This is a genomic window from Streptomyces sp. NPDC056628 (assembly GCF_042792555.1).
GTDB lineage: Bacteria > Actinomycetota > Actinomycetes > Streptomycetales > Streptomycetaceae > Streptomyces.
Genome location: NZ_JBHTWG010000036.1, coordinates 1 through 57,671, shown reverse-complemented (window position 1 = coordinate 57,671; position 57,671 = coordinate 1). Strand labels below are relative to the sequence as shown.

Below are 57,671 nucleotides of genomic sequence, written 5' to 3'. Positions count from 1 at the left end.
TAGCGCACGTCCAGCTCGGGCCGGCGGCGGGCCAACACGTCGTGGCACAGCTTCTGCGAGTCGAGCCACAGCCCGTTCTCGCTGCCGGACAGGAGCAGCACGGGGGTGTCGATGCGGTCGGCGGCGTCCAGGGCGTTCTCCGGCAGGGCGCGGTAGCGGTGGTCGGTGTCGTGCCAGCGGACGACCGTACGGGCCAGTTCGATCCGGCGCAGGTGCGGCAGGATCCACAGCGGGGCGGGACCGAGGAGTTCGGCCAGCCGGTCGTGCGTGGCGGCGGACAGGTGCTCGTGGACGAACAGGGAGGCGCCGGTGCCCCAGGCCGAGTGGTGCAGGATCTGGCAGGTGGGGTCGGGGCAGTCGGCCCCGCGCGAGGCGAGCGCGAACAGCGGGGTGTACTTCGACCACAGGCCGACCTTGCGGAAGTCGACCGGGATGTGGTCGACACGGGACTTCAGCAGCTCGCCCGCCAGGGTCATGCGCACAGAGGTGCGGCCCGCGAGCTTCGGCGTGAGGAAGACGCCCTGGGACACCACCCCGGCCAGCCCGGGCACCAGACCCGCCGTCATGCTCAGCGACAGCGTGAGGGAGCCGATGCAGTGGGCGACCACGAAGAGCGGCCGGTCACCGATCCGCGCCCGGATGTGGGAGACGGCCGCGGGGATGTCGTGCAGCGCCACGTCGTCGTACGTGTAGCGGCCGCCGGTCTCGTTGTACGGCAGCCGGCAGCTGCCCCGCCAGTCCAGCAGCCAGGGCTCGTAGCCGTCGTCCAGCAGGACGTCGACCAGATTGCGGGTCTCCGGCAGCAGGAACATGTCGGCGGAGGCGGTGTGCCCGTGCAGCAGCAGCACGGCGGGCCGGCCGCGCTCGCCGGGGTCCACGCGGGTCAGGCCCAGGCGCACCCCGTCGCCCGCCCGCAGCGGGATCTCCTCGACGGCGGCCGGGTCGAGGCGGTGCCGCAGGGGCCGGGGCGTCACGGTGCTGCGGACCCGGCGCAGGGCCGGCCGGGTCGTGCGGGAGGCGGTCGTGCGGAAGATCATCGGTGGTTCTCCGTGGGGTTCGGGGTGCGGCGCAGGTCGAGCAGGTCCGCGGCGGCCCGGGCGAAGGGACCGGCCAGGCCCCGGCTCATCTCCAGCCCGAACCAGGCGAGCCAGGTGAGCTTGGCGGCGCGCTTCTCCCGGCCGGTCAGGCGCGGGTCCACCCGGATGCCGTCGATCTGGTCGCGTACGTAGGTGTCGGCGGGGACGACGACCTCGCCCGCCAGGCTCGCCGGTTCGCCCTCCCGGCCCAGCTCCACCGTCAGGGTCCGGGTCTGCCGCCACAGGTCGCGGCGCGCGCGGGCGTACTTGTGCCCCTCCAGCCACCAGCGGCCCCCGTCGGCGTCGGTCAGCTCCAGGCGGTAGCGCAGCAGCGGGTGGCGCAGGCCGTGGCGGTGCGGGATGCCCTCCTCGGGGCGGACCCAGACGTCGCCGCGGGTCACGGTGAGCGGTGCGGGGTGCGCGGCCGGGCAGGTGACCTCGCCGCGGACGTCGACGCGCCGCTCCGTCACCAGCTGGTGCATGCTCGCCACGGACAGGGTCAGGGCCATCGAGCAGGGCCCGTCGGGGGCGGCCCCCACCGGGCCGACGCCGCCCTCGGTCGTCTCGGAGAACCACAGGTAGGGCTGGTCGTCCTTGTGCGGCAGCCGGGCCAGGCCGTCACCGGCGAGGCGTTCGAACGTCTTGAGCTGCGCCCGGGCGTCGTAGCGGGCGGCGGGCGGCAGGCCGAGCGCGTCGACGAGCGCGTCGGTGCGGTCGGCCGTGGCCGCCGGGCCCGTCAGGGTGGCCTCGCACAGCTTCAGGGCGGTCGGGCTGCGCAGCACCCGGGTCAGGAAGCCGAGTTCGGGGACGGGCTCGGCCTCCAGACGGGCGAGCGTGTCGGCGCGCCACTCCTCCCAGTCCCGCACGCGCACGTGCATCCCGCCGAAGGCCATGTCGCGTACGACGTCGTCGAGCGTGTTGGGGACGCCGGTGAGGTGGTAGTCGAATCCCCAGGCGTCCGGTTCGCAGATCGCGGCGACCGCGACCCGGCTGACCCAGTCGACCGGGGCGGCGTTGAGGTGCCGGAAGGCGGGGACCGAGCGGTACCGGGCGAACGCCGACAGCAGGCCGCTGCTGAGGTCCTGGGCGTTGTAGGCGCCGGTCCTGGTGTGCCCGCCGATCCCGCCGGGCCGCAGGGCCGTGACGACCAGGCCGTGGTCGCGGGCGCGGCGCAGGGCGACCTCGGCGGCCCACTTGGACTGGTCGTAGCCGGCGACGAGGCGGTCGATGTGCGCGAGCGGGTCGTCCTCGCCCATGGAGGGGATGCCGACCTCGTTGAAGACGGCGACGGAGGAGATGTGGTGCAGCGGCTTCGGGCGGCCGGTCGCGGCGAGTTCGGCCAGCGTGAGCGCGCCGAGCACGTTGCTCGCCCGCAGCGACGGGTAGCCGCGCAGGAAGTCCACGGCGGCGGCGACCGAGACGACGCTGTCCAGCTCCCCGGCGAGGCGGTCCCAGAGGTCGGGGGACAGGCCCAGGCGGGGTTCGCGGATGTCGCCCGGGAGGACGGTGATCCGCCGGCGGACCTCCGACGACCAGGGCAGCGCGTAGCCCTTGAGCGCCTCGCCCAGCCGGGCCAGGGCCGCCTCCTCGTCGGCGGCGCGGACCAGGCAGTACACATGGGCGTCGCTGTGCCGCAGCAGGTCCAGGAGCATATGGCTGCCGAGGAACCCGGTGGCACCGGTCAGCAGGACCCGGCGGGGCGGGGTGGGTTCGGGCGACCCGACGAACGGCAGCCGGTCGGCCAGGGAGAGGTCGGCGAGGATCTGCGCCAGGTCCTCGGGCCGGGCAACCGCGTCGGAGGGGCCGGCGGGAGACGGTACGGGGAGGGCGGGTGCCCGCGGTGCGGGGACGAGGAGTCCCGGCGCGGCGGTCCCGGCCTCGGTCGTCGCGTGGGGGGCGGACTCCTCCACGGCCGCCACGACCCCTGTGCTCCCAGCCGCGCGCCGGACCAGGCTGGCGGGCCGCGCGTCGGCGAACACCTCGTCCAGCTCGATCGTCAGGCCCAGGTCCGCCTCCAGCGCGGCGACCAGTTCGACCGCGTGCACGGAGGTGCCGCCGGCGTCGAAGAAGTCGGCGTCCGGCGGCAGATGACCGGCGGGGACGTAGCGGCCCGCCAGGGCGGCGACGGCAAGGACGAGGGCGGCCTCGTCGCGGGGCGCGGCGGAGGGCTCGGGGCCCGCGGGCGCCGCCGGGTGCGGCTGCCGCGCCTCCGGCGGCGGCTCGGCCCCGGGCGCGACCCTGGCCAGCAGGTCGGTCACCGAGAGGCCGATGCCGCCCCGCTCGATCGCCTCGGCGGTCGCCCGCCGGTCGGCGGGCGCCGGCCCGTTCTCGTTCACCTCACGCACCGAAGTTCACCTCACGCATGGAAGCCCTTCACAAGTCGTCTTGCCTCTTTGTCGATCGTGGCCCGCACCGGTCACGGCCGCCGCCAGGAGCGGAACGCCCGGAGCCGGTCCGGGGTGACGACGGCCTCCAGACGGTCGTCGTCCAGGTCTCCTCCGCCCAGCGCCGCGAGCAGCCGGCGCGCCGGTGTGTTGCGGGGGGTGCGCTGTGCCGTCAGCCGGACCTCGGCGCACCCCAGCTCCTCCGCGCGTCCGGCCAGCCAGTCCAGGAGGCGTTCCTCGACGCCCCGCCCGAGGGCGCGGCAGCTCAGCAGCCAGCCGGCGACGTCGAGCCGGTCTCCCTCGGTGCGCAGGGCGAGGAGGCCGATCTGGCCGTAGTCGCCGAAGCGGTCGCGGGCGGACGCCGTCCACACCTCGCCGTGTTCGCGCCAGCGGCGGACGTCACCGCCGTCGGCGGAGCGGGCGCGCAGGGTGAACTGGTTGGTGCGGCGCACGAGTTGTTCGGCGCGGCCGACGTCGGCGTCGGTCAGGGCCCGGACGTCGACCTCCAGCCGCAGCTGGTCCAGGAACTCCTCGAACCCGGTCTCCTCGCGCACGGCGTCCCGTTGCCGTTCCTGTGCGTAGAACCGCGCGCGCAACGCGTCCTCGGCCGTGGCCGCCACCGGGACCACCGGCCACAATCGGTCCAGGAACGCGGGCAGTTCGCCGGCGTCCGGGCAGGTCACCGAGAGCACCTGGGGTGCGGCGGCGCGCATCCGGGCGATCTCGGCCGGGTTGTCGTCGAGGAACAGGAAGCTGTCCAGGCCCAGGCCGAGGGTGCGGGCCGCCTCGGCCAGCCGGTCCGGCTTCGGTTCCCAGGCGGCGGAGATCACGCTGAAGTGCTCCGCCTTCAGCAGGCTGTCCGGGCGGTCCAGTACGGCGCGGACGGTGTCCTCGTCGTTGTTGCTGACCAGGGCGAGCAGCGCGCCCGCCGTCCGCCACTGGAGGAGCCGGCGGGCCAGCAGGGCCCGTGCGCCGCCCAGTTCGACGCCTTCGGGACCGGCCTCACCGGCCACGCCGCCCCACAGGGTCTCGTCGCCGTCGACCGCGATCACCTTGGGTGCCGGGCGGTGCGCGGCACGGACGGCCTCGGCCAGGCGCAGCGCCACCGCGGCCTGGAAGGGCGCGGTGAACGGCAGATGGGCGAGGCGTTCGGTGCGTTCGTCGAACGGCTGGTCCACGCCGTGGTCCCGGGTCCACGTGTCCGGTCCGAGGACGGCGACGCCGGGCACCTCGGCCAGGTCGGCGGCGACCTCCCGTTCCCATCGGGCGAGGCGTTCGTCGGCGTGGGCGCAGGGCAGGACGCCGACGATCAGCGGGGTGCGACCGCGTTCGGCGGCGGCGAGGACGGCGGCCGGGTAGGCCGTGCGCAGTTCGGCCAGCCGGTCGTCGTCGACCGGGCCGAAGCGCTGCAGGTCGGTGGCCCGCAGCAGGACGACGCCCGCGGTCGTGGCCGGGTCGGCGAAGACGCCCGACGGGTCGCGCAGGGCGGCCGGCACCTGGTGGTAAGGGGCTTCGGCGACGCCGACCGGGGCGCCGGGGGTCACCGCGCCGACAGCCGCCTCGCACATCTGCGGCAGGTTGCCCAGGGCGAACGTGGCGGCGAGGGCGAGGCGGTGGCCGGGCCCGGCCGCCGGCGCCTGGGCGCGCACCGGGCCGGACGGGTCGTCCGCCGTGTCCGCGAGGAGCCGCAGCAGCTCCTCGCCGAGCCCGGTGACGGCGGCGGCGTCCAGGATGTCGAGGTTGTGGTCGAGCCGGATCCGTCCGGCGTCCGGCGTCATGGTGACCATCAGGTCGAGGTCGGAGTGGCCGGTCCCGGCCGGCAGCACCTCCAGGGTCTTCAGGCCGCCGCCGGAGCGGACGTGGTTGAAGTACACCTCGACCAGGGGCGCGTCGGCGCGGTAGAGGCCCTCCTCGGCCAGCACCGGAAGCACGTCGGAGAACATGGCGCCCTTCGTCAGCACCTTCTCCAGGCGTCCGTCGGTACGCCGCAGCACCTCCTCGATCCGCTCCCCCGCCCGCGCCTCGGCGGGGAAGGGCACCGGCACTCCGAAGAAGCCCACCGCGTCGTAGGCGTCGGCGTGGATACGGGTGTCGACGGGCACGGCGAGGACGAAGCGCTCCCGCTCGCGCCTGCGGGCCAGCAGCACGGTGAGGACGCCCAGGCAGAAGGCGGCCGGGGTGACGGCGAGCGCGCTCGCGGCGGCCGCGATCCGTTCGGACAGTCCGTCGGGGATCGGCAGGGTGACGCTCCCGGCCCGGTAGGTGCGGGTCGTCGGGCGGGGCCGGCTCAGGGTGAGGTCCAGGCGCGCGCTGCCCCGGAACATCTCGTGCCACCCGTCCGTCCCGCCGGGCCCGTCGGCGCGCTGCGCCTCGATCAGCTGGTGCGCCTCACGGTTGGTGAGGGTGTCCCCGAGGGGTCCCGTGGTCAGCTCGGCGTCGATCTCGCTCGCCACCAGCAGCAGTGACTGCAGGTCGCTGACGGCGTGGTGGGCGCCGTAGACGAGGATCTGGCCGCGCTCGCCGCCGTCCAGCAGCTCGAAGCGCCACAGGGGTACCGTGGCCAGGTCGAAGGGGGGTTCGAGGAGGGCGCGCAGCCCGCCCTCGGCGTCCGGTTCCGCGCCGTCGGGGACGACGGTCCAGCGCAGCGGTGTCGCCGCGAGGTCCCGTCGCACACGCAGCACACGTCCCCCGCCGTCCGGGTCGGTGACGGCGGTGCGCAGGGCGGCGTGCCGTGCGACGAGGCGGTCGAGGACGCCGGTCAGGGTCGCGCGGGTGACGGGTGCGGTGAGGCGTACGGCGAGGCCGACGGCGTGGGCGGCCTCGGGCATGCCGGGCCGGGCGCTGCGCAGCAGCCGTACGACGTCGCGGGTCGCGGGGAGGCGTTCCTCGGCCGGGACCTCGGCCGTGCCGTCCGCGTCGTCCCGTGCGGTGACCGTCCGCCCGGGCAGGGCGGTGCGCAGCGCCTCGGCGAGGCCGCGCAGGTCGGAGGCGGAGAAGACGGTGGCGGCGGGGAGTTCGACGCCGAGGTCACGGGCGAAGGCGTTGCGCAGCCGCACCAGCATCAGCGAGTCGAGGCCGAGTTCCTTCAGGGCGGTCGTCGCCGGGACCTGGGCCGCGCCACCGGAGATCTCGGCGATCCTGGTGCGGACGTACGCCTCCAGCCGGACGGCCCGTTCGGCGTCGTCGGTCGCCGCGAGCACCTTCTCGACGAGCTCGTCGGCGCCCGTGGCCGGGGCGGACACGGTCACCAGGTCGGCGAGGATCGGGCGGGTGCGGACGGCGTCGGGGTCGAGGGCCAGCAGCTCCCAGTCCAGGGCGAGCGGGGCGAGCTGCCGGCGGGACGTGGTCAGCACCCGTTCGAACAGTTCACCGCCGTCCCCGGCGGAGAGGGCGACCAGTCCGGAGCGGGCGGTCTGCGCGGCGCGGGCGTCGGACCCCGCGACCATGCCCACACCGGCCCAGGCGCCCCAGTCGAGGCTGAGGGCCCGGCGTCCGCGCAGGGCGAGGTGGTGGGCCCACGCGTCGAGGAAGGCGTTCGCGGCGGAGTACGCGCTCTGCCCGGCGGAGCCGAGCAGCCCGGCCGCGGACGCGAACAGCACGAGGTCCTCGGCCTCCGGGACCAGTTCGGTCAGCAGGGCGGTGCCCAGGACCTTGGGGGCGAGGACGGACCGGACGCGGTCGGCGCCGAGGTGCGCGAGGGTGGCGTCGTCGAGGACACCGGCCGTGTGCACCACCCCGGTGATCGGGCCGAGCGCCGCGCGCACGCCGTCCAGCGCGGCCGTGAGAGCGGCGCGGTCGGTGACGTCGGCGCGGGCCACGTGCACCGTGACTCCGCGCTCGCGGAGTCCGTCGATCCAGGTGAGGGCGTCGTCGTCGGGTGCGCTGCGGGCCAGCAGGGCCAGTCGGTGGGCGCCCCGCCCGGCCAGTCGTTCGGCGACGACCCGGCCGAGGCCGCCCAGGCCGCCGGTGATCAGGTGGGCGCCGGTCGGGGCGGGGCGTCCGGAGTCGTCCGGGCGGGTCCTGGCCAGCCGGGGAACGTGGCGTCCGTCGGGGCGCAGGGCCACGAGGCGTTCGTCGTCGGCGTGGCGCAGCTGGGTCCACAGGGCGTCGGCGCCGCCGGTGGGCGGCAGGTCGACCAGGGTGGTCCGCAGCTCGGGGTGCTCCTGGGCGACGGTGAGGCCGAAGCCCCAGGCGAGCGCCTGCTCGGGGTGGGTGACGTGGGTGCTGTCGCCTGCGGCCTGGCTGCCGCGTACGACGATGTGGAGGCGGGGCGCCCAGGCGCGGTCCGCGAGGGCCCGGACCAGGTGCAGGGTGCTCAGGCAGCCCAGCCGGGCCGCCTCCCCGGCCGTGGGGCCGTCCTGGATCGCGGGGGCGTCGAGCGCGGTCGACTGCACGACGTGCCGGGGAGGTTCGTGCGGGAACGCCTCGTCGAGCAGCCGGGCCAGCTGGTCCGGGTCGGCCGGGTCGAGCACGTACCGCCCCGGCCCTTCCTCGGCGAACTCGGTGCCCGCGCGGGCGATGACGTGGGGTACGGAGCCGTCCAAACGCCGGGCCAGGTCCGCGGTGACGCCGGACGCGTCGGCGAGGACGAGCCAGGTGCCCGGTGCCGGGGGTTCGGCGGCGGCCGGGCGGGGCTGCCAGCGCGTCTCGAACAGCGCCCCGTCGAGCGGGGAGAGGGCGGCGAGCCGGAAGTCCCTCGCCTCCAGCAGCAGCCGGTCGTCCTCGTCGTACAGGCGCAGGTCCAGGGTGGCGGTGTCGCCGGAGACGGACCGCAGTGCGCAGGTCACCCGGGCGGGGGTGGTGCGCAGCCCGGTGTGGCGGAGGTCGCCGACGCCGGCCGGGACGAACGCGCGGCCCTGCGGGGCGTCGGCGGGCAGGGCGGCCGTGTGGAAGGCGGCGTCGAGGACGGCCGGGTGGAGGAGGTGTCCGGCGGCGGGCCGGTCGGTGAGGCGGGCGACGGCGGCGGTGGGGGAACGGCGGCCCGACTCCAGGCCCTGGAAGGCGGGGCCGTACTCGATGCCGAGGGTGGCCAGGGTGGCGTGGACGGCCGTGAGGTCGACGGGTTCGGTGCAGCGGGCGCGCAGGGCGGCCGGGTCGTCCTCGGTGGGGGCGGCGGGGGCGGTGGTGACCCGGCCGGTCACGTGGCGTTCCCAGCGGGCGTCCGGGTCGCCGGCGGGTGCGGCGGAGACGGTGAAGTCCCGGACGCCGTCGACGGCGGGCCGCAGCACGAGTTGCAGCCGGACCGGCCGGGACGCGTCCAGGCGCAGCGGCTGGAGGAAGCCGATGTCGGTGAGCCGTACCTCGCCGTCGTCCTGGACGGTGCGGGCGGCTTCCAGCGCCATGGTCAGGAAGGCCGCGCCGGGCAGCCACACCTCGCCGGTCACGCGGTGGTCGGTGAGGTAGGCGAAGCGGCCGTCGCGCAGGTCCACCTCGGTCTGGAAGAGGTGCCGGCCGGGTTCGTCGCTGGCCTCGACGTGCGCGCCCAGCAGCGGTGAGGTGCCCGGCGCGGTCGCCGGGGCCGGGGCGAGCCAGTGGCGTTCGCGGGCGAAGGCGTAGGTCGGCAGGTCGGCGCGGCGGCCCGTCGGGAACAGCGCCGTCCAGTCGGGGGTGTGGCCGGCCGTGTGGAGCGCGCCCAGGGAACGCAGCAGCGTGTCGCGCCGGCCCGCGCCGCGGCGCAGGGTGCCGACGGCGACCGCGTCGACGCCGGCCTCGGCCGCCACCGCCTCGACGGCGGCGCCCAGCGACGGGTGCGGGCTGAGTTCGACGAAGTAGCGGTGGCCGTCCTCGAGGAGGCGCCGGACGGTGTCGGCGAAGCGCACGGGTTCGCTGAGGTTGGCGTACCAGTACGCGGCGTCGAGACGCTCGCCGGGCAGGGGCTCCGCCAGGACCGTCGAGTACAGCGGGGTCGCCGTGGGCGTGCCCCGGACCCCGGAGAGCCGGGCGAGCAGGTCCTCGCGGACCGGGGCCATCAGCGGGGTGTGCGAGGCGAACGGCGTCGACAGCGGCCGCGCCCCGACGCCCTGCGCGTCCAGGCCGCGGCGCAGGTCGGCCAGGGCGTCGGCGTCGCCGGACACGGCCGTGGCGTTCGGGCCGTTGACGGCGGCCACGAACAGCAGCCCGGCGTAGGGGGCGAGCAGTTCCTCGGCCCGGTCGCGCGGCACGTCCAGGGAGAGCATGCCGCCGCGTCCCGCGAGGGGGACGACGGCCCGGGCGCGGGCGGTGACGACGGCCACGGCGTCGTCCAGGCCGAGGGCGCCCGCGCTGTGGGCGGCGGCGATCTCGCCGAGGCTGTGCCCGGCCACGGCGTCCGGGGTGACGCCGACCGAACGCCAGGCGGCGGTGAGCGCCGCGTTGACGGCGAAGAGCACCGGCTGGAGGTACTCGGTGCGCTCCAGCGGTGAGAACTCCTCGGGCGCCCGCAGCGCGGTGAGCACGGACCAGCCGGCGTGCCGCTGCACGGCCTCGTCGATCCTGGTGAGCTCGGCGGCGAACTCCTCCGAGTCGCTCATCAGGTCCAGGGCCATGCCGGGCCACTGGCCGCCGTGCCCGGCGTAGAGGAAGGCGACCTTTCCGGTGGGGTCCTCGCGGCGGCCGGGCAGGGTCAGCCGGCCCGCCGCGAGGTCGGTCAGGGCGGTCCTCAGCTCGTCGCGGTCCTCCGCGACGAGGGCGGCGCGGTGCTCGAAGTGGCCGCGGTGGCGGGCCAGGGTGTGGGCGACGTCGTGCAGGTCGGTGCCGCTGCCGGCCAGGTGCCGGGCGAGGGCGGCGGCCTGCCCGCGCAGCCCGGCCTCGCCGCGGCCGGACAGCACGAACAGCCGTGGGCCGGTGAGGGGTTCGGCGGGGGGCGCTGGGGTGGGCGCGGGCGGCGCCTCCTCCACGATCACGTGCGCGTTGGTGCCGCTGATCCCGAAGGCGCTGACGCCCGCGCGCCGCACCCGGTCCGCCGACGCGGGCCAGGCGCTCTCCTCGTGCAGCAGGCGCAGCCCGCTGTCCGCCCAGTCGACGTGCCGGCTGGGCGGATCGGCGTGCAGGGTGCGCGGCAGGGTCCCGTGGCGCAGGGACTGCACGACCTTGATCAGGCCGAGGACGCCCGAGGCGGCCTGGGTGTGCCCGACGTTGGACTTCAGCGAACCGACGTACAGCGGACGCCCGTCGGGGCGGGAGGCGCCGAACACCTCCGCGAGCGCGCCCGCTTCGATCGGGTCGCCGAGCGTGGTGCCGGTGCCGTGCGCCTCGACGTGGTCGATGTCGGCGGGGCGCAGCCCGGACTGCTCCAGGGCGCGGCGGATCACCCGCTCCTGGGCGGGGCCGTTGGGCGCGGACAGGCCCTGGCTGCGGCCGTCCTGGTTGACGGCGGTGCCGCGCAGCACCGCCAGCACCCGGTCGCCGTCGCGCCGCGCGTCGCCGAGGCGTTTGAGGACGAGCATGCCGGCGCCCTCCGCCCAGACGGCGCCGTCGGCGGCGTCGGAGAACGAGCGGCAGCGGCCCGTCGGGGACAGCCCGCGCAGCCGGCTGAACTCGACGAAGGTCCCCGGGGTGACCATCAGCGTGACACCGCCGGCGAGCGCGAGGTCGCACTCGCCGGACCGCAGTGCCTGCGCCGCCAGGTGCACGGCCACCAGGGAGGACGAGCACGCGGTGTCCACGGTGAGGGCGGGGCCGTTGAGCCCGAGCGTGTACGCGAGCCGGCCGGAGGCGACGCTCAGGGCGGAGCCGGTGCCGACGTAGCCGTCGAGCTGGTCGAGCCGGGTGCCGGAGAGGTAGTCGCTGCCGAACATGCCGACGTAGACGCCGGTGCTGCTGCCCGCGAGGTCGGCGGGCACGATGCCGGCGCGTTCCAGCGACTCCCAGGCGGTCTCCAGGAGCAGGCGCTGCTGGGGGTCCATGGCCGCCGCCTCCTTCGGGGTGATGCCGAAGAACGCGGCGTCGAAGGAGTCGATGTCGTCGAGGAACCCGCCCTCGCGGGCATAGGACTTGCCGGGCGCGTCCGGGTCGGGGTCGTACAGCGCCTCGACGTCCCACCGCGCGGCCGGGAACGGCCCGACGGCGTCCCGGCCCTCGGCGACGAGCCGCCACAGCCCCTCGGGGTCGCGGGCGCCGCCCGGCAGCCTGCAGGCCATGGCGACGAGGGCCACCGGCTCCTGCGCGGAGGAGGTGTGCGCGGGCCGTGCGGCCTTCGCCGGACCCGGGCGGCCGAGGACGGTGGTCAGCAGGTGATCGGTGAGCCGGGCCGGGGTGGGGTGGTCGAAGAGGAGGGTGGCGGGGAGCCGGGCACCGATGCGGGTGCCGACGCGGTTGCGCAGGTCGACGGCGGTCACCGAGTCCATGCCGAGGTCGCGCAGCGGCTGGTCGGGGCGGACCGCGTCGGCCGAACGCAGGCCGAGCGCCTGGGCGGCCTCCTCGCGGACCAGGGCGAGGACGCGGGCGGCGCGCTCGGTCCCGGGCAACCGGGACAGCCGGTCGGCGAGGGTGGGTCCGCCCGCCGGGGCGGGCGGCCGTGCGGGCAGCAGGGACCGCCACAGGGCACCGGCGGGCGCCGCGGCGCGCAGCCGGGGCAGGTCGAGGGACCAGGCGATCAGGTGCGCGGTGTCGTGCCGCAGTGCCCGTGCGGTCAGGGCGCCGCCCTGTTCGGGGGTGAGGGCGCGGTGGCCGAGGCGGGCCATGCGCTCCAGGTCGGCGTGCTCGGCGGCCAGCCCCTCCCCCGCCCAGGCGCCGTAGGAGACGGAGAGGGCGGGCAGGCCGGACGCGCGCCGGTGATGGGCGAGCTGGTCGAGGAAGGCGTTGGCGGCGGCGTAGTTGGCCTGCCCCGGGGTGCCGACGACGCCCGCGGCGGAGGAGACGAGGAGGAACAGGCCGAGGTCGAGGCCCGCGGTGAGGCGGTGCAGGTGGGCGGCGCCGTCGGCCTTCGGGCGCAGGACCTCGGCCAGCCGCTCCGGGGTCGTCTCGGCGAGCACGCCGTCGGCCAGGACGCCGGCGCAGTGGACGACGCCGCGCAGGGGGGCCTCGTCGCCGGCGCGGGCGAGGACGTCCGCGAGGGCGGCTTCGTCGGCGACGTCGCAGGCGGCGACCTCCACCTGGGCGCCGAGCGCGCTCAGTTCGGCCGTCGCCCCGACGGCACGCGGGTCCTCGGGTCCCTGGCGTGACGTCAGCAGCAGGCGCGGCACGCCGTGTTCGGCGAGAAGGCGGGCGATCCTGTGGCCCACGGCACCGAGGCCGCCGGTGATCAGCACGGTGCCGTCGGTGGGGATCGCGGGCTGGGCGCCGGGCGGGGCGGGACGGGCCCGGACGAGGCGGGGTGCGAGGAACCGCCCGTCGCGCACGGCGAGTTCGGGCTCGCCGGTGTCCACGACGGCGGAGAGCGGCAGGTCCCCGTCGTCCGTGTCCACGTCGACGAGGGTCAGCCCCAGGTCCGGGTGTTCGGCGCGCGCGCCGCGGACCAGGCCCCACAGCACGGACTGCGCGTACCCGGCGGCGGTGTCCGTGTCCGTGGCCGCGACGGCGCCCGTGGTGACCCAGACGGTGCGCGCGGGGGCCTCGTCCGGCGGGAGGGCGATCAGTGCCCGCAGTTCGCTCAGCGCGGCCGCCGCCGTCGCGTGGGCGGTGGCGGCCGGGTCGGCAGCGGGCTCCGGGGCGGGCCACCGGCGCACCACCGTGCCGGCGGGCTCCTCCGCCGATCCGGCGCCGGCCGTGCTCACCGGGGTCCAGGCGAGCTCGTACAGATGGCGGTCGTGCTCCGGGCCGCCGGTCAGCTCGGCCGGGTGCGCGGCCCGCAGGCGCACGCCCTCCAGCCGGCCGGCCGGGAAGCCGTCGGTGTCCCACAGGGTGACGTCCAGGACGACGTCCTCGCCGGGTTCCTGGGTCCGGCGTACGACGGCGACGAGGTCCGTGGCCCCGCCGGGCGGCAGGACGCAGCGGCCCATCGCGACCGGCAGCAGCGCCCGGCCGTCGTGCGGTTCGAGGGCCGCGGCCACCTGCAGGGCGGCGTCGAGGAGGGCGGGGTGGACCGGGTAGGGGTCCGCGGTGCCCCGCGCGGTGGCCGGCAGGGAGAGCCGCGCCAGGACGGTCCCGGCGCCGGTCGCGGTGGCCTCGCGTACGCCCTGGAAGGCGGGGCCGTAGCCGAGGCCGAGGGCGGCCAGGCGGGCGTAGGTGCCCTCGTCCCAGGCCGGTGCGGACTCCTCGGGCCAGGTGGGCGGTGCGTCGGCGGACGGCTCGGACGGCTCGGCGGCGGACGCCGTGGCGTGCAGGGTCCAGTCGGCGCTCTCCGGGCCGCGCGGCCGGCTGTGGACGGTGACCTCGGCCGTGGGCCCGTCCGTGCTCACCTCGACGGACACCTCGGTGGTGCCGCTCGCGGGCAGGGTGAGCGGTGTGAGGAGCAGCAGGCCGCAGACGTCGGCGGCGGTGTCCGGGCGGGCCACCGCGAGGGCGGCGCGGCACAGTTCGAGCAGGGTGGTGCCGGAGACGACGGTGCGGCCGTGGACGGTGTGGTCGGCGAGCCAGTCGGCGGTCGACGCGGACCACTCGTCGCGGAAGGTCCAGCGGGTCTCGTCGGCCGAGCGGAGCTGGATGCCGAGCAGCGGGTGCGCGGCCCGGTCGAGGAGTCCCGGCGCGTCCGCCGGGGCGGCGGACCCGATCCAGTGGCGCTGCTCGTCCCAGGCGTAGGTGGGCAGGTCGACGGAGACGGTGGGCGGCACGAGCCGGCGCCAGTCGACGTCGTGGCCGTGGACGTGGAGCGCGGCGGCGGCGCGGTCGAGGCAGGCGGGGCCGTCCTCGTCGCGGCGCAGTGAGCCCACCGTGACCAGGTCCTCGTCGATGGTGCCCAGGGCGGTCAGCAGGGAGGGGTGCGGGGCGAGTTCGAGGAAGCAGCGGTGGCCGTCGGCGATCATGCGCTCGACGGTGGGCGCGAAGCGGACGGGTTCGCGCAGGTTGCGGTACCAGTAGTCGGCTTCCAGTTCGCCGGTGACGGGCGCTCCGGTGACCGTGGAGTACCAGGTGACGGCGGTAGCCTGGGTGAGCACGCCGTCGAGTTCGTCGAGGACGGCGTCGCGCACCGGCTCGACGCGGTCGCTGTGGGAGGCGTAGTCGACGTCGAGGACGCGGGCGAAGACCTGTTCCCGCTCCAGGCCCTCGACCAGGGTCCGCACGGCGTCCGCGGCTCCCGACACCACGGTGGAGCGGCCGCTGTTGACGGCGGCGACGGTGATCCCGCCGCCGTGCCCGCTGATCCGGCGCTCCACCTCGGTGTGCGGCAGCGCGACGACGGCCATGGCGCCGGTGCCGGACAGGTCGGTCAGGGCCCGGCTGCGCAGGGCGACGACGGCGGCGGCGTCGTTGAGGCTGAGGGCACCGGCGACGCAGGCCGCCGCGACCTCGCCCTGGCTGTGGCCGACGACGGCGTCCGGGCGGACCCCGCGGGCCCGCCACACGGCGGCCAGCGACACCATCACGGCGAACAGCACCGGCTGGACGACGTCGACCCGCTCCAGGTCCGGGGCCGCGGGGTCGCCGCGCAGGACGGAGGCCACCGACCAGCCGGTGAAGGGGCGCAGGGCGGCGTCGCAGCGGTCGAGCTCGTCGGCGAACACCGGGTCGCGGTCGAGGAGATCGCGGGCCATACCGGGCCACTGGGAGCCCTGGCCGGGGAAGACGAAGGCCACCTTGCCGGCGCGGGCCGTCCGGGGCGGGCCGGTGACGACGTCGTCGTCGGCCGTGCCCTCGGCGAGCGCGCGCAGGGCGCGCAGCAGGCCGTCCCGGTCGGCGGCCCGGACGACGGCCCGGTGCTCGAAGTGGGTGCGGTGGTGGGCGAGGGTGGCGGCGACGGCGGGCAGGGGCAGCCCGGGCCGGGCGTCGAGGTGGTCGAGCAGCCGGGCCGCCTGGGCGCCGAGCGCCGGGAGGCTGCGCGCGGACAGCGGGAAGAGGGCGGGGGCGGGCGGGGCGGCGGGCCGGGGCGCCGGCGCGTCGGGGGCCTCCTCCAGCACGACGTGGGCGTTGGTGCCGCTGATGCCGAACGCGCTCACCCCGGCGCGCCGCACCCGTCCGGCCTCCCGCGGCCAGGGGTGCGCCTCGTCGAGGACGCGCAGTCCGCCGTGCGCCCAGTCGATGTGCCCGGTCGGCGTCGCGGCGTGCAGGGACGCCGGTATCCGCTCGTGGTGGAGGGCGAGGACGGTCTTGATGACGCCGGCGATGCCCGCGGCGGCCTGGGTGTGCCCGATGTTGGACTTCAGGGACCCGATGCCGAGGGGCCGGCCGGCGGGGCGGTCCGGGCCGAAGACGGCGGCGAGGGCGCGGCCCTCGATGGGGTCGCCGAGCGGGGTGCCGGTGCCGTGCGCCTCGACGTGGTCGATGTCGTGCGGCCGCAGCCCTGCCGCGTCGAGCGCGGCCCGCACCACGCGTTCCTGGGCGGGTCCGCTGGGGGCGCTCAGGCCCTGGCTGCGGCCGTCCTGGTTGATCGCGGAGCCCTTGACGACGGCGAGGACCCGGTCGCCGTCGCGGCGGGCGTCCGCGAGCCGCTTGAGGACGACGACACCGCAGCCCTCCGCCCACACGACCCCGTCGGCGTCGGCGGAGAAGGGGCTGCACCGCCCGGACGGCGACAGCCCGCGCAGCCGGCTGAACTCGACGTGCCCGCGCGGGGTGAGCAGCAGGGTGGCGCCGCCGGCCAGGGCGAGGTCGCACTCGCCGCCCGCCAGTGCCTGTGCCGCCAGGTGCAGGGCGACCAGGGAGGAGGAGCAGGCGGTGTCGACGGTGACCGCGGGTCCGCGCAGGCCGAGGGTGTAGGCGATCCGGCCGGAGGCGACGCTGGGCGCGGTGCCGGTGCCGACGTGCCCGTCGAGCTGGCCGAGGCCCGCCGAGGCCAGGTAGCCGCCGTCGTACAGGCCGGCGTAGACGCCGGTGGAGCTGCCGTTCAGGGTGGCGGGGACGATGCCGGCGCGTTCGACGGCCTCCCAGCTCGTCCGCAGCAGAAGCCGCTGCTGCGGGTCCATGGCCGCCGCCTCGCGCGGGGAGATCCCGAAGAACGCGGCGTCGAAGCGGTCGATGCCGTCAAGGTAACCGCCCCGCAGGGAGTACGCCTTGCCCGTCGCCTCCGGATCGGGGTCGTACAGGTCCCGGGTGTCCCAGCGGCCCGCCGGCACGTCGCCGACGGCCTCCCGGCCCGCGTCGAGGAGCCGCCACAGCGCGTCGGGGTCGTCGGCGCCGGGCAGCCGGCAGGCCATGGAGATGATGGCGATGTCGTCGTGGCGCTGCGGGGCCGCGCCGACGGGGTCCCGGGGTGCGGCGGGGGCGGCCGGGCCGTCGTCCAGGGCCGCTTCGGCGAGCGCCGCGACCGTGGGGTGGTCGAAGACCAGGGAGGGGTCGAGGGTCCGGCCGGTCAGCGCGGACAGCTCGGCCGCCAGGGCCACCAACTGGCGCGACCCCAGGCCGAGTTCGGCGAGCGGCCGGTCGGGGTCGACGGTGTCCGGGTCGAGTCCGGTCGCCTGGGCGACGGCCGACTCCAACCAGGCCCGGACGTCCTGGGGGGTGCGCAGGGGCGGATCGGGGAACTGCTTCGGGGACTCGTGCGCAGGCATGGAGACAGATGTCCTCGTGGGTCGCGGAGAGGAGGCCGCGGTGTACGGGGGCGCGTGGGCCCGCGGCCGCGGTGTGCGTCGTACGGCGCGCGCGGCGGCGTACGGCGGGGCGGGGCGGCGTCAGCCGAGGGCGGGTTCCCCGATCCGGGCGAGGGTGCCGCCCAGGTGGGCCGCCCGGGAGGCGTGGCGCTGGATCTTGCCGCTGGAGGTCTTGGGGATGGTGCCGGGCCGGACGAGGACCACCTCGCGCACCGCGATGCCGTGGGCCTCCGCGATGGCGCTGCGGACCACGTCGGTGATCTTCTCCGCCTCGCCCGCCGCGTCCGGGGCGATCTCGGCGACGAGAACGGCCTGTTCGGTGCCGGCCGCGGTGTCGTCGCCGGCCGGAATGTCCACGCCGAAGGCGGCGGTGCAGCCGGGGCGCAGGGCCGGGTGGGCGGTCTCCGCGGTCAGTTCGAGGTCCTGCGGGTAGTGGTTGCGGCCGTCGACGACGATGAGGTCCTTGAGGCGTCCGGTGACGAACAGTTCGCCGTCGCGCAGGAATCCGAGGTCGCCGGTGCGCAGGAAGCGGCCCTCGTGTCCGGCGAGGCGGGCCCGGAAGGTCTCGCGGGTGGCGAGGGCGTTGCGCCAGTAGCCCTTGGCGACGCTCGCGCCGGACACCCAGATCTCGCCGACCTCGCCGTCGGGGAGTTCCTCGCCGCGCTCGGGGTCGGCGACGACGACGGTGAGTGCGGGCGCCGGGCGGCCGGAGCCGACGGCGGCGGTGTCGGGCCGTCCGTCGGGGGGCGGGAGCAGGGTGGGCGCGGTGCCCGGGGTGCCGCCGCTGACCATGAGGGTGGCCTCGGCCAGGCCGTAGCAGGGGTACAGGGCCTCGCGGCGGAAGCCGGCCGGGGCGAAGGTGTCGGCGAAGCGCCGCAGGGTGGCGGCCCGCACGGGTTCGGCGCCGTTGAAGGCCACCTTCCACGCGCTCAGGTCGAGGCCGTCGAGGAGTTCGGGGGTGGCGTGCCGCAGGCTGAGTTCGTAGGCGAAGTTGGGGCCGCCGCTGGTGTGCGGGCGGTAGCGGCTGACGGCGGTGAGCCAGCGCTGCGGCTGCTGCAGGAAGTGCAGCGGGGAGAACAGGGTGGCGGTGACGCCGAGATAGACGGTGTTGAGGACCGGGCCTATGAGGCCCATGTCGTGGTAGACGGGCAGCCAGCTGACGAACATCTCGTGTCCGTGCTCGGCGACGGCGTCCGGGGTGTGCCCCATGCGCTCGGTGATGATCCGCTCGTTGTCGAGCAGGTTGCCGTGGGTGACCATCACGCCGCGGGGCGCGGAGGTGGAGCCGGACGTGTACTGGAGGAAGGCGACCGAGTCGGCGTCCAGGTCGGGTTCGTGCCAGGCGCCGGCCGCGTCGTCGGGGATGTCCTCGGTGGCCACGCAGGTCAGTCCGGCGAGCTCGGGCAGGTGCTCCGTCAGGCCGGTCAGCGTCTCGATCACCTCGCGGCCACCCAGGATCACCTGGGCGTCGGCGTCGGCGATCAGCCGCCGCATCCGGGTCAGGGCGCGGTGGTTCCCCGCGCGGCCGTGCGGGGGGACGCCGGGGACGGCGACGACACCGGCGGCGAGGCAGCCGAGGTAGCCGCAGACGAACTCCAGGCCGGGCGGGTACAGGAGCATGGCCCGGCCGCCCGTCAGGCCGCGCTCCTGGAGCCAGGCGGCGATCGCGCGGGAGCGCCGGGCGAGCCGGCCGTAGGAGATCTCCTGGATCTCGCCGTCGCAGTCGCCGGTGACGAGGTATCGGTAGGCGGTGCGCTCGGGGTGGCGCCCCGAGTGCTCGGTCAGAAGGTCGACCAGGGATCGCACCATGTCGCGAGTCTCACCTGTCTGGATCGGTGGGCGAAGAAGGAAGCTCGAGGGTCACGTGCCGGACACGTGCAGACGCCTCGGTCGCCCGGGCCCCCTTGCCCGGCCGTCCGTCTCGACGACCCGCCGAGGAGTCACGGCGCTGGTCCGCCGTCTCCTCGTGTCCCCCCGCATCAATGTGCTACCGGTGAGTAGCACCGTAGCAAGCCTGTCCGGTCCGATGGGCCGAACAGATGTAAACCCTACGTGTCGAACGGGTGTTGGCGAAGCGGGGGTCCGTCCGGGGCCTCGCGCGCGCCCGCCCGGCGGCACGCGGCACACCCGATCCGGGACCGCAATTGCGACAGTCCGCGACAGATGCGAGCAGACTCGCGATGCATTTGAACCCAAGTATTCGCCGACCGTGTGAGATCGATCGATGACGGTGTGTACTGTGCTCCGAGCGCCGCGCGTCACGGTCTCGCGACGAGGCCTGCCCGACTGCCCCGAACCGACCTTCTGGGAAACCGACTCGATGATCGAATTACCGGACCTGGTGACCGGCGGGCTCGCCGTCGGCATGCTGTCGGCGCTCGCCCTGGGCTGCCTGCTGCTGCGCGCACAGCGCCAACAGGCCCGCCAGCGCGCCGAGATCGGCCGGTTGCGCGCCCGACTCGACGAGACCGCTTGGGCGTTGGCCGACGAGGTCGAGCACCTCGCGGCGCGGCGCCTGCCCGCCGCCGCCCGGCAGCAGACCCACGCGAACGTCGCCGTGCCCGGCCCGCTGCGCCCCCAGACCTCCGGCACCCCCCTCGGCCTCGCGCTGGAGCACGTCCTGGACGCCCTGCGCGCCGAACTCACCGCGCAGCGCACCCGGATCGACGCGGCCGCCCAGGCCGGTATGCGCGGCGCGACACGCGAGATCCAGGCGGCCCTCTACCGTCTGCAGGACGCGCTGCGCGGACTGCAGCAGAAGTACGACGACCCCGAGCTGACGCAGACGCTGTTCCAGCTCGACCACGAGAACGAGCAGTCGCTGCGGCGCGCGCAGGTCGCCGCCGTGGTGTGCGGAGCCTGGGTCGGACTCGCGCGCGAGGAGTCGCACCTGGTGGACGCGGTGACCGGCGGCCAGGCACGGCTCGCCGGCTACCACCGGGTCCGGGTCCACAACCATCTGGAGGCGGGCACCGCGCTGGTGTCCCACGCCGTGGAGCCGGTCGCGATCATCGTCGCCGAACTCCTCGACAACGCGCTGCGGCACTCCGCGCCCGACACCGACGTCGTCGTCAACCTGGAACACGTCCACCACGGGGTGTGCGTCACGGTCGACGACGCCGGCCTGGGCATGACCCAGGACGAACGCGCCCGTGCGCAGCGGCTGGTGGCGGGGTCCGAGCCGATCCTCCTCACCGACCTCGGCGACCCGCCGCGGATGGGGCTGGCCGCGATCGGGCAGCTGACCCGGCAGTTCGACCTGAGCGTCGACCTGTCGTCGCCGTCCCCGTACGGCGGGGTGCGCGCGGTGCTGCGCGTGGACAGCCATCTGCTCGGGCACATCGACCCCGAGGAACGGCCGCCGGCGGCGAGCGCGCCGCGCTCCACCCGCCCGGCGCCCAGGGACGAGCCGGCCGCCGTGCCGGTGTCCGGCGGCACCACCACCGCACGCCCCGGCGAAGCGGCCGACTCCGCCCACGGCTACGGCAACGACCGGCCCGACGGGGAGGCCGGGACCGGGCACCGGGAGCAGGGCGGGACCGGGCGGCTGCCGCAGCGCAGACGCCGTACGCGGGTGACCGCCGCGTCGGAGGAGCCCGCCGCGCCGCAGCCCGCGGCCCACCGCCCGGAGCAGGCGGCCGCCGCGCTCGGGGCGCTGCAGGCGGGCACCGCCGCGGCACGGTCGGCCGCCGGCGGGAGCACCGACGACGCCGGGCCCGCCCAGGCGGAGCCCGACTTCACCGACCCGACCGACCGGACCGGACCGACCGACCGGACCGACCACGAACTGACCGACCACGAAGGGGGAACGGCTCGATGACCAGCCGCGACGCGGGAGACACGGCATGGGTTCTCGATCCCATCCTGGAGGTGCCGCACGTCGTGGCCGCCGTGCTGCTCACCCGGGACGGACTCGTGACCGGCTACACCGACGCGCTGACCCAGGCCTCGGCCGAGCGGGTCGCCGCGATCACCAGCACCGTGCAGGGCGCCTGCCGCACCGCGGCCGCCGCGTTCGCCGACCGGGAGCGGGCCGAGGTGCGCCAGGTGGTCATCGAGTCCGACCACGGCTATGTGCTGATCGTGCCGACGGACCACGGCACCTGTGTGGCCGCCTACGGCGACCAGGAGGTACGGCTCGACCTGCTCGCGCACCGCGTGCACTCGCAGGTGGCGCGGCTGGGCGAGAAGGCGATGGCCGCCGCGCCACGAGGCGGCGACGGCGGCGCGCCGGCATGACCGGCCGCGCCGGTGGCCGCCCCTTGGTCCCCGCGTACCTGTCGACCGGCGGGGTGGCCCGGCCCAGCCGGCCGCACCTGGAGCGGCTGTCGGTGCTCACCCGCGCCGACGCGCCCGCTCCCGCAGGTCTGCCCGCCGCCCAGCTCGCCCTGCTGGACGCGCTGGAGGACGGCTCGCTGACGGTGGTGGAGGCGGCGGCGCTGCTGCGGCTCCCGGTGTCGGCGGTGCGCGTCCTGGCGGGCGGCCTCATCGACCGGGAGCTGGCGTCGGCCCGCGCGCCGATCCCGCCCGCCGCACGCTTCGACCCCGACCTGCTGAAGAGAGTGGCCGATGGCCTTCGCGCCCTCAAGCACGCCTAGCGACGCCCGCGCCACCGCGGGACCGTCCGACGACGTCCATCTCCCCGACACCGCACGGGACCTGGTCAAGATCCTGGTGACCGGGCCGTTCGGGGTGGGCAAGACGACCCTGATCGGTTCCGTCTCCGAGATCCGGCCCCTGCACACCGAGGAGCCGCTCAGCGAGGCGTCCGCCCCGCTCGACGACATCGCCGGGGTGCGGGACAAGTCGACGACCACCGTGGCGGTGGACTTCGGCCGGATCAGCCTGCCCGGCGGGGTCGTCCTCTACCTGTTCGGCACCCCCGGGCAGGAGCGGTTCCGGCCCCTGTGGGACGACATCGCCTACGGCGCCCTGGGCGCCCTGGTCCTGGTCGACAGCCGGCGCGTCGACGCCTCGTTCGACGTGCTGGGACTCGTGGAGGAGACGGGACTGCCGTACGCCGTCGCCTTCAACACCTTCCCGGACGCGCCCCGGCACCACACGGAGGCCGAGCTGCGCGCCGCCCTGGACCTGGCGGACGGCACCCCGATGGTCACCTGCGACGCGCGGGACGCCGACTCGTCCGTCGACGCGCTCCTCGCCCTCGTCCAGCACCTGATCGACCGCGACACCCCGGAGGACCGGTGACCGTCCACTCCCCCGACCTGGACAGCTTCTCCCGCGCGACGCCGGTACGGCTGTGGGAGGACGGCTTCGCGCTCGACCCCTACCGCTACTACGAGGCGCTGCGCGCCCAGGGCCCGGTCGGCTGGGGCGAGTTGGCGCCCGGCGTACCGGCGTACGTCGTCACCGGCCGGCGCGCGGCACTGGACCTGCTGCACGACACGGAGGCGTTCTCGCACGACCCCCGGCCCTGGGAGGCGACGGTCGCCGACGACTCGCCGATCCTCGGCATGATGCGCTGGCGGCCCAACACTCTGTTCGCCGACGGCGCCGCCCATGTGCGGTACCGCACCTCGCTGATCGACACCTTCGACCGGATCGAACCGCACGACCTGCGGGCCCGCGTGCACCGCGCGGTGCGGGTGCTGGCCGGGCGGTTCGGCCCGAAGGGCGAGGCCGATCTGGTGGGCGAGTTCGCGCGGCCGCTGATGGCGCTGGTCTTCAACAGCCTCTTCGGGCTGCCGGACAGCCAGAGCGACCGGCTCGACGTGGCGCTGGGCAAGATGATGGAGGGCGGCGCCGAAGCCGCCGAGGGCGAGGCGGAGTACGGCGGCTATGTGATGGAGCTGATCGCCGCGAAGGCCGCGGCACCCGGCGACGACCTGCCGAGCCGGCTCCTCGACCATCCGGCCGGCCTCACCCCGGAGGAGGTCACCTGGCAGGTGTTCCTCACCCTGGGCGCCGGGCACGAGCCGACCGCCAACCTGGTGTCGAACGCCCTGTCGCGCATCCTCGGCAACCCGCGGTTCTACTCGACGCTCACCAGCGGCGCCCGCCCGGTGATGGACGCGGTCGTGGAGGTGCTGCACCACGAGACGCCGCTGGCCAACTACGGCATCCACTACGCCCGCAGGCCCCTGTCGTTCCACGGCGCCTGGATCCGGGCGGCGGTCCCGCTGGTGATCTCGTACGGGGCGCTCGCCCACTTCGCGGAGCGGGACGCCCCCGGCGAGCGGCACCCCCGCGACGCCTCCCACCTGTCCTGGTCGGCGGGGCCGCACGCCTGCCCGGTGCGCCAGCACACGCTGCTCATCGCCACCGAGGCCATCGAACGGCTCACCCAGTGGCTGCCCGACCTGGAGCCGGTCCTGCCGCGGGAGCGCCTGACCTGGCGGCCCGGACCGTTCCACCGCTCACTGACCTCGCTGCCCGTCCGGTTCAGTCCCCGCTCACCCGACCAGCCAGGAGGCCCGTCGTGACCGTGACCGACCGCATCGCCATCGACCCGTTCGGAGCCGACATCCCCGGCGAGAGCGCCCGGCTGCGCGCCCTCGGCCCGATCGTGCCCGTCGAGCTGCCCGGCGGCATCCCGGCCTGGGCCCCGACGACGTACGACACGCTGCGGAAACTGATCCTCGACCCCCGGGTCAGCAAGGACCCCCGGCAGCACTGGCGGCTGTGGTCCGAGGTGGGCGAGCACCCCTCCTGGGGCTGGATCCTGGGCTGGGTCGGCGTGGTCAACATGCTGTCGACGTACGGCGGCGACCACGCGCGGCTGCGCAAGCTGGTCGCGCCGAGCTTCACCCAGCGGCGCACGGAGATCATGCGCCCTCGCGTGGAGGCGATCACCGCGGAGCTGCTGGACGCGCTCGACGAGGGCGGCGACGCGGTCGACCTGAAGGCGGCGTTCGCCCACCCGCTGCCGATGCGCATGATCTGCGAGCTGTTCGGCGTGCCGGACGAGCTGCGCGAGGACACCGCCACGCTCATCGCGGCGATCATGGACACCTCCGACCCGACGCCGGAGCACGCCGCGTTCGTGCAGGAGCGGATCGGCTCGGTGCTGGGCGCGCTCATCGCCCACCGGCGGCAGCACCCGGGCGACGACCTGACGACCGAGCTGATCCGGGTGCGCGACGAGGACGGCGACCGGCTCAGCGACGAGGAACTGCTCTACACGCTGCTGCTGGTGATCGGCGCCGGCTTCGAGACGACGGTGAACCTGATCGGCAACGCCGTCGTCGCCCTGCTCACCCATCCCCGGCAGCTGGCGGCCGTGCGGTCCGGGGAGATCGGCTGGGACGCGGTGATCGACGAGACGCTGCGCGTGCACCCGTCGATCGCCTCGCTGCCGCTGCGGTTCGCCGTGACCGACCTCGAGGTCGGGGACGTGACGATCCCGGCCGGGGACGCCATCATCACGACGTACGCCGCCGCCAATCTGGATCCCGCGCACTACGGGCCGGACGCGGACGGCTTCGACGCCGCGCGCGGGGCCGACGACCATCTGTCGTTCGGGATCGGGGTGCACCGGTGCATCGGTGCCCCGCTGGCCCGGCTGGAGGCCCTGACCGCGCTGCCCGCGCTCTTCGACCGGTTCCCCGGACTGCGCCCGGCCGCCGGCGAGGGGGAGCTGCGCCAGGTGCCGTCGTTCATCGCGTTCGGATGGCAGGAGATACCGGTGCGGTTGCGCGGCTGACGCGGAACCCGCGCGGGGACGCGACCGGTCCCCCGTTCCGGTCGTGCCCCCGCAGTGCGTAGACCGTACGGCGCCCGCGCGCGTCGTGTGTATCGCGTCGGTGCCCGCTGAGCGGCCACCAGGACTCACCTGTGCACAGCCGCGTCCTGAACGCCCGCTTTTGTCGCGTGCAGGGCGGGAGGTTCCAGGTCACCGAGCGCCAGGTGCGCCAGGACGACCTCGTAGAGATCGCTGCCGCCGGCCAGGAGCCTGCGCTCCAGGACGGGCTCGGCGCTGCGGACGTGCTCGCGCACGGTCTGCGCGTGGACGCCGAGGCGCTGCGCGGCCCGTTCGGCGTTGCCGCCCTCGGCTATCCAGGCGCGCAGCGTGCGGCGCAGGTCGCGGGTGTCCTGGTCGAGACGGGACAGGAGGTCGTGCGCCCAGGTGACCATGGCGGGCCCGGACAGCAGGTCGCGCAGCGAGACGGGGTCGTCGTGCGGGGCGACCTGGTCGGCGGGCGCGCCGGCCAGGCCCTCCTGGGTGTTGAGCGCGACGTGGACGACGGCCCGGGCGGTCAGGTCGGTGAAGCGGGTGCTCAGCAGGGTCTCGACCCGCTCCATGCGGGCGCGCACGGTGTTGCGGCTGACGCCGAGCACCTTGGCCGCGTTCACGGCGGTGAACTCCAGGCCGAGCCGGGTGGTGGCGAGCAGTTCGGCGCGGGTGTGGTGCGGCAGCGCGTCGAGCGGGCGCAGCACCCGGGCCGTCCAGCAGCGCAGGGCCGCCGGGTCGACGAGGCGTTCGGGGTGGGTGCGCTCGGCGTAGACGGCCGCCTTGTCGGGCCGGAAGTGGGCGACGGCCAGCGCGCTCACGGCCTGCCCGTACGCGGTGGCCGTGCGCACCAGGGCCTGCCGGGCGCTGCCGCCGAGGAAGGTCCGCGGACGCGGGCCGACCAGCGAGCGCAGCTCGCGGGCCTCGGTCTCGCCGGGGGTCACGACGATGACGTGCTCGTCGACCGCCGGGCACAGCACGACCAGCGCCCGCTCGCCGGTGGCGTCGATGCACTCCCCGGCGAGCCGGTCGCGTTCCTCGGCGCTGCCCTCGACGACGTAGACGCACGCGGTGTCGGTGTCCAGCAGCCCGGGCCACAGCCCGGCCGCGACCCGGCGCGCGGACACGGTGTCCTCCACCATCAGCAACTGCAGGATCGCCAGGCGCAGATCGGAGGTCGCCCGTTCCAGACGGCGTCCCGCGGCGGTGGTCTCGCCGGCCCTGAGCAGGAGTTCCAGGACGTGGGCGGTGTGGCCGACGATGTCCGCCGCCCGCCGGTCGAAGGGCTCCGCGCGGGACACGGCGAGGACGCCCGCGGCCGGCGGGTCCGGGCAGGCGACCCGGGCCAGCCGCAGATGACGCCCCCGGCCCTCCCAGGCGGCCGACGCGATCCGGCCGGCGGCGACGGCGTCGACCAGCTGCTCGCCCATGGGTGGCCGGGTGCCGGCGACGAGGGCGCCGGACGGGTCCAGGAGGCAGGCGGTGCCCCGCACGGCGTCCGCGAGCCAGGCCACGACGCGGCCGACGTCCCGGCCGTGCGGCCGCAGGTGCTCCAGCAGCTCCTGCGCCCATGCCGAAGGCCCGGCGTCGCTCACCCCCGCCTGCCCGGCTCCGTCCTCTCCGCCAGCCATGTCGGCCTTCACCTCGTCTTGCGGTTCTGCGCTTCGTTCACGTACCGGTCGGGGACGTTACCTCACGCCCGCGCGGCGAGCCGGTGCCGTGGGAGTGCGGGGCCGCCCCGGGGATAGGCTCGGCCAATGGCGAAGTACTACGACGTGCACCCCGACAATCCGCAGCCGCGCACCATCGCGCAGATCGCCGAGAGCGTCCGTTCCGGTGCGCTCATCGCGTACCCGACGGACTCCTGCTACGCGCTGGGCTGCCGGCTGGGCAGCCGTGACGGCATCGACCGCATCCGGTCCATCCGCCGCCTGGACGACCGGCACCACTTCACCCTCGTCTGCCAGGACTTCGCGCAGCTCGGCCAGTTCGTACGGATCGACAACGACGTCTTCCGCACGATCAAGGCGGCGACGCCCGGCAGTTACACGTTCATCCTCCCGGCGACCCGGGAGGTGCCCCGCATGCTGCAGCACCCGAAGAAGAAGACGGTCGGTGTGCGCATCCCGGACCACGTCGTCACCCAGGCGCTGCTCGCCGAGCTGGGGGAACCGCTGCTGTCCAGCACGCTGCTGCTGCCGGACGAGGAGGAGCCGCTGACCCAGGGCTGGGAGATCAAGGACCGGCTCGACCATGTGCTGGACGGGGTCGTGGACTCCGGGGAGTGCGGCACCGAGCCGACGACGGTGATCGACTTCTCGTCCGGCGAGCTGGAGATCGTGCGCGTCGGCGCGGGGGACACGTCCCGGTTCGAGTAAAGGCGCCCCCAAGGAGCTGGGGCTGCCGGGGGCCGCGGGACCGTGCGTGACACCATGTGCGCGGTCCGGCCCCGCCGGGCCGCTGACCTGTTTCGCCGTGCGATCGCAGAGAGGGCGCCCCCACATGACCTCCGTCCAGGGCAACGTTGTCGACATCCCCACCGAGGACGGCGTCGCCGACGCCTACCTGGCCCGTCCCGCCGACGGCGGGCCCCGGCCCGCGGTCCTGCTCTACATGGACGCGTTCGGGCTGCGGCCCCGGCTGGAGGCGATGGCCGACCGGCTCGCCGCCGCCGGGTACGCGGTGCTGGTGCCGAACCTGTTCTACCGGGCCGGCCGGGCTCCGGTGCTCGACCTGCCCGAGTTCATCGACACGGCGGCCCGGCCGGACATCTTCGAGACCCTCGGGCCGATCATGCAACAGCTGACCCCCGAGGCGGCGATGCGGGACGCCGGCGCCTATCTGCGGTGGCTGGAGTCGTGCCCGGCCGCGGCGGACGGTCCGGTCGCCCTGACCGGCTACTGCATGGGGGCGCGGCTGTCGCTGCTGACCGCCGGCACCTACCCGGACCGGGTCGCCGCCGCGGCCGGCTTCCACGGCGGCCGGCTCGCCACCGAGGCGCCGGACAGCCCGCACCTGGTGGCCGGACGCGTCACCGCGGAGCTGTACTTCGGGCACGCGGACGGCGACCCGTCCCTGCCGCCCGAGCAGATCGAGCGCCTGGAGAAGGCCCTCACCGAGGCGGATGTCCGGCACCGCTGCGAGGTGTACCCCGGCGCCGGCCACGGCTTCACCCAGTCCGACACCGCCGCCTACGACCGCGCGGCGGACGAGCGCCACTGGGCGGCGCTGCTCGACCTGCTCGACCGCACGTTCTGAGCGGCCGGTCCGGGTGACGGGGGCGGGCTCCCCCGTCGCCCGATCATTGTTACGGTGCACCGGTGTCTGTCTCCTCACGTGATACCGCGGAAGGCGCCGGCTGGGGCGCGGCCGAACCCGGCACCTACAAAGGGCTGATGCCGCCCGGGGGCCGGAAGATCTCCTGGCTCGACCCCCGGATGCTGTGGGCGGCCCGCAACGGCGTGCTGGCCTCCTGGTTCGGGGATCCCACCGGCCGTACCCGCTCCCGGTGGGTGGCCCAGCGGGCGGCCGCCGGCGCACCGGCCGACAAGGTGATCCGGCGCGACGACCCCGACCGGTTCTCCTTCCTCGTCATCGGCGACACCGGCGAGGGCGACGACCCCCAGTACGCGGTCGTGCCCGGGCTTCTGAGGGAGGGTCAGGACACCCGGTTCGCGGTCCTCGCCAGCGATGTCATCTACCCGGTGGGCGGCGCCGACGACTACGGACCGAAGTTCTTCCGGCCGTACCGGGACTACCGGGCGCCCATCTACGCGATACCCGGCAACCACGACTGGTACGAGGACCTGACCGCGTTCATGCGGGTGTTCTGCGACGACGCCCCGCCGCTCGCCCCGGAGCCCGCGCCGCGCCCGCTCAGCCGGGCCTGGCTGCGGTCGCTGCTGTGGCACCGGCCGCGCGAGAACGACGTTCAAGAGCTCGACGAGGCACGGAAGTTGCGGTCGGACCCCGCCCAACTGGCCGTCCAGCCCGGCCCGTACTGGGCGATCGACTCCGGGCCGATCCGGATCGTCGGTATCGACACGGGGCTGCTCGGGACGATCGACGCCGAACAGGGCGCGTGGCTGCGCGAGGTGTCGAAGGACCCCCGCCCGAAGATCCTCGTCACGGGTTCGCCGCTGTACGTCGACGGCGAGCACCACCCCTGCGTCATCGAGGGCGGCGGCACGGTGGACGACATCGTCCGCGATCCGGCCCACCGCTATGTGGCGGCGATCGGCGGCGACATCCACAACTACCAGCGCTACCCGGTGCGGGTGGGCGACCGCACGATCCAATACGTCGTCGCGGGCGGCGGCGGCGCCTTCATGCACGCCACGCACACCATCCCGAAGGTCGACGTGGCGGGCGTCGGCGAGGACGACTTCCGCTGCTATCCGCTGCGCGGCGACTCCCTGGCGTTCTACAGCACGCTGTACGGCCGGCGGCTGCGGCTGCGCCGCTTCTTCACCCTGACCGAGGCCGAGGCGGCGGCCGTCGTCGCCGAGCGCCTGGGGATGCGGCTGACCCGCGCGCAGCAGACCACGGCACGCGTCACCCGGCGGGTCCGGCTGGTGGCCGCCCTGCTCGGCGCGGGCCGCCGCCCCGACCGCGGCGCCCGGCTGCGCCTGCCGGTGCGCAAGCTCTACACACAGCTGTTCTCGCCGAGTTCGGCGACGTACAGCCCGCCGTTCTTCAAGTGCTTCCTGCGGCTTGACGTCGGCCCGGAGGCCGTCCGGCTGCGCTGCCACGCCGCGACGGGGAACCTCGCCCAGGAAGTCGACCCCCCGGTGGAGGACGAGGTGACGATCCCGCTGGTCTGAGGCGCGAGGGCGGGAACATCTCCGTCCGGGACGGCGTTGCCCGAGCCGTACGGCTTCGATCACGAGGTCATCGGACGACGGAGGGTCTGTGGCACCCATCTCCCGCCCCTTGCGCAAGCTGGGCTTCCTCACCATCGGACTGTTCGACGAGGCGGACCCGGCCCGCGGCCACGAGTCCACCCTGGAGCTCATCGAGCTGGGCGAGCGCCTCGGCTTCGACAGCGCGTGGCTCCGCCACCGGCATCTGCAGTACGGCATCTCCTCCCCCGTCGCCGTCCTGGCCGCCGCCTCGCAGCGCACCCGCCGGATCGAGCTCGGCACCGCGGTGATCCCGCTCGGCTGGGAGAACCCGCTGCGCCTCGCCGAGGACCTCGCCACCGTCGACCTGCTGTCCGGCGGGCGGCTCAACCCCGGGGTGAGCGTGGGCCCGCCGATGCACTACGACCGGGTCAAGGAGGCCCTGTACCCGGACACCGCCGACGCCGAGGACTTCGGGTACGAGCGGGTACGGCGGCTGCTGGACTTCGTGCGGGGCGAGCGGGTCACGGACTTCAGCGGCACGGAGGGCTTCGAGGTGTTCTCCGACCGGGTGCAGCCGCACTCCCCGGGGCTGGGCGGCCGCATGTGGTACGGCGGCGCCGGCCTGCGTTCGGCCGGCTGGGCGGGCGAACACGGGATGAACCTGCTGACCAGCAGCGTCGTCAGGGTGGAGGACGAGCAGGAGGGCGCACCCGACTTCGCGCGGATCCAGCTGTCCCACATCCGCGCCTTCCGGGAGCGCCACCCCGACGGGGAGCGCGCCCGGGTGTCCCAGGGCCTCGTCGTCATCCCGACCGACTCGGCGACGCCCGAACAGCGGGCCCGGTACGAGAAGTACGTCGCCGAGCGCATGCCCCGCACCGCCTCCCCGCAGGGCCCGGCGCGGCTGCTGTTCGCGCCGGACCTCCTCGGCACCTCCGAGGAGATCGCCGAACGCCTCCACGCCCACGCGGCGTTCCGCGAGGTGGACGAGGTGGCGTTCGCCCTGCCGTTCACGTTCGGGCACGACGACTACGTGCAGATCCTCACGGACATCGCGACCCGGCTCGGTCCGGCGCTGGGGCGTCCGGCGCCCTGAACCGGTCGGCCGGGACCTCGTGGTCCAGCAGGTGCAGCGGGGCGGCCGCCACCCCGGCCGCCTCGACGGCGTCCCAGTGGGCGAGTGCCCGGGACAGGTCCACCAGGCCGTGCGTCAGCGGCAGGCCGCCGGGGTCCCGGCCCGGTTCCGTCGTGCGGTGGGCGTGCAGCAGCGACTCCAGCCGGCAGGAGGCCAGGGTGCCCGGGATGCCGGGGCGCCCGGCGAAGCCGGCGGCGGCGACGTCCGGGAGGTCCTCGCCGAGCCGGGTCCGGGTGGCGCCGACGTCCAGCAGGCCACCGCCGACGACCAGCACATCGCCCCGCTCGGTCATGCGCTCCAGCGCCCGCGCGGTGTCGAAGCAGTGCGGGAAGGAGTCGTCGACCAGGACCGTGCCGGGCCGCAGCCGGCCGACGTCCACGAGCGCCGACGGGCCGCTGACGGCGGTCACGATCACCTCGCTCGCGTAGACCTCGTCGGGCAGTTCGGGGCCCGACTCCACGATCCGTACGGGCAGGCCGGGGTACCGGTCCGTCAGCTCCGCCGCCAGCCGTTCGAGCCGCGGCCCGCTGCCGGGCAGGTCGCACAGCACGAGGCGGGCCGGCGGGCGGGGTGACCGCGCCAGCAGCAGCCGCAGCGCCGAGGTGCCGATCGAACCGCAGCCGACGACGGCGAGGGACAGCCGGTCGAGCCGGCCCCCGGTGGCGTCGAGGGCGGCGTGCACGGTCTTCACGACGGCGACGGTCGTCGTGGCGTGCCCCGTGGTGATCGCCGCGTCCGTCCGGGCCTCCCGCAGCACGTCGAAGCCGTAGCCGGTGAGGGACGGGATCGTCCCGGCGAGCGAGACACAGCGGGCGCCGAGCGCGGCCGCGTGCTCGACGGCCCGCGCGGTGCGGGCCGCGAGGTCTCCGGCGGCGGCCAGTTCGTCGGCGAACAGCGGCAGGGCGACGAAGCCGGACAGGCCCAGCGGGGTGCCGGTGCGCTCCAGCAGCCGGGCCCGGCCGTCCGGGAACAGCAGGCCGCGGATCTCCTCACGGCCGGGACGCGGGGTGCCGGGCGGCAGTCCGGCGAGGGCGGCGAGGTGCCCCGGGGCGGGCAGACAGCCGACGAGCGCCGCGTCCAGCGCCGGGGCCCGGCGGCTGCGGGCCGCGCCGGCCCGCAGCTCCTCGTGGATCCGTTCGGCCAGCTCGGCGGCCCGGCCGGCCGTGAGCGCCGCCGCGGAGGCGCGGACGGTGACGCGCAGCCGCCGCGCGTCGGGCTCCGGCCGTACGGCCAGGAACACGTCGGTGCCGGGCGGGGGCGGGGCGATCAGGGTGTCCGACGCGTCGGCGCTCAGCGCCGGCGTGCCGCCGGGCGGCGCGCCCAGCGAGGTGAAGTCGAGGAAGGTGAAGAAGAACTGGGCGTGCCGGGGCAGTCCGGTGGCGAGGTCGGGGCCGGTGGGTCCCTCGGCGCGGGCGAGTTCCGTCTCGGCGGCGATCCGGCGCAGGTCCTCGGCGAAGGCGGGCCGCCGGCCGGGGCCGGCGGGCGGGGCCGGGCGCACCGCGACGGCCTGCGCGAAGGGCCCGAACACCCGGTGCGCGTCCGCGGTGGAGTCCTCGCGTCCGGTGACGGCGAGGCCGATCACCACGTCGCGCTGTCCGGTGAGGTCGGTGAGGGCCCGGTGGTAGGCGGTGAGCAGCGGGGCGTGAAGGGTGCTGTGCGCGGTGCGGGCCAGCCGGCGCAGCCGCCGCGTGGTGGCGGCGTCGACCGTGAACGCGGCGGTGTGCAACCCGGACGGCGCCGACACTCCCTCGCTGCCGGACGGGCGCAACTCGGGCGGGGTGTAGGGGGCGTTCAGCCGGGCCCGGTACGCGTCGGCCCGGGGGCCGGACGGGCGGGGCCGCCCGGCGGACCGGACGACGTGGTCGCGGAAGGTGCTCCGAAGCGGGGGCAGGCCGGGGGGCATCCCCCGGTCGAGGCGGTCGTACACGGTGAGGAGTTCCCCGGCGAGCAGGGCGGCGCTGTAGCCGTCGCCGATGAGGTGGTGGGCGTGGACGAGGAGGACGTGCTCGTCGGGTGCCGTGGTGAACAGGGTCGCCCGCAGCAACGGCCAGGCCCAGGGCTCCAGCCGGCGCCGCCCCTCCTCGGCGATCCGTTCCTCCAGCAGGTCGGGGTGGACGGTCTCCCGCAGGACGGGCAGCCGCAGGGAGTCCGGGAGTTCCTGCTGCACGGGCGGCCGGACCCCGGCCGGGAACACCGTGCGCAGCATGGGGTGCCGGGCCACCAGCACGTCGACGGCCCGCTGGAACAGGTCGGGGCGCAGACGGCCGGTGAGCCGGAACCGGGCGAGCCAGGCGGAGCCGGCGGCCGGGTCGAGGGTGTCGGCGAGGAGGAAGCCCCGCTGGGCCGGTGTGAGGGGGTACGGGCCGGTCGCGGCGGCGGTCGGGACGGCCTCCGGGAGCGGGTCGGCGGCGTCGACGGCCTTCGCCAGCGCGCGCAGCGTGCGGTGGGTGTGGAGGACCGTCGGCCGCGGCACGGCGGGGAGTTCCGCGCGCATCCGGGCGAACAGCTCCAGCACCATGATGGAGTCGCCGCCCAGCTCGAAGAAGTCGTCGTCGGCCGTGACGTCCGGGGCGTCGAGCAGCGCCGCCCAGATGCGGGCGAGGGTGCGCTCGGTCGGCGTGGCGGGCGCCGCTCCCGCCGGCGCGGGGAGCCGGGGGGCCGGGACGGTGGCCGCCGCGGAGTGCCGGGGCACGGGGACGGTGGCCGTACGCGGGGCGCCCGCCTCGCGGGCCAGCCGCTCGCGGTCGATCTTGCCGGTGCCGGTGAGGGGCATCGCGGTGACGCCGTGCACCCGTCCGGGCAGCATGTACGGCGGCAGGGTGCGGGACAGGAACGCCCGCACGGCACGGGTGTCCGGGACCGGAGCGCCCGGCCGGGGTTCGAGGTGGGCGGCCAGGCGTCCCCCGGCGGGCAGGACGGCGGCGCGGGCGATGTCCGGGTGGGACAGCAGGACGGCCTCGATCTCGCCGGGTTCGACCCGGTGCCCGTGGACCTTGACCTGGTCGTCCAGCCGGCCGAGGAAGGCGAGAACGCCGTCCGGGGTACGCCGGACCCGGTCGCCGCTGCGGTACCAGCGCCGGCCCTCGCGCTCGACGAACGCCGCCGCGGTGAGCTCGGCTTCGCCGAGGTACCCGGGTGTCAGTCCCGTTCCGGCGATGAGGAGTTCGCCCGCCTCGCCGGGTGCGCAGGGGCGCAGGCCGGGCGTGACGACGTCCACGTGGGTGCCGGCGACCGGCCGGCCGATGGGCACGTCGCGCAGGTCGTCGGCCGGGCGGGCGTCGAGGATGTGGCAGGTGGCGTTGATGGTGGCCTCGGTGGGCCCGTACAGGTTGGCGACCCGGTGGCCCGGTGCGCCGCCGCACGCGTCGAGCAGGTCGAACCAGCGGCGCACCTGTGCGGCGGGCAGGGCCTCCCCGCCGACGTGCACCCAGCGCAGCGCCGACAGATCGGGGGGCGTCCGGTCCCGCCCGGTCCGGCTCTCGGCGGTGGTGAGCAGCCGTTCCCACAGCGTCGGCACCGAACTCCACACGGTGATCCGGTCGTCGACGACGCGGTCCAGGAGGGCGTCCGGGTCGCGGAGCACGTCCCGGGAGACCGTGTGGACGGTGGCCCCGGCCAGCAGCGGTGCCAGCACCTGCCGTACGGAGGCGTCGAAGCAGACGGACGCCGTCTGCAGAAGCCGGTCCCCGGGACCGTAGCGGAAGGTGTCCAGCGCCCAGTCGAGGTAGGTGAGCAGCGACCGGTGGGTGATCGGGACGGCCTTGGGGCGGCCGGTGGACCCCGAGGTGAGGATCACGTAGGCGACGGCGTCGGGGCCGGCGTGCCGGTCCGGACCGGGACCGGGGCCGGGCGGGGCGCCGGTGCCGGGCCGGTCGGCGAACACCGCCTCCACGCCGTCGAGTTCGGCGGCCGTCGCGCGGGTCGCGGCGTGGCAGACCACGGTGGTGACGCCGGTCCGCAGCAGGTGCTCCCGCCGGCGTGCCGCCGGGTGCTCGGGGTCCATCGGCACCCAGCCCGCGCCCGCGCGGAGGATGCCCACGATGCCGACCACGACGTCCGGGCCCTGCTCGACCAGGAGACCGACCAGGTCACCGGGGCCTACGCCCTCCGCGCGCAGCCGGGCCGCGAGGGCGGCGGAGGCCCTGTCGAGGGCGGCGTAGGTGAGCGTGGTCCGGCCGGTGTCGATCGCCACGGCGTCCGGGGTCGCACGGAACCGGGCGAGGAGCCGGCCGGTGATGCCGTCGCCGGCCGGCGGGAGGGGATGGCGGGCGTGACCGGCGGCGGCCCGCAGTTCCGCCAGGTGGTCCTCCGCCAGCCGTGCGGTGGTCTCGCTCCGGAACAGGTGGGCGGGGTGGTTCCAGGAAAAGTGCAGGGTCGCGTCCGCCTCCCAACACAGCAGGCCGAGCCGGGTCGCGGCGGAGGCGGTGGCCGCCGCCGTCGGCGTCACCGTCACGGGCCGGCCGTGGCCGTGGCGCACGGGGAAGCGGGCGAAGCTGAACCCGGCGGGCGCCACCGTGCGGGGGGCGGGCCCGCCGGCGGGCAGGGACGCGGCGAGGTCGGGGCTGCCCGGGGTGCCGTGCGCCTCCGCCTCGCGCCAGATGTGCCGCAGCCGCACGGCCAGTTCGGGCACGCTCTCGGCGGGGTCGACCCGCACGAGGACGGGGAGGGTGTCGGCGAGCGGGCCCACCAGGTGCTCGATGCCGGGCAGGGCCGCCTCCCGGCGGGAGCGCGCCACGTTCACCGCGACCGCCGGCCGTCCGCTCCAGCGGGCCAGGCAGCGGACGTGGACGGCGAGGAGCAGGTGGAAGAGCGACACCTCGTGCCGTGCGGCCAGCTCGCGCAGGGCGGAACTGAGCGCCGCGTCGGCGGTCGCCCGGTGGTGGACGTACGGCGGTGTGGGCGCGGACCGCGGATCGCCGTCGTACGGCAGCGCGTCGGCGGGGTCGGCCGGGCCGTGCGCGGCGATCCGCTCCTGCCAGTACCGCAGGTCGCGGTCGAAGGCGGGCGTGTCGCGGTCGGCGGCGAGGAGGGCGGCGTACTCCGCGAAGTCGGCCCGCACCGGGGGCGGTTCGGTGGTGGACCCGGTGTCGGTGAGGGCGGTGTAGAGCGCCCACAGGTCCTCGCACAGCACCTTGAGGCTGTAGCCGTCGGCGGCACCGTGGTGGACGACCAGCAGCAGATGCGCGACGCGGGCGTCCCGGCGGTCGCGGACCAGGACGGCACGCACCGGGTCCTCGGCGGTCAGGTCGAACGGCCGGTTGCACAGCCGCAGTTCGAGGTCCGGCAGGACACGGTCGGCGTCGTCGGTGTCGTGCACCGTGTACCAGCGGGGCGGGCGGTCGGCCGGTTCGGCGGGCGCCGTGTACTGCAGCGGGGGCACGGCTCCGGTGACGCGCAGACGCAGCATGGGATGCCTGGCGGCGAGTCGGGACAGCGCCCGGCCGAGCACGTCGGTGTCGAGGAGGCCGCGCACGGTCTGCCGTATGTAGCCGTAGGCGGTGACGCCTTCGAACAGGGCCTCGGTGGTGAGGAAGGCGCGTTGCAGCGGGGTCAGCGGGATCGGCCCGCCGTCGCCGGGGTGCCGCCGGGCGGGGAGGGGTGCGGGCGGGTGGTCCTCCGGGGGCGCGGTCCGCAGATGGGCCGTCAGCTCGCCGACGGTCCGGTGTTCGAAGAGCAGGGTGGCGGGCAGCGGCCGGCCGAGTTCGCTCTCCAGCCGGCGCGCGAGGTCCACGGCGGTGAGCGAGTCCAGCCCGAGGCCGAGGAAGGGGTCGTCGTCGCCGATGTCGCGGGGCTCGCGGTGCAGGGCCTCGGCCAGCAGACGGCGGACCAGGCCGGCGGTGTCGTCCGGGTGCGGGTCGGCGGGGGCCGGGGCGGGGTGCGGCACCGGGACGGCGGGGGCCGCCGAAGGCGCCTTGCGCACGGCCGGTTCGACCCGTTCGGGTACCACCAGCAGATGCGGGGTCCCGGTCCCGACGGCGGTCCGCAGCGCGGCGATCGCCTCCCGCGCGGTCATCGGCGTCAGCCCCAGCTCCCGCAGCCGCGTCGCGGACCCGGTCCCGGCGGCCGTCCCCGCGTCGCCGACGGGTCCGAAGCCGACCGCCTGCCAGGGACGTCCCGCCGCGTGTTCGGCGGCGGCGAACGCGTCGAGGAAGGCGTTGGCGGCCGCGTAGTCACCCAGCGCTCCCGCGAGACCCGGCAGCACCGAGGCGACCGAGGAGAACACGACCCGGACGGCCGGGTCCTGGCCGTGGCGGCGCAGCGCGTCGGCGAGCTGGACCGTGCCGCGCACCTTGGCGGCGAGCGCCTGCCGGATCTCCCCGTCCGGCTTGGAGCGCAGGGTGCCGGGGCGGACCGTACCGGCGGCGTGGAAGACCCCGTCCAGCGCGGGCAGCGTGGCGAAGAGGGCGTCCACGGAGGCCGGGTCGGCGACGTCCGTCGCGTGGTAGGCCGCCCGGGCGCCGAGGGCCCGCAGCTCGGCCAGCAGCGCCTCCGGGGCCGTCACCGAGCGTCCGGCGAGGACGAGTTCGCGGGCGCCGCCGCCCGCCAGGTCGCGCGCCAGCGCGGAGCCGAGTCCACCGGCTCCCCCGGTGATCAGGTACGTGCCGCCGGGCGGCAGGGCCCGGACCGGCGCCTCGGTGTCCGCCAGGGCGGTCCGCGTACGGCCGAGGCGGCGTCCGGCACGCCAGGCGACCGTGGGCTCGGCGCCCGGTCCGTGGGCCGCGCACAGTTCCCGTTCCAGTGCGTCGAGACGGGCGGCCAGGGGATCGGCGCCGCTCAGGTCCGCTCCCCGTGCCGTCAGTCCCCGGTGTTCCTGCGGGAGGGCCCCGGCGAGGCCGTGCGCGAGCGCCCGCGCCGGGACCGCCGGCTGCCCCGAGACGCCGGTGGCGTAGGCGTCCTCGGTGACGACGAGCAGGCGTGACGGGTTGCCGGACAGCAGATCGAGGACGCGGCGCAGCGATGCCAGGGTGTCCTCGACGGCCGTGTCCACGTCCTGCGCCTCGCCCGGCAGCCACACCACGGTGTCCGGGGCCGGGACGTCGTCCCCCGCGGCCACCCCGCTGTCCGCGAGCCGCTCGGCGAGGGCCCGGCCCAGTTCCCGGTCCGCCCCGACGAGCCGGACGGCACGGGGCCGCTCCCCCGGTACCAGCGGGGTGTCGGCCCAGTCGAGGCGCCGGACCACGGCGTCGGTGCCCGGCTCGCCCGGCCAGTGGCGGCGGCGCCGGTACGGGTACGTCGGCACCTGTACCCGGGCGCGCCCGGTCGCGCGGTGCGAGAGGGGACGGCGCAGGGTGCCTCCGCGTGCCCACAGCCGGCCCACGGCCTCCAGCAAGGCCCGGGCGTCACCCTGAGCGGGTGTCAGTACCGTGGCGCCGAGCGCGTTCCGGGCGGTGGCGCGGACCGCACCTCCGAGGGTGTCGCCGGGCCCGAGTTCGAGGAAGGTGTCGTAGCCGTCCCGCAGCAGCCGTTCCACGGCCGCCCCGAACCGTACGGGCGCGACGGCGTGTTGCTGCCAGTACGCGGGCGTGAGGTCGGGTCCCCAGTCGGCGGTGACGGTGCTCAGCATCGGCACCTCCGCCCGTGCGGCGGTCAGCGAGCGTGCCGCGTCCCGCAACGGGCTGAGGACCGGCTCCAGCATCGGGGAGTGGAACGCGTGCGAGACCCGTAGCCGGCGTGTGGCGACCCCTCGTCCGGTGAGCTCCGCCAGGGCCTGGTCGACGGCGGTTGCGGAGCCGGAGATCACCACCTGGCCGGGCCCGTTGACGGCGGCGACGGCCAGGGAGCCGCCGGACGCGGCGACGAGCGCTGCGACGGTGTCCTCGTCGCCCCGGACGGCCGCCATGGCGCCGGGGCGGGCCCGTTCCGCGACGAGCCGTCCGCGTTCGGCGGCGAAGCCGACGGCCTCGGCGAGGGTGAGGGAACCGGCGACGCAGGCGGCGGCGATCTCCCCCACGCTGTGCCCGGCGACCGCGTCCGGCCGCACCCCCCACCGGTCCAACTGCCGGGCCAGGCCCACCCCGTAGGCGACGAGCAGGGGCTGGGCGACCTCCGTCCCCGCCAGGTCGCCGGGGTCCGCGTGCGGGTCCAGGCACCAGTCGGCGAGCGAGCGCCCCCGCACCGTCCCGACGAGCGCGGACGCCTCGTCCAGGGCCTCCCGGAACGCGGGTGCCGCCTCGTACAGGGCGCGTCCGGGGCCGGGGCGCTGGGCGCCCTGGCCGGGCAGCAGGAAGACCGTCCTGGGACGGGAGGGCCGGGCGCGGCCGAAGTCGTCGGTGCGGGCGGCCTCCAGCCGGTCCGCGAGATCGCCGTCGGCGGCCAGGGCGAGGCGGTGGGGGCCGTCGTCGCGGGCCGTCCCGACGGCCGCGCAGACGTCGGCCTCGGACAGTTCGGGGTGGGCGCGGAGGTGGGCGGCGAGCTCGCCGGCGGCGGCCCGCAGGGCGCCGGCGCCGCGGGCGGAGAGCGTGAGCAGGTGCGGGCCCTGGGCGGCCGGCGGTGTCTCGGGGGCCCGGGCGGGCGCCGCCTCCAGGACGGCGTGGGCGTTGGTGCCGCCGAACCCGAAGGCGTTGACGCCCGCGACCAGCGGGCCGGGGGCCCGCCAGGGCCGTACGGCGTCGACGAGCTCGAATCCGGGGGCCAGGCGCTTCAGGGAGGGCGCCGGCGGTGCGCAGTTCGGGGAGGGCGGGAGACTGCGCTGCCGGAGCGCCAGGACCGTCTTCACCAGGCCGGGCATTGCAGCGGCGTTGAGGAGGTGCCCGACGGTCGCCTTCGCCGAGCCGAGCAGGCGCTGGAGCCCGTCGGCGCGCGGCGGGAAGGCGTGCCCGAGCGACTGCGCCTCGGCCGGGTCGCCGATGGGGGTGCCGGTGCCGTGGGCCTCGACGTACGACACCGTGCCGGGGTCGACGCCGCACTCGGCGTAGGCGCGGGTGATGACGTCGCGCTGGGCGCGCGGGTTGGGCGCCAGCAGGCTCAGTGACCGGCCGTCGTTGTTGACGGCGGTCCCGCGCACCAGGGCGAGGACGGGATCGCCGTCGCGTACGGCGTCGTCGTGCCGGGTGAGCACGAGGGCTGCTCCGCCCTCGCCGGGCACGAGGCCGTCGGCGGCGGCGCCGAAGGGGCGGCTGACGCCCGTCGGGGACAGCGCGCCCGCGTCGGCGAGCAGCCGGTGGCCGGTGGCGGTGAGGGCGAGGTGCACCGCGCCGACCACGGCGACGTCGCACTCGCCGGCGAGCAGGCTGCGGCGGGCCAGGTGGAGCGCCACCAGCGCCGAGGAGCAGGCGGTGTCCACGGCCAGGGCGGGCCCGTCGAGGTCGAGGGCCTGGGAGAGGCGGGCCGCGATCAGGTTGGGCAGGTTGCCGGTGAGCGCGCCGGGGTGGCCGGCGAGGTCGCCGCCGGCCGCCTCGGCCAGCACCTCGCGGTAGCCGCTGTCGCCGACGGCGGCGAACACGCCGACCGTGCGGCCCGCGCGGCGCGGCCCCGCGTATCCGGCGCGTTCCAGGGCCTCGTGGGCGAGTTCCAGAAAGAGCCGGGCCTGCGGGTCGGTGGCGCGGGCCTCGGCGTCGTCCATGCCGAAGAAGTCCGCGTCGAAGTCCGCCGGCGCGGGCAGGAAGGAGCCGAACCGGCCGGTGGCCTGCGTCCCGTCGCCCCAGCGGCCGGCCGGTACGGCGGTCACGGTGTCCCGGCCGGAGACCAGCAGCTCCCAGAACTCCTCGGGGGTCTCGGCGCCGGGGAACCGGCAGGCCATGCCGAGCACCGCGACCGGCCCGCCACCCGGCGCCGGGGGCGGGCTGTCGTCCGGTCCCCGGCCGGACGGGGCACCGCCCGCCGGCGCGAGGAGGTGACCGGCCAGCGCGGCCACCGTGTCGTGGTCGCGCACGATCCGGGGTTCCAGCGGGACACGGAACGCGTCCTCCAGCGCCGCCAGCACCTCCATGGCCTTCACCGAGGAACCGCCCAGGGCGAAGAACCCGTCCTCGCGGCCGATGTCCCCGGGCCTGAGGTCCAGCACCCGCGCCCAGATCCGGAGGACCGTCTCCTCCGCCTCCCGCCGCGACCGCGGCACCGCCCCCGGCCGGCCGCCCGTCCCCTCGTCCCCGGCGGCGTCGCGTCCCCGCGCGCTTCCCGCCCGCGCCGGCGCGAACCGTTCCTCGACTCTCGCGTACGCCCCGGCCTCGAACCGTTCGCGCATCAGGGCCCGCCGCAGCTTGCCGCTGGTCGTCCGGGGGAACGCCCCGGGAGGCAGCGGCAGGGCCCGGACGTCGTCGTGGCCGAGCGCCCGGCGCACGCGGGCCGCGACCGCGTCCAGCACCGGCTGGGCGGTGGCCCGCGCGGGCCGCGCCCACTGGACGAACACGACGACCCGGTCGTGCCCGGTGCCGGGGTCGGTGGAGCCGATGACGGCGACCGTGCCGTCGCGCAGCCCCGGGGTGGCGGCGGCGGTCTCCTCCACGTCGGTCGCGTGGAAGGTGCGTCCGCCGGCGAAGACGACGTCCTTGTGCCGCCCGGTGACGCACAGCCGCCCCTCGTGGAGGAAGCCGAGGTCGCCGGTGCGCAGCCAGCCGCCGGTGAACGCGGCCGCGCTCGCGTCGGAGTCGCGGTGGTAGCCGCGCGCCACCTGGGGGCCGCGCACCTCGATGTGCCCGACCCGCCCCGCGTCCAGCGCCTCGCCGGTGCCGTCGGTGATCCGGACCTCGCAGCCGGGGACAGGGCCGCCCACGTCCATGAGTTCTACGGCGTCGTCCTCGCCGGGGGCGGCCCGCCCGGCGCTCAGCGCCCGCCGGTCCAGCCGCAGCGGTACGGCGGTCTCGCCGAGCGGGGGCACGGTCACGGCGAGGGTGGCCTCGGCCAGCCCGTACACGGGGAGCAGGGCCGCGGCGTCCAGGCCCGCCCGGCCGGCCCGGGCGGCGAACTCCCGCCAGACGCGGGGCGCGATCGGCTCGGCGCCCACGAGCAGCAGCCGTACGTGGCTGAGGTCGAGGCCGGCCCAGGCGGCGTCCGGGACGCGGCGCAGGCACAGCGCGAGCGCGAAGTTCGCCGCGGACAGCAGGGTGGCCCGGTGCCGGGCGGCCGTCTCCAGCCAGCGCACCGGGTGTTTGGCGAAGGCGAGGGGTTCCAGCCGCACCTGCTTCAGGCCGGCCGCCAGGGGGACGAGGTGGGTGCCGATGAGGCCCATGTCGTGGAAGTAGGGCATCCAGGTGGCCAGCACGTCGTCCGGGGTGACGGCCAGGGCGGTGCGGATCTGCCGCAGGTTGGCCAGGACCGCCTCGTGGGTGAGCTCGACGCCTTTGGGGGCGCCGGTGCTTCCGGAGGAGAACTGGAGGAACGCGAGCTCGCCGGGCGCCCGGCGGACGGGTTCCCGGAGCGGGTCGGCCGCGCGCAGCTCCGCGAGCCGCAGGGCGCGCACGGGTCCGGGCAGTTCGGCGAGCAGCCCTTCGGTGCGGTCGTCCACCATCACCGCGGGCCTGCCCAGGAGTTCGCGCACCGGGCCCACTCGGCGTGCCTCGGGGGCGAGCGGCACGGGGACGAGTCCGGCGGCGAGCGCGCCCCAGAACAGGGGCTGGAAGTCGGCGCCGGAGTCCGCGAGGAGCGGCACGGGAGTACCGGGCGTCAGCCCGGCCGCCTGCAGCCCCCCTGCGACGCGCAGGGCGTCGTCGCGCAGGGCGGCGTGGAGGACGACGTGTTCGGATCCGTCGCCCCGGACGTGGACGATCTCCTGCCCGGGGGCGTCCTCGGCGGCGTGCAGCAGCACGTCGAGGAGCGTGTCGGGGGTACGGCGTCCGGCAGCCGGCATGTGCGTCCTTCCTCGTCCCCGGGGCGCCCGGGGAGTGCACTGCCGGTCGCGCGTACCCGCAGCGGCGTCGTCGATCACTGCCCTGTACGACGGCCCGTCGCGTCGAACGGTTCACCGGCCGGGCCGGAAGCGGTCAGCCCGGGCCGAGGTGGTCGCGGACGGGGCCCAGGGTGAGCAGTCCGCTGCCCGCTCCGGCGAGTTCGTCCGCGGCCGGGGCGAGGGCGGTGCGGGCACGCGTCAGCGCCGTTTCGTCGCCGAGGGCCGCGGCCGCGCGTGCCGTGAGGCACCACAGGGCCTCCTGAAGGAGGTCGGGCGGCGGTTCAGGGGTGGCGCGCAGGGCGGCGAGGGCGTCGGCGCGGCGGCCCCGGTCGAGCAGGAGCAGGGGCCGCGCCCAGGGGGCGTAGGGCCCCCAGTCCGGGTCGTCGCCGGCGTCCAGGGGAAGGCCGTGCCGCAGCCGCAGGCACAGCAGCGCGAGCGCGGGCAGTCCGTGGGCGAGGCCCGGCATGCCGGCGCCGTCGAGGAGGGCCGCCGCGTCCCGGTAGGCGGCCTCGGCCTCGGCGGGCGGGGCGTGCTCCGCGGCGTCGAGCCGCAGCGCGGCGTACCAGCCGGTGAACACGGCGACGAGCGGGCGTTCGTGCCGGGCGGCCAGGGCGCCGGCGGCGGCCGCGTGCCGGTCGGCGGCGGTGAAGTCGCCGAGGGCGCTGCGGGCCTGGAGGCGGACGAGGTGGCCGAGGATCTCGAAGGAGGACAGGCCGTGCCGGGCGGACAGGGTGACGAGTTCCGCCCCGATGGCGTCCCGGCGGGGCGCCAGCCCGGTGCGCCCGAAGCTCTGCATGAACACGGCGTTGAGGGCGAAGGCGAGGACGGCCGGGTCGTCCAGCCGGCGGGCGAGGTCCTCGGCCCGGCGGGCGGCCTCGGGTCCGCGCGGGTCGCGGGTGCCGCGGGACTCCAGGGCGACGGTGGCGAGCAGCCGGGCCCGGTCCGCGTCGTGGCCGTCCCCGGGGAGCGCGGCGAGCGTGCGTTCGGCGGCCGCGACGACGCGCCGGGCGCGGTCAGGGTCGTCGAGGCGGGTCCAGATCGCCGGGACGTCGTAGGCGCCGATGATCCGGGCGGTCAGTTCGGGGTCGCCCAGTTCCTCGGCGGCCGTGAGGGTGTCGAGGCGCAGGGCGCGGGCGGCCGGCAGGCCGGTGCCGCCGGTCAGCGCGAGGGTGCGCAGCAGGCCGGCGGTGGAGTCGAGGCGGGCCCGGGCGTCGGGGGCGACGGCGCGGTCGTAGGCGGCGGCGACCTGCTCCCAGACGCGGGCGGCGGGGGTGCCGGCGCGGCCCAGGCGCTCGGACTGGCGGAGGATGTCTGCCTCCAGGGAGCGCAGTGCGGGCCCGGGGTCGACGCCGAGTTCGTCGGCGAGGAGGGCCCGGGCCCTGCGCAGGACGTCCAGCGCGTCGGCCTGCCGGCCGGTGCGGTACAGGGCCAGCGCGAGCAGCCGCCAGGCGTTCTCCCGCCAGGGGTGTTCGGCGGTGTGCGCGCGCAGGTCCGCCGCCGCCCGGTCGGCCTGGCCGAGCGCCAGCAGGGACTCGGCGCGCAGTTCCAGGGCGTGCCGGCGCAGCTCGGTCAGCCGGTCGGCCTCGGCGCGGGCCCACGGCTCGTCGGCGAACCCGGCGTAGGCGGGGCCGCGCCACCGGCCGAGCGCCGCGTCCAGGCGTACGGCCGCCTCCTGGGCGGGCAGTGCGGCGGCGTCGGAGACGTCCTGCTCGAAGCGCCGGGCGTCGACGGAGTCCGCGGGGACCCGCAGGGCGTAGCCGGGGCCGTCGGTGACTAGCAGCCGGGCGGGGGTGCGGGGCGGGCGGTCGGGTTCGAGGGCGCGGCGCAGGGCGGCGACGAAGGTGCGCAGGGCACCGACGGCGTCGTCCGGCGGGTCCGTCCAGAGGTCGTCGACGAGACGGGAGACGGGGACGACCCGGCCGCGGGCGACGATGAGGCGGGCCAGCACGGAGCGGTGTCTGGGGCCTTTCAGCGCGATCGTGTCGCCGTCCGCGTCCCAGGCCGTCACCGGCCCGAGCACCCCGAAGCGAGGACCCACGTCCGTCATCGCCCTCCTCCGTCGCGGGTCGCCGGCCGCCGGCGGAAACGGCTGGTCCGCGGCGGTTTCCACGATAGTGCCCGGCCGGCCGGGGGTGCGGCGCGCGTGCTCATCGCCTGCTCATCGAGGGCCCCGAGGATCGGTGCGTGTCCCTTTCCCCCGACGCTCCTGGAAGGAGCGACGCCATGACCGCCATGACTCCCGTCATCCCCGGCTTCGACCGGCACCGTGTCCCCGTCGCCGACGGCGTGGCGCTGCACGCCGCCGTGGGCGGTTCCGGCCCGGCCGTCGTGCTGCTGCACGGCTTCCCGCAGACGCATCTGATGTGGCGGCACGTGGCCGCCGATCTGGCGGCCGACCACACGGTGATCTGCCCGGACCTGCGCGGCTACGGCGCCAGCGACAGACCGGCGGAGACCGACGGCTCCGTCTACGCGAAGCGGACCATGGCCGCGGACGTCGTCGAGCTGGCCCGCCGGCTCGGGCACGACCGCTTCGCGCTGGCCGGGCACGACCGGGGCGCGCTGGTGGCGTTCCGTGCCGCGCTGGACCACCCGGAGGCGGTGACACATCTGGCGTGCCTGGACGTGCTGCCGACGCTGGACATGTGGGACGTGATGCACGGCGTCGGCGCCGCCGTCGGTTTCCACCTGTATCTGATGGCGCAGCCGCCCGGTCTCCCGGAGCGCATGATCGGCGCGGACCCGGACGCGTTCTTCGGGTACTTCCTGGACCTGTGGACCGCCGACGCGGAGGCGATCCCGGACGACGTGCGGGCCGCCTATCTGTCGGCCTGCCGGGCCGCGGTGCCCTCGATCGTGGCGGACTACCGCGCCTCGGCGGGCATCGACGTCACGCACGACCGGGCCGACCGGGACGCGGGCCGCACCCTGCGCATGCCGGTCGGTGTCCTGCAGCAGGACTGGGGTGCGGCCCTGGGCTTCGACGCGGCCGCGCTGTGGCGGGCCTGGGCCCCCGATCTGCGCCACACGACGGTGACCTGCGGTCACTTCATGGCCGAGGAGGCGCCCGGGGAGGTGGTGAAGGCCCTGCGGGACCTGCTCGGGCGCTGAGCCGTCACCAGCGGCCCGGTGCCGTGCCGGTGAGGGGCTTCGAGGGTGTGCCGTCGACGCCGACGGGCACGTCCCCGGCGAGCATCACCCGGTGCATGACGCGGGGCGCGTCGAGGTGGGCGGTGTCGCCGGGCGCGAGGTGGATGGTGGCCCGGTTGTCCCAGAAGGCGACGCTGCCGGGCTCCCAGCGGAAGCGAACCGTGTACTCGGACCGTACGGCCTGCTCCAGCAGCATCCCGAGGACGGCGCCGCTCTCGGCGCGTGAGAGTCCGTCGATCTGCTCCACGTAGTAGCCGTTGACGTACAGCACCCGCTCCCCCGTCTCCGGGTGGACGCGCACCAGGGGGTGCAGGGAGGCGACCTGATGGTCCAGCAGATGCCGGACGTAGGCGTCGTCACCGGGCCGGGGCTGGTAGCCGACGCCGAGCCGGTGTTCGGCTCGCAACCCGTCCACGAACCGCCGGACGGGTTCGGAGAGCCCGGCGTAGGCGGCGGCCAGGTTGGCCCAGGTGGTGTCGCCGCCGTACGGGGGCACGGTCTCGGCGCGCAGGATCGTCGCGGCGGGCGGATCGACGCGGGCGCCGTGGTCGCAGTGCCAGCCGCGCAGCAGGTGGTGGCGGCGGCGCCGCAGCCATTCGTCGTGCTCCATGCCGAACCTGCCGCCGAGTTCCAGCCGGTCGGCCGTCGTCTCGATCTCGGGGTACCCCTCGGGTGAGGCGCTGCCCCGGCGCCGCAGGACGACGGGCTCCCCGAAGCGGCGCGCGAGCGCCACGTGGGCGGCGTGGTCGAGCCGCTGGTCCCGGAAGAAGACGACCTTCCAGCGCAGCATCGCGGCACGGATCGCGGCGACCTGGCCGTCGTCCGGCCCACCGGCGAGGTCGACGCCGGTGATCTCCGCCCCGATGTGCCCGGCGACCGGCTTCACCTCGATCGCCGTGGCGCGCGTCGCGTCCTTGGTGGCCTGCTCCCTGGTCATCAGCACACTCCGTCGGTCGTCCGTCATCCGTCCGTGCCGGCCCCGGGGGGTGGCGGCCGGCCGTCGGGATGATCGTGGCAGCGTCCGGCGGCCCTGGCGACTCCCCTGGGGGGAGTCGCCGGCGCCGCGGTGGGGTACCCGGCCCGCTCGGGAAGGAGACAGGCGTGACCGAGAGGGACCGGCTGCGGGAGTACCGCGGCAAACGCGACTTCGACCGGACACGGGAGCCGCGCGGACGCGGGGCGTCCGGGGGGCGGGCACCCCGGTTCGTGGTGCAGATCCACGACGCCCGTTCCCTGCACTTCGACTTCCGGCTGCAGGTGGGGGACGTGCTGCGGTCGTGGTCGGTGCCGAAGGGACCGTCCGGGGACCCCAGGGACAAGCGGCTCGCCCTGCCGACGGAGGACCATCCGCTGGAGTACGAGGACTTCGAGGGCGTGATCCCGAAGGGCGCGTACGGCGGCGGCACGGTGATCGTCTGGGACGGCGGGACGTACGAACCGCTCAGCCACGACCGCGAGGGGCGGCCCGTGGACTTCGCCGAGTCGCTGGAGCGCGGTCACGCCAGGTTCCGGCTGCACGGCTCGAAACTGCACGGCGAGTTCGCCCTCACCCGGCTCCGCCGCGAACAGGACGAACGGGAGGCGTGGCTGCTGGTCAGGGCGGGCCGGGGCGCCCACGGGCACGGCACGCCGGACCCGTACCGGGCGCGGTCGGTCCGCAGCGGCCGCACCCTCGCCCAGGTCGCCGCGGACGGCGGCACGGACTGACGGTACGGGCTCCGGCCGTACGCGTGCCCGACGGACGGTGCCTCGTCGGCCGCGGCGCAGTGCGGCGAGGGCCCGGTCGGCGTGGGTGTTCACCCGCGGTTCGCCGCGGACGACCTCCGGGACGGTGCCGTCCCGGCCGATGACGAAGCGGACGCCCCTGAACCCGGTGGCGGCGGCCGCCACCCTCCGATCAGGCGAAAAGGACGGCGGGGGCGCGTGAGCGCGGGCGCCGCCGTCGAGTACTGACCCGTGAGCCTGCCCCTGATCCCGCCGATGCTCGCGACGCCCGGCAAGCTGCCGCCCGCCGCGCAGGACGCGCGCTGGGCGTACGAGACGAAGCAGGACGGGCAGCGGGCGGTGCTCTACCTGGACGGCGACGGCGGGCTGCTGCTGCGCGCCCGCTCCGGCGACGACATCACGGCCGCCTACCCCGAACTGCGGCCGCTGGGCGAGGCGCTGGCCGGTACACCCGCCGTACTCGACGGGGAGATCCTGGCCCTGGACGCCGAGGGGCGCGCCGACTTCCAGCTGCTGCAGTCCCGGATGGGGCTCGCGCACGCGCCGGCGAAGGCGGCCCGGATGGCCGCCGGCACCCCCGTCCACCTCGTGCTGTTCGACGTGATGCACCTGGACGGCCGCTCCCTGGTGGACCTGCAGTACTCCCGGCGGCGCGGGCGGCTGGAGGAGCTGGGGCTGCGCGGGCCGTCCTGGTCGACGCCGACGGCACTGGTGGGGCACGGCGCCGAGGCGCTGGAGGCCACCCGCGAGCACGGCCTGGAGGGGCTGGTGTGCAAGCGGCTGGACTCGCCGTACGAGCCCGGCGTGCGCTCCCGCTCCTGGATCAAGATCCGCAACATGCGCAGCGAGGACGTGGTCGTCGGGGGCTGGCTGCCCGGCAAGGGGCGGCTCACCGGTCTGCCGGGCGCCCTGCTGATGGGTCAGTACGGAGCCGGGCGGACCCTGCGCTACGTCGGCGGTGTGGGCACCGGCTGGAGCGAGGCCGAGCGCACCGAGCTGGCCGGGCTGCTGCGGGCCGCCGCCACGGCGGACTGCCCGTTCGACCCGGTGCCCCGGGTGGCGGACGCCCGCTGGGTGGTGCCCCGGCTGGTCGGCGAGGTCCGGTACAGCGTCCGCACGAGGTCGGGGATGCTGCGCCAGCCGTCCTGGCTGCGGCTGCGTCCGGACCTGACACCCGAGGAGTCGTCGGCGTACCTGCCGAACGCCCGCTGAGAGCAGCGCCGTTCGTTCCACCACTCTTCACCGTCCGTGGCCTACGGGGCCCTTGGCGCGCGCGGGAAAAGCGGGGATGCTGAACTGCCTTTCCCCCCACAGCCGTTGGGCTGCGCCGGATCCCGAGGAGACGCAGTGTCGTCACAGACGTTCCGTACGCACCGCAGGAGGTGGCTCACCGGTCTGGCCGGTGCCGCCGCGCTCGTCGTCGCCTTCCCCGCGGTGGCCTGGGCCGCCCCGCCCCCGGCGCTGCCCGGCAACGCGGAGTCGGCCGAGCGGGCGTACCAGCCCGCCTTCGACTACGACACCGACGGCTGCTACTCGTCCGCCGCCATCGGCCCGGACGGCACCGTCAACAGCGGCCTCAACCCGACGGGCGCGCTCAACGGCAACTGCCGGGACGCCTCGGACCTCGACAACACCAACGCCTACAGCCGCTTCAAGTGCAACAACGGCTGGTGCGCCTATCTGTACGGCCTGTACTTCGAGAAGGACCAGGCGCTGCCCGGCGTCAGCCTCGGCGGGCACCGCCACGACTGGGAGCACGTCGTGGTGTGGGTGCAGGGCGACGCCGTGCGGTACGTCTCGACGTCCAACCACGGCTCGTTCACCGTCCACGCGGCGTCGTCGGTGCGCTTCGAGGGCACGCACGCGAAGGTCGTGTACCACAAGGACGGCGTCAGCACGCACTGCTTCCGCCTGGCCGGCGCGAACGACGAACCGCCGGAGAACCACAAGGGGACCTGGCAGTACCCGCCGCTGGTCGGCTGGAACGGCTACCCGCCGGGCTTGCGTGACAAGCTGGTCGCGCACGACTTCGGCAGCGCCCACTTCGGGCTGAAGGACGGGAGTTTCACGAGCCACCTGGCGTCCGCGAAACCGTCGGGCATCGCGTTCGACCCGAACGCCTGACGGGTGGGGCCCAACCGCGCCGACGCGTCCGGGCGGTGGCGCGGGAGGGTCTATGGTGGCGGCATGTCCGTGCCTGAACTGATCCGTGTCGTGTCCCGTGACTCACCCATGGCGCTCGCCCAAGTGGAGCGCGTCCATGTCGAGTTGGCGGCACTGCACCCCGGTGTCCGCACCGAGGTCGTGCCCGTGCGGACGACCGGCGACAAGTGGCTGGGCGACCTGTCCCAGGTGGAGGGCAAGGGCGCGTTCACGAAGGAGGTGGACGCGGCCCTGCTGGCCGGCGAGGCGGACCTCGCCGTGCACTGCCTCAAGGACATCCCGGCGGACCGGCCGCTGCCCGCAGGCACCACCTTCGCCGCGTTCCTCCAGCGGGACGACATCCGCGACGCGCTGGTCCACCCCGGCGGGCTCACCCTGGACGAGCTGCCGGCCGGCACCCGGATCGGCACCTCCTCGGTGCGCCGCGTCGCCCAACTGGCGGCCACGCACCCGCACCTGGAGTGCGTGCCGTTCCGCGGCAACGCCAACCGGCGGCTGGAGAAGCTGGCGGCCGGTGACGCGGACGCCCTGCTGCTGGCGGTGGCCGGCCTGGAGCGCATCGGGCGGACGGGCGTGATCAGCGAGGTCCTCTCCCCCGAGACGATGATGCCGCCCATCGGCGCGGGCGTCCTCGCCCTCCAGTGCCGGGAGGGCGACAGCGACCTGATCGACGCCGTCAGCGGCCTCGGCGACCCGGACACGTACCGGGAGGCGACCGCGGAGCGCATGCTGCTGCACGTCCTGCAGGGCCACTGCAACAGCCCGATCGCGGGCTACGCGCGCGTCGACCGCGGCGGCGAGCTGTCCCTGCGGGCCTGTGTCTTCACCCCTGACGGCAAGACCCGGCTGAACGCCCACGAGTGGGCCGGCCGGCTGGACCCGGCGACGCTGGGCACGTCGGTGGCCGTGGCACTGCTGCGGCAGGGCGCCCGCGAGGTCATCGACGGCATCCCGCACTGAGGACGCCGAAGGGGGCGCCGCGTCAGGCGGTGCCCTCCTCGGCCTGCTCCCGCAGGAAGTCGCTGACCTGGAGCGCGAGGCCGTCGCGCAGAGTGCCGGCGTGAAGGCCGAGGGGCTCCTGCAGACCCAGGCCACCGGCCCACAGCCGGCGGTCGGCCCATTCCTCCTCGACCCTCAGCTGGATCTGCACGTCGACCTGGCGCAGGCTGTCCTCGGTGCCCGCGGCGTACAGGACGGCGGTGACGCGGCGCAGCGGGTAGACGTCGAAGCCCTCGATGAACTGCGAGTTCCGCCAGTCGATGAAGGCGGCCTCGCCGTCGCGGCCGATCCGCACGTCGATCTGGCCGTCCTCGAGGTGGATGCCGAGATGCCGCTCACCGCGGTTCTCGACGGTGACACGCAGCCGGAAGTACGTCAGGCCCTCGGCGGCGTCGTCGCGTCCGCGCGGGGGCTCGGCGGCTTCCAGACCGTGGACGCGGACACGCAGACCGGCATGCTCGTCGTACTCGTGCCAGTCCCCGACCACGTTCGGCTCGTACACAATCCACCTCTCGTCCTGGGCCTGCTTCCTATCTTTGTGCTCAGTGCACTGTCAAATGAGTGGAATGCGCTGTGGCCAGCCCATTCGCACCCTTGATCACCGATCAAGCCGTGGGCAGGAACAATCCGTCCCGGCCTCGGCCCGGCTCGTCGACCACCGTGCCGCACATCACGTTCCCGGCCAAGATCATCGGGCTCATCGTCCACACGGGACACACCGTCACCCGGCAGCGACATGCAGTGCTATTCACGAAATGCGTTTCAAATGCCGTTTGTACGGGAACTTCAGGTATGTGCTTCGGACAGGAGGCACGTCCGTGGGAGCGGGTCAGCCCCCTGGGTGTTTCTCCTCAGGTCCGAGTTCGCGCTTCCCACGGTGTCTGTCCAGTCGGCACCTGCTGAGGGAGGTGCGCTCGGATGAGTGCCCCCACCAGGACGAAGCAGCATCCGCACGACGACGCCCCGGACACCGCCCGCGCCTTCCAGCGCCTGGTGACCCTGTCCGACGGGCCGGAGCGCAAGGCGCTCAAGGAGGAGCTGATCCGGTCGTGGCTGCCCATGGCCGAGCGGATCGCGGTCCGGTTCAAGGGCCGCGGCGAGTCGCTCGAGGACCTGTACCAGGTGGCCGCCCTGGGCCTGGTCAAGGCCGTCGAGCACTACGACCCCGCCCGCGGGCACGCTTTCGAGGCGTACGCCGTGCCCACCATCACCGGTGAGATCAAGCGGCACTTCCGCGACCACATGTGGACCCTGCACGTGCCCCGCCGGGTCCAGGACCTGCGCAACCGGGTCCGCAACTCCACCAAGGAACTCGCGCAGACCACCCCGGGCCGCGAGCCCACCCTCGCCGAGATCGCCGCCCACGCCCACCTCACCGAGCAGGAGGTGCGCGCCGGGATGGAGGCCCTGGAGTGCTTCTCCGCGCTGTCGCTGGAGGCGGAGATGCCCGGCACGGACGGGTACGCGCTGGGGGACGCCCTCGGCGGCCCCGACCCGGGCTACGAGGTGGTCGTGGACCGCGTGTCCGTCGAGCCGTGCCTGCGGCGCCTGCCGGAGCGCGAGCGGACCATCCTGTACCTGCGCTTCTTCGGCGGGATGACCCAGAGCCGGATAGCGCAGCAGCTGGGCATCTCGCAGATGCACGTCTCGCGGCTGCTCAGCGGCTGCTTCGCGCAGCTGCGCGAGGAGCTGCTGGCCGAGGCGGGGACGTCCGCGGCTCAGTAGCTCAGTCCTGACCCGACTCCGGGATCTGCGTCGGGCCGTGCCGTTCCAGGGCCTCCTGCAGCTCGACGCGGATCTCGGCGGGCATCTCGCCCTCCCTGCCCCACAGGATGATCAGTTCCGCGACCTCGCGCAGCTTGATGTTGGTGTGCTGCGAGACCTCCTTCAGGACCGCCCACCCCTGCTCGGGGGCCACCCTGCCGAGCGCGACGACCATGCCGATGGCCTGGTCGACGACGGCGTGCGCGCCCACGGCGTGCCGGAGCTGGTCGACCTCCTCCTCCAGCTCGGTGATGCGGGCGTTGTCGTCGGGCGGCTCGCTCGGGTGAGGCGTCACGGCACCATCCTCTCCGTCCCGCCGGGCCGGCGCCAGTGAACCCGGACGGTTCGGCGCATCGTTTCGGCGCCACGCCGGGGGTACTCGACAGGCCGCGGAGCGGTTCCGGTTGGACACTGTGACGAAGACCGGTGGCCGTCGGCCGTGCGAGATCCAGGACGCGACACATGAACGATGCGAGAACCCCACGGAGCACGGCCGAGGTCGTGTCCACACACTCGGTGTTCGGCGCGCCTTGCTGGGTGAGCCTGACCAGTCGGGGTCTGGAGGCGGCGCAGGACTTCTACTCGGCGGTGCTCGGCTGGCGCTGGCGGCAGGCCACGCTCGGGGACCGCTTCCGGGTGGCGCTGGCCGACGACGTGCCGGTGGCCGGCATCGCCGCGGTCGCCTCGATGTGGCAGACGGCCGTCGCCTGGACGCCGTACTTCGCGGTCCGCAGCGCGGACGAGGCCGTGGCGCGGGTGGCGGAGCGCGGCGGCACCACGGCTGTCGGGCCGCTCTCCCTGACGCCGGGGCGCGCCGCCCTGCTCGCCGACCGTGACGGCGCCACCTTCGGCGTGTGGGAGGGCAAGCTCATCTCCAACTGGGAGACCTGGCGCCGCGCCGCACCGACTTTCATCCGGCTGCACACCCGCGACGCCTTCGACGCCGCCATGTTCTACGGCGAGGTGCTCGAGTGGGCGAACCAGCGGCAGGGATGCTGCGAGGTCCACTACGAGGGCGGCGAGGTCGTGCTGCGCAGCCACGGTGACGTGGTCGCCCGGATCGAGTCGGGGGCCCTGGAGTCCGCGCCCGACCCGACGATCCGGCCGCACTGGCAGGTGCACTTCGCGGTGGCCGACGCCCCGGGGTGCGCGCGGGCCGCGGAGCTGAACGGCGGCAGTGTGCTGTCGCTGAGCCCCGAGGAGGCGGTGCTGCGCGACCCCGACGGCGCCCAGTTCACCGTGACCTCGCGCCGCGGCCGGTAGCGGCCGCGGCGCGGGGCGTCACGGCTGCCGCCCGTCCCGGTCCGGTTCGCCGCGCTCGGTCGCGGCGGCGACGCGGGACGGCCGGGAGAGCAGCACCAGGCTGCGGCGCTCGACCAGGAGGGCCGTACCGGCCTTGTGTTCCGTCTCGTCCGGCGGGTCCTGCGGCTCGGCGGTGTCGATCAGCGTCGTCCAGCGTTCGCCGTAGCCGGCGGCCGGCAGCTGGAACTCGACCGGTTCCCAGTAGCTGTTGAGCAGCAGGAGGAACGAGTCGTCGACGACGGGCCGGCCGCACCAGTCGGGTTCGGCGATCGCGTCGCCGTTGAGGAAGGCCGCCACGGCGCGGGCGTCGGGACTCTGCCAGTCGTCGTCGTCCATCTCGCGGCCGTCCGGTGAGAACCACACCAGGTCGGGCAGCGGCTGGTCGGGGCGGGTGGCCGTCTCCCCCTTGAAGAAGCGGCGCCGGCGCAGGACGGGGTGAGCAGCGCGCAGCCCGATGACGTATCGGGTGAAGTCGGCGAGCGCGCGCTGCTCGTCGGTGAGACGCCAGTCGGTCCAGGAGATCTCGTTGTCCTGGCAGTAGGCGTTGTTGTTGCCCCGCTGGGTGCGGCCGAGTTCGTCGCCGTGGCAGAGCATGGGGATGCCCTGTGACAGCAGCAGCGTGGCGAGGAAGTTGCGCTGCTGGCGGGCCCGCAGCCGGAGCACGGCCGGGTCGTCGGTCTCGCCCTCGGCACCGCAGTTCCAGGACCGGTTGTGGCTCTCGCCGTCCCGGTTGCCCTCGCCGTTGGCCTCGTTGCGCTTGTCGTTGTAGGAGACGAGGTCACGCAGGGTGAACCCGTCGTGTGCGGTCACGAAGTTCACGCTGGCGCGCGGGCGGCGCCGGCTGTGCGCGTACAGGTCGGGGCTGCCGGACAGCCGGGAGGCGAACTCGCCGAGCGTGCCGGGCTCGCCGCGCCAGAAGTCCCGTACGGCGTCGCGGTACTTGCCGTTCCACTCCGACCACAGCGGCGGGAAGTTGCCGACCTGGTAGCCGCCCTCGCCGACGTCCCACGGCTCGGCGATGAGCTTGACCCTGCTGATCACGGGGTCCTGCTGGATCAGGTCGAAGAACGCCGAGAGCCGGTCCACCTCGTGGAACTGCCGGGCCAGGGTGGCCGCGAGATCGAAGCGGAAGCCGTCGACGTGCATCTCGGTGACCCAGTAGCGCAGCGAGTCCATGATGAGCTGCAGCACGTAGGGGTGGCGCATCAGCAGGCTGTTGCCGGTGCCGGTGGTGTCGTAGTAGTGGGCCCAGTCGCCGTCGACCAGGCGGTAGTACGAGGCGTTGTCGATGCCGCGGAACGACAGCGTGGGGCCGTGTTCGTTGCCCTCGGCGGTGTGGTTGTAGACCACGTCGAGGATGACCTCGAGGCCGGCCTCGTGCAGCGCCTTCACCATCGCCTTGAACTCGGTGACCTGTTCGCCGCGGGTGCCGCGGGCGGCGTAGGCGTTGTGCGGGGCGAAGAAGCCGATGGTGTTGTAGCCCCAGTAGTTGGACAGTCCGCGGTCGAGGAGCACGCCGTCCTGGACGTACTGGTGGACGGGCATCAGCTCGACGGCGGTGACCCCGAGGGTTGTCAGGTGCTCGACGACCGCGGGGTGCGCGAGTCCGGCGTAGGTGCCGCGCAGTTCGGGCGGGACGTCGGGGTGGGTGCGGGTGAGTCCGCGGACGTGCGCCTCGTAGATCACGGTGTCGGCGTACGGCCGTCTGGGGGGCCGGTCCTCACCCCAGTCGAAGTGCGGGTCGGTCACCACGCCGAGCATGGTGTGCCCGGCGCTGTCCGCCGGGGAGGGGCCGCCCGCGGTGCGTTCGAAGAGCGAGGCGTGGTTGTCCACCTGCCCGTCGACGGCCCGGCTGTACGGGTCGAGCAGCAGCTTCGACGCGTTGCAGCGGTGGCCGAGGCCGGGGTCCCAGGGGCCGTGCACCCGGTAGCCGTAGCGCTGCCCGGGGCCGACGCCGGGCACGTAGCCGTGCCAGACGAACCCGTCGACCTCGGTCAGCGGAACGACGGTGTGCCGGTCCTCGTCGTCGGCCAGGACCAGCTCGACGCGTTCGGCGACCTCGCTGAACAGGGCGAAGTTAGTGCCCTGCCCGTCGTGGGAGGCGCCCAGCGGGTAGGGGTGCCCGCTCCAGGCGGACACCCCTGTGCTCAGGTCCTTGCGGCGCTTGCGTGCCGTCACCGGGCCTCCTCCAGGACGCCGTCCCGGACCCCGGCCGCGTCGGCCAGGGCCGCGACGGGCGTCGCCCGGGGCACGCGCAGCGCCTCGCGCAGGCTGGGCGCGGGTGCGGTCGGCACGAGGGGGGCGCGTTCGCCGGCGCGGGCCCGCTGCGAGAACCAGATGACCTTGCTGCCGGTCTCGGTGGCGCAGCAGCCCCAGCCGTCGCTCATCGCGGCGAGGTGGCGCAGGCAGGCGCGCAGTTCGTGGTCCGGGCGCAGGGCCCGGTCGTTGTCACCGACGGCGGTGATGAGGTGCTGTCCGTTCCACCACATCTCGATCGAGGTGTTCTTGTCCTTCGCGTGCTCGTCGATGGCCCGCAGCAGCATCTCGGTGCCGTGGCGGACGGGTTCGACGAGCGTCTCCAGGTCCCAGTACCTGAGGTGAGCGGCCAGAATTCGGCTGACCTGACCGACCCGTTCAGGGCTGACTTCCACATCGAGGTGGTAGTAGCAGGGCACTGCGGTCTTCACCGTCGTTACCTCCTCACCGCGAAAGCTCCCGCTCTCCTCGTCCCTGCGGGACGTGGCCCCGAGTGCGGAGCGTGAGCATTGATCGCCTCTGAGTCACTTCAGCGTGAATCCTGTACGCCATTCGTGCAACACGAGCGAACGGGTGAGGAAGTAGTTGAAGATCCAACAGGACGCTGCGTCGCCGACCATGCACCATGTGTGAAGACCTCGATGCCCGCGACGGACCCGTGTGTGCCCGCATGCACGGGTGCCGCCCGACGGTCGGGAGACGCGCCATCGAGCCCGGAAGTGGAAGGTGAGCGGGGCCATGCTGCTACCGGCCAAAGCCGAAGTCGCCCGCCTGCTGCGGCGGTACCGAGCCTGGGAACGCGCCATGCTGGCGGCCCCGGCCGACCGAACGGTGCGTGCCACCTTCGAGGACACCGGTTACACCCTTTGCGTCCTGATGGGAAAGCGTTGCGCTCGCGAAGCCGCGGACGCGGCCGAGCAGTACCTGCGCGACACCCCGTCGGCCCACCCGCTGGAGCAGGAGGAACGGCCGCAGGCGGTGGGCGTCGCGGCCGGGCGGGGCCGGCCGCTGACGCGTCGGCGTTTCCACGCGGGAAGGTAACCGCCTTCCGGCAGAGTTCGGATCCCCGGCCGGGCCACGTACCCGGCCTCGAGCACGGTGGAGGTGAACCATGGGCAGGACCAAGGGCAGGACCGGCGCCGGCGCCGGGGCCGTAGGCCGTATCCCGGTACGGGACGTTCGGCCGGCCGTGGAGCACGGCCGGCATCCGGCGAAGGCGATCGTCGGCGAGACCTTCGACGTTACCGCCACCGTGTTCCGGGAGGGCCATGACGCGGTCGCCGCCAACGTCGTGCTGACCGATCCGAAGGGCCGTCCGGGTCCCTGGACGCCGATGCACGAACTCGCGCCGGCCAGTGACCGCTGGGGTGCCAAGGTGACCCCGTCGTCGGTGGGGACCTGGACGTTCCACGTGGAGGCATGGAGCGACCCGGTGGCCACCTGGCGGCACACCGCCCGTATCAAGGTCCCGGCCGGCATCGACGTCGGGCTGGTGCTGGAGGAGGGCGGCGAGCTGTACGAGCGCGCCGCCGCCGGCGTGCCCGACGCGTCGGAGCGGTCGGCGCTGCTCGCCGCCGCCGAGGCCCTGCGGGACGACTCGCTGCCGCCGGTGTCCCGTCTGTCGGCGGCCTTCGCGGCCAACGTGGACGCGGTGCTGGGGCGTTATCCGGTGCGGGATCTGGTGACGGCGTCGGAGCCGTTGCCGTTGCTGGTGGAGCGCGAACGCGCCCTGTACGGGGCGTGGTACGAGTTCTTCCC

Annotated in this window: 31 protein-coding genes (1 of these 31 running past the window's edge); 19 read left to right on the top strand and 12 right to left on the bottom strand. The window is 75.4% G+C overall.

The window, feature by feature from the left end:
• The 4 genes from ACFRAC_RS30430 to ACFRAC_RS30415 form a co-directional block, all read right to left on the bottom strand.
• Positions 1–1,037, bottom strand: partial view of an alpha/beta hydrolase gene (locus ACFRAC_RS30430; protein ID WP_382935198.1) — the 5' portion only. Its footprint begins 103 nt before the window's first position; 1,037 of the gene's 1,140 nt are visible here — the first part of the coding sequence; it begins with the start codon at positions 1,035–1,037; its stop codon lies beyond the left edge, outside the window.
• Positions 1,034–3,421 carry a thioester reductase domain-containing protein gene (locus ACFRAC_RS30425; RefSeq protein WP_382935195.1) on the bottom strand — a complete coding sequence of 796 codons (2,388 nt, stop codon included), beginning with the start codon at positions 3,419–3,421 and terminating at the stop codon, positions 1,034–1,036. The genes ACFRAC_RS30430 and ACFRAC_RS30425 overlap by 4 nt, the downstream gene beginning before the upstream one ends.
• Positions 3,422–3,492: 71 nt before the next feature.
• On the bottom strand, positions 3,493–17,022 hold the full coding sequence (locus ACFRAC_RS30420) for an SDR family NAD(P)-dependent oxidoreductase (RefSeq protein WP_382935190.1): 13,530 nt from the start codon (positions 17,020–17,022) through the stop codon (positions 3,493–3,495).
• Positions 17,023–17,142: 120 nt separating this feature from the next.
• Positions 17,143–18,870 carry a fatty acyl-AMP ligase gene (locus tag ACFRAC_RS30415; RefSeq protein ID WP_382935187.1) on the bottom strand — a complete coding sequence of 576 codons (1,728 nt, stop codon included), beginning with the start codon at positions 18,868–18,870 and terminating at the stop codon, positions 17,143–17,145.
• 511 nt (positions 18,871–19,381) lie between these two features.
• Here ACFRAC_RS30415 and ACFRAC_RS30410 point away from each other — a divergent pair.
• Genes ACFRAC_RS30410 through ACFRAC_RS30385 form a run of 6 tightly spaced genes read left to right on the top strand, consistent with a single transcriptional unit; the run spans position 19,382 to position 24,724 of the window.
• Positions 19,382–20,881 carry an ATP-binding protein gene (locus ACFRAC_RS30410; protein ID WP_382935183.1) on the top strand — a complete coding sequence of 500 codons (1,500 nt, stop codon included), beginning with the start codon at positions 19,382–19,384 and terminating at the stop codon, positions 20,879–20,881.
• Positions 20,878–21,300: a roadblock/LC7 domain-containing protein gene (locus ACFRAC_RS30405; protein WP_361352792.1), complete on the top strand. Its 423-nt coding sequence runs from the start codon at positions 20,878–20,880 to the stop codon at positions 21,298–21,300. Before ACFRAC_RS30410 ends, ACFRAC_RS30405 begins: the two co-directional genes overlap by 4 nt.
• The gene (locus ACFRAC_RS30400; protein WP_382935180.1) at positions 21,297–21,659 is read left to right on the top strand and encodes a DUF742 domain-containing protein; all 363 of its coding nucleotides are present in this window, start codon (positions 21,297–21,299) and stop codon (positions 21,657–21,659) included. The genes ACFRAC_RS30405 and ACFRAC_RS30400 overlap by 4 nt, the downstream gene beginning before the upstream one ends.
• Positions 21,631–22,269 carry an ATP/GTP-binding protein gene (locus ACFRAC_RS30395; protein WP_382935178.1) on the top strand — a complete coding sequence of 213 codons (639 nt, stop codon included), beginning with the start codon at positions 21,631–21,633 and terminating at the stop codon, positions 22,267–22,269. Before ACFRAC_RS30400 ends, ACFRAC_RS30395 begins: the two co-directional genes overlap by 29 nt.
• Positions 22,266–23,504 (top strand): cytochrome P450, encoded by a 1,239-nt coding sequence (locus tag ACFRAC_RS30390; protein ID WP_382935176.1) that lies wholly within the window; start codon positions 22,266–22,268, stop codon positions 23,502–23,504. Before ACFRAC_RS30395 ends, ACFRAC_RS30390 begins: the two co-directional genes overlap by 4 nt.
• Complete coding sequence (locus ACFRAC_RS30385; protein ID WP_382935172.1) at positions 23,501–24,724, top strand: cytochrome P450; 1,224 nt, start codon at positions 23,501–23,503, stop codon at positions 24,722–24,724. The genes ACFRAC_RS30390 and ACFRAC_RS30385 overlap by 4 nt, the downstream gene beginning before the upstream one ends.
• 125 nt (positions 24,725–24,849) lie before the next feature.
• On the opposite strand, the gene ACFRAC_RS30380 is transcribed toward ACFRAC_RS30385, so the two are convergent.
• Positions 24,850–26,382, bottom strand: a complete 1,533-nt coding sequence (locus ACFRAC_RS30380; RefSeq protein WP_382935169.1) for a helix-turn-helix domain-containing protein — start codon at positions 26,380–26,382, stop codon at positions 24,850–24,852.
• A gap of 126 nt (positions 26,383–26,508) precedes the next feature.
• Here ACFRAC_RS30380 and ACFRAC_RS30375 point away from each other — a divergent pair, with 126 nt between their 5' ends.
• The 4 genes from ACFRAC_RS30375 to ACFRAC_RS30360 all read left to right on the top strand — a co-directional run bounded on the left by ACFRAC_RS30375 (position 26,509) and on the right by ACFRAC_RS30360 (position 30,691).
• Complete coding sequence (locus ACFRAC_RS30375; RefSeq protein WP_382935167.1) at positions 26,509–27,129, top strand: L-threonylcarbamoyladenylate synthase; 621 nt, start codon at positions 26,509–26,511, stop codon at positions 27,127–27,129.
• A gap of 124 nt (positions 27,130–27,253) precedes the next feature.
• A complete protein-coding gene (locus ACFRAC_RS30370) occupies positions 27,254–28,009 on the top strand; it encodes a dienelactone hydrolase family protein (RefSeq protein ID WP_382935162.1) in 756 nt (251 codons plus the stop codon).
• A gap of 62 nt (positions 28,010–28,071) precedes the next feature.
• Positions 28,072–29,574, top strand: a complete 1,503-nt coding sequence (locus ACFRAC_RS30365) for a metallophosphoesterase family protein (RefSeq protein WP_382935159.1) — start codon at positions 28,072–28,074, stop codon at positions 29,572–29,574.
• Between the two features lie 88 nt (positions 29,575–29,662).
• Entirely contained in the window at positions 29,663–30,691 is a 1,029-nt protein-coding gene (locus ACFRAC_RS30360; protein WP_382935154.1) for an LLM class flavin-dependent oxidoreductase, read from the top strand.
• On the opposite strand, the gene ACFRAC_RS30355 is transcribed toward ACFRAC_RS30360, so the two are convergent.
• Together ACFRAC_RS30355 and ACFRAC_RS30350 are read right to left on the bottom strand one after the other, a co-directional pair.
• Complete coding sequence (locus ACFRAC_RS30355) at positions 30,639–42,515, bottom strand: amino acid adenylation domain-containing protein (RefSeq protein ID WP_382935152.1); 11,877 nt, start codon at positions 42,513–42,515, stop codon at positions 30,639–30,641. The two genes, ACFRAC_RS30360 and ACFRAC_RS30355, sit on opposite strands and share 53 nt — an antisense overlap.
• 133 nt (positions 42,516–42,648) lie before the next feature.
• Positions 42,649–44,601 carry a BTAD domain-containing putative transcriptional regulator gene (locus tag ACFRAC_RS30350; RefSeq protein ID WP_382935149.1) on the bottom strand — a complete coding sequence of 651 codons (1,953 nt, stop codon included), beginning with the start codon at positions 44,599–44,601 and terminating at the stop codon, positions 42,649–42,651.
• 185 nt (positions 44,602–44,786) lie between these two features.
• Between ACFRAC_RS30350 and ACFRAC_RS30345 the strand changes: the two genes are divergently transcribed.
• The gene (locus ACFRAC_RS30345) at positions 44,787–45,665 is read left to right on the top strand and encodes an alpha/beta fold hydrolase (RefSeq protein ID WP_382935238.1); all 879 of its coding nucleotides are present in this window, start codon (positions 44,787–44,789) and stop codon (positions 45,663–45,665) included.
• Positions 45,666–45,669: 4 nt separating this feature from the next.
• Here ACFRAC_RS30345 and ACFRAC_RS30340 read toward each other — a convergent pair whose 3' ends face one another.
• On the bottom strand, positions 45,670–46,641 hold the full coding sequence (locus ACFRAC_RS30340) for a TauD/TfdA dioxygenase family protein (protein ID WP_382935146.1): 972 nt from the start codon (positions 46,639–46,641) through the stop codon (positions 45,670–45,672).
• Between the two features lie 164 nt (positions 46,642–46,805).
• Between ACFRAC_RS30340 and ACFRAC_RS30335 the strand changes: the two genes are divergently transcribed.
• The 4 genes from ACFRAC_RS30335 to hemC all read left to right on the top strand — a co-directional run bounded on the left by ACFRAC_RS30335 (position 46,806) and on the right by hemC (position 50,552).
• Positions 46,806–47,411 (top strand): DNA polymerase ligase N-terminal domain-containing protein, encoded by a 606-nt coding sequence (locus tag ACFRAC_RS30335; RefSeq protein WP_382935142.1) that lies wholly within the window; start codon positions 46,806–46,808, stop codon positions 47,409–47,411.
• 249 nt (positions 47,412–47,660) lie between these two features.
• A complete protein-coding gene (gene ligD / locus ACFRAC_RS30330; RefSeq protein WP_382935136.1) occupies positions 47,661–48,641 on the top strand; it encodes a non-homologous end-joining DNA ligase in 981 nt (326 codons plus the stop codon).
• A gap of 135 nt (positions 48,642–48,776) precedes the next feature.
• Positions 48,777–49,553: an NPP1 family protein gene (locus ACFRAC_RS30325; protein WP_382935127.1), complete on the top strand. Its 777-nt coding sequence runs from the start codon at positions 48,777–48,779 to the stop codon at positions 49,551–49,553.
• A gap of 63 nt (positions 49,554–49,616) precedes the next feature.
• The gene (gene hemC / locus ACFRAC_RS30320) at positions 49,617–50,552 is read left to right on the top strand and encodes a hydroxymethylbilane synthase (RefSeq protein ID WP_382935122.1); all 936 of its coding nucleotides are present in this window, start codon (positions 49,617–49,619) and stop codon (positions 50,550–50,552) included.
• A gap of 22 nt (positions 50,553–50,574) precedes the next feature.
• On the opposite strand, the gene ACFRAC_RS30315 is transcribed toward hemC, so the two are convergent.
• Complete coding sequence (locus ACFRAC_RS30315) at positions 50,575–51,093, bottom strand: hypothetical protein (protein ID WP_382935106.1); 519 nt, start codon at positions 51,091–51,093, stop codon at positions 50,575–50,577.
• 416 nt (positions 51,094–51,509) lie between these two features.
• On the opposite strand from ACFRAC_RS30315, the gene ACFRAC_RS30310 reads away from it, so the two are divergent.
• A complete protein-coding gene (locus ACFRAC_RS30310; RefSeq protein WP_382935103.1) occupies positions 51,510–52,316 on the top strand; it encodes an RNA polymerase sigma factor SigF in 807 nt (268 codons plus the stop codon).
• A 1-nt stretch (position 52,317) separates the two neighbouring features.
• On the opposite strand, the gene ACFRAC_RS30305 is transcribed toward ACFRAC_RS30310, so the two are convergent.
• The gene (locus ACFRAC_RS30305; RefSeq protein ID WP_382935098.1) at positions 52,318–52,650 is read right to left on the bottom strand and encodes an ANTAR domain-containing protein; all 333 of its coding nucleotides are present in this window, start codon (positions 52,648–52,650) and stop codon (positions 52,318–52,320) included.
• 167 nt (positions 52,651–52,817) lie between these two features.
• On the opposite strand from ACFRAC_RS30305, the gene ACFRAC_RS30300 reads away from it, so the two are divergent.
• The gene (locus tag ACFRAC_RS30300) at positions 52,818–53,618 is read left to right on the top strand and encodes a VOC family protein (RefSeq protein WP_382935094.1); all 801 of its coding nucleotides are present in this window, start codon (positions 52,818–52,820) and stop codon (positions 53,616–53,618) included.
• An 18-nt stretch (positions 53,619–53,636) separates the two neighbouring features.
• Here the strand turns inward: ACFRAC_RS30300 and glgX are convergent, their stop codons facing one another.
• Both glgX and ACFRAC_RS30290 read right to left on the bottom strand, forming a co-directional pair.
• Positions 53,637–55,835 carry a glycogen debranching protein GlgX gene (gene glgX, locus ACFRAC_RS30295; RefSeq protein WP_382935090.1) on the bottom strand — a complete coding sequence of 733 codons (2,199 nt, stop codon included), beginning with the start codon at positions 55,833–55,835 and terminating at the stop codon, positions 53,637–53,639.
• Positions 55,832–56,344 carry a pep a2 gene (locus tag ACFRAC_RS30290; protein ID WP_382935085.1) on the bottom strand — a complete coding sequence of 171 codons (513 nt, stop codon included), beginning with the start codon at positions 56,342–56,344 and terminating at the stop codon, positions 55,832–55,834. The genes glgX and ACFRAC_RS30290 overlap by 4 nt, the downstream gene beginning before the upstream one ends.
• A 307-nt stretch (positions 56,345–56,651) precedes the next feature.
• Between ACFRAC_RS30290 and ACFRAC_RS30285 the strand changes: the two genes are divergently transcribed.
• Positions 56,652–56,954: a DUF5133 domain-containing protein gene (locus ACFRAC_RS30285; RefSeq protein ID WP_382935081.1), complete on the top strand. Its 303-nt coding sequence runs from the start codon at positions 56,652–56,654 to the stop codon at positions 56,952–56,954.
• Positions 56,955–57,024: 70 nt separating this feature from the next.
• Positions 57,025–57,671: maltotransferase domain-containing protein (locus ACFRAC_RS30280; protein WP_382935077.1), on the top strand; the 647-nt coding region annotated here is incomplete at its 3' end.

Excerpts from the sequence above, each read along its gene's own strand:
- ACFRAC_RS30345 (WP_382935238.1), top strand. The coding sequence starts at position 44,787 with ATGACTCCCGTCATCCCCGGCTTCGACCGGCACCGTGTCCCCGTCGCC.
- ACFRAC_RS30355 (WP_382935152.1), bottom strand. The coding sequence starts at position 42,515 with ATGCCGGCTGCCGGACGCCGTACCCCCGACACGCTCCTCGACGTGCTG.
- ACFRAC_RS30395 (WP_382935178.1), top strand. The coding sequence starts at position 21,631 with ATGGCCTTCGCGCCCTCAAGCACGCCTAGCGACGCCCGCGCCACCGCG.
- ACFRAC_RS30350 (WP_382935149.1), bottom strand. The coding sequence starts at position 44,601 with ATGACGGACGTGGGTCCTCGCTTCGGGGTGCTCGGGCCGGTGACGGCC.
- ACFRAC_RS30375 (WP_382935167.1), top strand. The coding sequence starts at position 26,509 with ATGGCGAAGTACTACGACGTGCACCCCGACAATCCGCAGCCGCGCACC.
- ACFRAC_RS30400 (WP_382935180.1), top strand. The coding sequence starts at position 21,297 with ATGACCGGCCGCGCCGGTGGCCGCCCCTTGGTCCCCGCGTACCTGTCG.
- ACFRAC_RS30420 (WP_382935190.1), bottom strand. The coding sequence starts at position 17,022 with ATGCCTGCGCACGAGTCCCCGAAGCAGTTCCCCGATCCGCCCCTGCGC.
- ACFRAC_RS30285 (WP_382935081.1), top strand. The coding sequence starts at position 56,652 with ATGCTGCTACCGGCCAAAGCCGAAGTCGCCCGCCTGCTGCGGCGGTAC.
- ACFRAC_RS30370 (WP_382935162.1), top strand. The coding sequence starts at position 27,254 with ATGACCTCCGTCCAGGGCAACGTTGTCGACATCCCCACCGAGGACGGC.
- ACFRAC_RS30405 (WP_361352792.1), top strand. The coding sequence starts at position 20,878 with ATGACCAGCCGCGACGCGGGAGACACGGCATGGGTTCTCGATCCCATC.
- ACFRAC_RS30340 (WP_382935146.1), bottom strand. The coding sequence starts at position 46,641 with ATGACCAGGGAGCAGGCCACCAAGGACGCGACGCGCGCCACGGCGATC.
- ACFRAC_RS30415 (WP_382935187.1), bottom strand. The coding sequence starts at position 18,870 with ATGGTGCGATCCCTGGTCGACCTTCTGACCGAGCACTCGGGGCGCCAC.
- ACFRAC_RS30300 (WP_382935094.1), top strand. The coding sequence starts at position 52,818 with ATGAACGATGCGAGAACCCCACGGAGCACGGCCGAGGTCGTGTCCACA.
- ACFRAC_RS30310 (WP_382935103.1), top strand. The coding sequence starts at position 51,510 with ATGAGTGCCCCCACCAGGACGAAGCAGCATCCGCACGACGACGCCCCG.
- hemC (WP_382935122.1), top strand. The coding sequence starts at position 49,617 with ATGTCCGTGCCTGAACTGATCCGTGTCGTGTCCCGTGACTCACCCATG.
- ACFRAC_RS30410 (WP_382935183.1), top strand. The coding sequence starts at position 19,382 with ATGATCGAATTACCGGACCTGGTGACCGGCGGGCTCGCCGTCGGCATG.
- ACFRAC_RS30380 (WP_382935169.1), bottom strand. The coding sequence starts at position 26,382 with ATGGCTGGCGGAGAGGACGGAGCCGGGCAGGCGGGGGTGAGCGACGCC.